This window comes from Burkholderia sp. AU45388 (genome assembly GCF_030481585.1).
GTDB classification, from domain to species: Bacteria; Pseudomonadota; Gammaproteobacteria; order Burkholderiales; family Burkholderiaceae; genus Burkholderia; species Burkholderia sola.
Genome location: NZ_JAUJPV010000001.1, coordinates 230,687 through 287,374, shown reverse-complemented (window position 1 = coordinate 287,374; position 56,688 = coordinate 230,687). Strand labels below are relative to the sequence as shown.

Annotated in this window: 52 protein-coding genes and 1 pseudogene (2 of these 53 only partly in view); 28 read left to right on the top strand and 25 right to left on the bottom strand. The window is 69.3% G+C overall.

Annotated features, from left to right (window positions below):
* The 4 genes from QZM72_RS01270 to QZM72_RS01255 all read right to left on the bottom strand — a co-directional run.
* On the bottom strand, positions 1-2,062 hold the 5' portion of the coding sequence (locus QZM72_RS01270) for a TonB-dependent receptor (RefSeq protein ID WP_089471244.1). Its footprint begins 329 nt before the window's first position; only the first 2,062 of its 2,391 coding nucleotides appear in the window; its start codon is at positions 2,060-2,062; the stop codon falls past the left edge of the window.
* A 95-nt stretch (positions 2,063-2,157) separates the two neighbouring features.
* Positions 2,158-2,361 (bottom strand): hypothetical protein, encoded by a 204-nt coding sequence (locus QZM72_RS01265; protein WP_301736907.1) that lies wholly within the window; start codon positions 2,359-2,361, stop codon positions 2,158-2,160.
* The gene (locus tag QZM72_RS01260; protein WP_089471243.1) at positions 2,358-2,822 is read right to left on the bottom strand and encodes an Lrp/AsnC family transcriptional regulator; all 465 of its coding nucleotides are present in this window, start codon (positions 2,820-2,822) and stop codon (positions 2,358-2,360) included. The genes QZM72_RS01265 and QZM72_RS01260 overlap by 4 nt, the downstream gene beginning before the upstream one ends.
* A 136-nt stretch (positions 2,823-2,958) precedes the next feature.
* Complete coding sequence (locus QZM72_RS01255) at positions 2,959-3,906, bottom strand: DUF4880 domain-containing protein (protein ID WP_089471242.1); 948 nt, start codon at positions 3,904-3,906, stop codon at positions 2,959-2,961.
* 115 nt (positions 3,907-4,021) lie between these two features.
* Here QZM72_RS01255 and QZM72_RS01250 point away from each other — a divergent pair.
* A pseudogene (locus tag QZM72_RS01250) lies at positions 4,022-4,138 on the top strand (SDR family oxidoreductase); the annotation flags it as partial.
* Positions 4,139-4,166: 28 nt separating this feature from the next.
* On the opposite strand, the gene QZM72_RS01245 reads toward QZM72_RS01250, so the two are convergent.
* On the bottom strand, positions 4,167-5,369 hold the full coding sequence (locus QZM72_RS01245) for a sugar transporter (protein ID WP_089471241.1): 1,203 nt from the start codon (positions 5,367-5,369) through the stop codon (positions 4,167-4,169).
* Between the two features lie 201 nt (positions 5,370-5,570).
* Between QZM72_RS01245 and QZM72_RS01240 the strand changes: the two genes are divergently transcribed.
* The 7 genes from QZM72_RS01240 to QZM72_RS01210 all read left to right on the top strand — a co-directional run bounded on the left by QZM72_RS01240 (position 5,571) and on the right by QZM72_RS01210 (position 12,202).
* Positions 5,571-6,245 (top strand): HAD family hydrolase, encoded by a 675-nt coding sequence (locus QZM72_RS01240; RefSeq protein WP_089471240.1) that lies wholly within the window; start codon positions 5,571-5,573, stop codon positions 6,243-6,245.
* A gap of 521 nt (positions 6,246-6,766) precedes the next feature.
* Positions 6,767-7,729 (top strand): cyclopropane-fatty-acyl-phospholipid synthase family protein, encoded by a 963-nt coding sequence (locus QZM72_RS01235; protein WP_089471697.1) that lies wholly within the window; start codon positions 6,767-6,769, stop codon positions 7,727-7,729.
* A gap of 13 nt (positions 7,730-7,742) precedes the next feature.
* The gene (locus QZM72_RS01230; RefSeq protein ID WP_089471239.1) at positions 7,743-8,837 is read left to right on the top strand and encodes a methyltransferase type 12; all 1,095 of its coding nucleotides are present in this window, start codon (positions 7,743-7,745) and stop codon (positions 8,835-8,837) included.
* Positions 8,838-8,849: 12 nt separating this feature from the next.
* Positions 8,850-9,908, top strand: coding sequence for a Rieske 2Fe-2S domain-containing protein (locus QZM72_RS01225; protein WP_301736906.1), 1,059 nt, complete (start codon positions 8,850-8,852; stop codon positions 9,906-9,908).
* A 26-nt stretch (positions 9,909-9,934) separates the two neighbouring features.
* Entirely contained in the window at positions 9,935-10,957 is a 1,023-nt protein-coding gene (locus QZM72_RS01220; RefSeq protein ID WP_256979810.1) for a Rieske (2Fe-2S) protein, read from the top strand.
* A complete protein-coding gene (locus tag QZM72_RS01215; RefSeq protein WP_256979809.1) occupies positions 10,932-11,795 on the top strand; it encodes a DUF6402 family protein in 864 nt (287 codons plus the stop codon). The genes QZM72_RS01220 and QZM72_RS01215 overlap by 26 nt, the downstream gene beginning before the upstream one ends.
* Complete coding sequence (locus QZM72_RS01210) at positions 11,771-12,202, top strand: hypothetical protein (protein ID WP_144030181.1); 432 nt, start codon at positions 11,771-11,773, stop codon at positions 12,200-12,202. Before QZM72_RS01215 ends, QZM72_RS01210 begins: the two co-directional genes overlap by 25 nt.
* A gap of 30 nt (positions 12,203-12,232) precedes the next feature.
* On the opposite strand, the gene QZM72_RS01205 is transcribed toward QZM72_RS01210, so the two are convergent.
* Both QZM72_RS01205 and QZM72_RS01200 read right to left on the bottom strand, forming a co-directional pair.
* Complete coding sequence (locus tag QZM72_RS01205) at positions 12,233-12,940, bottom strand: succinate dehydrogenase/fumarate reductase iron-sulfur subunit (RefSeq protein ID WP_050013958.1); 708 nt, start codon at positions 12,938-12,940, stop codon at positions 12,233-12,235.
* 92 nt (positions 12,941-13,032) lie between these two features.
* On the bottom strand, positions 13,033-13,275 hold the full coding sequence (locus QZM72_RS01200; protein WP_301736905.1) for a DUF6566 family protein: 243 nt from the start codon (positions 13,273-13,275) through the stop codon (positions 13,033-13,035).
* Between the two features lie 176 nt (positions 13,276-13,451).
* Between QZM72_RS01200 and QZM72_RS01195 the strand changes: the two genes are divergently transcribed.
* The 13 genes from QZM72_RS01195 (at position 13,452) to QZM72_RS01135 (ending at position 37,983) form a co-directional block, all read left to right on the top strand.
* Positions 13,452-14,147 carry an MgtC/SapB family protein gene (locus tag QZM72_RS01195; protein ID WP_089471696.1) on the top strand — a complete coding sequence of 232 codons (696 nt, stop codon included), beginning with the start codon at positions 13,452-13,454 and terminating at the stop codon, positions 14,145-14,147.
* On the top strand, positions 14,144-14,482 hold the full coding sequence (locus tag QZM72_RS01190; protein ID WP_089471235.1) for a hypothetical protein: 339 nt from the start codon (positions 14,144-14,146) through the stop codon (positions 14,480-14,482). The genes QZM72_RS01195 and QZM72_RS01190 overlap by 4 nt, the downstream gene beginning before the upstream one ends.
* Complete coding sequence (locus QZM72_RS01185) at positions 14,479-16,677, top strand: VTT domain-containing protein (protein WP_301736904.1); 2,199 nt, start codon at positions 14,479-14,481, stop codon at positions 16,675-16,677. The genes QZM72_RS01190 and QZM72_RS01185 overlap by 4 nt, the downstream gene beginning before the upstream one ends.
* Positions 16,668-17,459: an endonuclease/exonuclease/phosphatase family protein gene (locus QZM72_RS01180; protein ID WP_301736903.1), complete on the top strand. Its 792-nt coding sequence runs from the start codon at positions 16,668-16,670 to the stop codon at positions 17,457-17,459. Before QZM72_RS01185 ends, QZM72_RS01180 begins: the two co-directional genes overlap by 10 nt.
* A 28-nt stretch (positions 17,460-17,487) precedes the next feature.
* On the top strand, positions 17,488-17,976 hold the full coding sequence (locus QZM72_RS01175; protein ID WP_301736902.1) for a phage protein NinX family protein: 489 nt from the start codon (positions 17,488-17,490) through the stop codon (positions 17,974-17,976).
* Between the two features lie 151 nt (positions 17,977-18,127).
* A complete protein-coding gene (locus QZM72_RS01170) occupies positions 18,128-21,520 on the top strand; it encodes a maltotransferase domain-containing protein (RefSeq protein ID WP_301736901.1) in 3,393 nt (1,130 codons plus the stop codon).
* Entirely contained in the window at positions 21,520-24,930 is a 3,411-nt protein-coding gene (gene treS / locus QZM72_RS01165) for a maltose alpha-D-glucosyltransferase (protein ID WP_301737223.1), read from the top strand. The genes QZM72_RS01170 and treS overlap by 1 nt, the downstream gene beginning before the upstream one ends.
* Entirely contained in the window at positions 24,927-27,134 is a 2,208-nt protein-coding gene (gene glgB, locus QZM72_RS01160) for a 1,4-alpha-glucan branching protein GlgB (protein WP_301736900.1), read from the top strand. The genes treS and glgB overlap by 4 nt, the downstream gene beginning before the upstream one ends.
* Positions 27,135-27,166: 32 nt before the next feature.
* Entirely contained in the window at positions 27,167-29,281 is a 2,115-nt protein-coding gene (gene glgX / locus QZM72_RS01155; protein WP_301736899.1) for a glycogen debranching protein GlgX, read from the top strand.
* 9 nt (positions 29,282-29,290) lie between these two features.
* Positions 29,291-31,162, top strand: coding sequence for a malto-oligosyltrehalose trehalohydrolase (gene treZ / locus QZM72_RS01150; protein WP_301736898.1), 1,872 nt, complete (start codon positions 29,291-29,293; stop codon positions 31,160-31,162).
* Positions 31,159-33,384, top strand: coding sequence for a 4-alpha-glucanotransferase (gene malQ / locus QZM72_RS01145; protein ID WP_301736897.1), 2,226 nt, complete (start codon positions 31,159-31,161; stop codon positions 33,382-33,384). The genes treZ and malQ overlap by 4 nt, the downstream gene beginning before the upstream one ends.
* Positions 33,381-36,146, top strand: coding sequence for a malto-oligosyltrehalose synthase (gene treY, locus QZM72_RS01140; protein WP_301736896.1), 2,766 nt, complete (start codon positions 33,381-33,383; stop codon positions 36,144-36,146). The genes malQ and treY overlap by 4 nt, the downstream gene beginning before the upstream one ends.
* A gap of 586 nt (positions 36,147-36,732) precedes the next feature.
* Positions 36,733-37,983, top strand: a complete 1,251-nt coding sequence (locus QZM72_RS01135) for a phosphatidylserine decarboxylase family protein (RefSeq protein ID WP_301736895.1) — start codon at positions 36,733-36,735, stop codon at positions 37,981-37,983.
* Positions 37,984-38,005: 22 nt separating this feature from the next.
* On the opposite strand, the gene QZM72_RS01130 is transcribed toward QZM72_RS01135, so the two are convergent.
* From QZM72_RS01130 to QZM72_RS01110, 5 genes are all read right to left on the bottom strand, one after another.
* Entirely contained in the window at positions 38,006-38,239 is a 234-nt protein-coding gene (locus QZM72_RS01130; RefSeq protein ID WP_089471223.1) for a hypothetical protein, read from the bottom strand.
* 307 nt (positions 38,240-38,546) lie between these two features.
* The gene (locus tag QZM72_RS01125; protein ID WP_089471222.1) at positions 38,547-38,876 is read right to left on the bottom strand and encodes a DUF1488 domain-containing protein; all 330 of its coding nucleotides are present in this window, start codon (positions 38,874-38,876) and stop codon (positions 38,547-38,549) included.
* A 3-nt stretch (positions 38,877-38,879) separates the two neighbouring features.
* Positions 38,880-39,428, bottom strand: coding sequence for a type 1 glutamine amidotransferase domain-containing protein (locus QZM72_RS01120; protein WP_089471221.1), 549 nt, complete (start codon positions 39,426-39,428; stop codon positions 38,880-38,882).
* 279 nt (positions 39,429-39,707) lie between these two features.
* Positions 39,708-40,073 (bottom strand): hypothetical protein, encoded by a 366-nt coding sequence (locus tag QZM72_RS01115; protein ID WP_301736894.1) that lies wholly within the window; start codon positions 40,071-40,073, stop codon positions 39,708-39,710.
* Positions 40,074-40,158: 85 nt separating this feature from the next.
* Complete coding sequence (locus QZM72_RS01110) at positions 40,159-40,611, bottom strand: hypothetical protein (protein WP_301736893.1); 453 nt, start codon at positions 40,609-40,611, stop codon at positions 40,159-40,161.
* A 157-nt stretch (positions 40,612-40,768) separates the two neighbouring features.
* Here QZM72_RS01110 and QZM72_RS01105 point away from each other — a divergent pair, with 157 nt between their 5' ends.
* Positions 40,769-41,125, top strand: coding sequence for a DUF3175 domain-containing protein (locus tag QZM72_RS01105; RefSeq protein WP_301736892.1), 357 nt, complete (start codon positions 40,769-40,771; stop codon positions 41,123-41,125).
* Between the two features lie 43 nt (positions 41,126-41,168).
* Positions 41,169-42,491 carry a cation:proton antiporter gene (locus QZM72_RS01100; RefSeq protein ID WP_089471218.1) on the top strand — a complete coding sequence of 441 codons (1,323 nt, stop codon included), beginning with the start codon at positions 41,169-41,171 and terminating at the stop codon, positions 42,489-42,491.
* Between the two features lie 4 nt (positions 42,492-42,495).
* Here QZM72_RS01100 and ligD read toward each other — a convergent pair whose 3' ends face one another.
* From ligD to QZM72_RS01040, 12 genes are all read right to left on the bottom strand, one after another.
* Complete coding sequence (gene ligD / locus QZM72_RS01095; RefSeq protein ID WP_301736891.1) at positions 42,496-45,306, bottom strand: DNA ligase D; 2,811 nt, start codon at positions 45,304-45,306, stop codon at positions 42,496-42,498.
* A gap of 48 nt (positions 45,307-45,354) precedes the next feature.
* Positions 45,355-46,377 carry a Ku protein gene (locus tag QZM72_RS01090; protein WP_301736890.1) on the bottom strand — a complete coding sequence of 341 codons (1,023 nt, stop codon included), beginning with the start codon at positions 46,375-46,377 and terminating at the stop codon, positions 45,355-45,357.
* 91 nt (positions 46,378-46,468) lie between these two features.
* Positions 46,469-48,583 carry a catalase HPII gene (gene katE, locus QZM72_RS01085; RefSeq protein ID WP_301736889.1) on the bottom strand — a complete coding sequence of 705 codons (2,115 nt, stop codon included), beginning with the start codon at positions 48,581-48,583 and terminating at the stop codon, positions 46,469-46,471.
* 127 nt (positions 48,584-48,710) lie between these two features.
* A complete protein-coding gene (locus QZM72_RS01080; RefSeq protein ID WP_301736888.1) occupies positions 48,711-49,097 on the bottom strand; it encodes a DUF3022 domain-containing protein in 387 nt (128 codons plus the stop codon).
* Positions 49,094-49,255 carry a DUF1328 family protein gene (locus QZM72_RS01075; RefSeq protein ID WP_006498332.1) on the bottom strand — a complete coding sequence of 54 codons (162 nt, stop codon included), beginning with the start codon at positions 49,253-49,255 and terminating at the stop codon, positions 49,094-49,096. The genes QZM72_RS01080 and QZM72_RS01075 overlap by 4 nt, the downstream gene beginning before the upstream one ends.
* Before the next feature lie 46 nt (positions 49,256-49,301).
* A complete protein-coding gene (locus tag QZM72_RS01070) occupies positions 49,302-49,490 on the bottom strand; it encodes a DUF3008 family protein (protein WP_006498333.1) in 189 nt (62 codons plus the stop codon).
* Between the two features lie 71 nt (positions 49,491-49,561).
* Positions 49,562-50,995, bottom strand: a complete 1,434-nt coding sequence (locus tag QZM72_RS01065; RefSeq protein ID WP_301736887.1) for an RNA polymerase factor sigma-54 — start codon at positions 50,993-50,995, stop codon at positions 49,562-49,564.
* Between the two features lie 228 nt (positions 50,996-51,223).
* Positions 51,224-51,733, bottom strand: a complete 510-nt coding sequence (locus tag QZM72_RS01060) for a DUF892 family protein (RefSeq protein ID WP_301736886.1) — start codon at positions 51,731-51,733, stop codon at positions 51,224-51,226.
* Between the two features lie 87 nt (positions 51,734-51,820).
* Positions 51,821-52,135, bottom strand: a complete 315-nt coding sequence (locus QZM72_RS01055; RefSeq protein WP_301736885.1) for a hypothetical protein — start codon at positions 52,133-52,135, stop codon at positions 51,821-51,823.
* A 49-nt stretch (positions 52,136-52,184) separates the two neighbouring features.
* Complete coding sequence (locus QZM72_RS01050; protein ID WP_301736884.1) at positions 52,185-52,496, bottom strand: hypothetical protein; 312 nt, start codon at positions 52,494-52,496, stop codon at positions 52,185-52,187.
* A complete protein-coding gene (locus tag QZM72_RS01045; protein ID WP_301736883.1) occupies positions 52,493-52,741 on the bottom strand; it encodes a hypothetical protein in 249 nt (82 codons plus the stop codon). Before QZM72_RS01045 ends, QZM72_RS01050 begins: the two co-directional genes overlap by 4 nt.
* Before the next feature lie 186 nt (positions 52,742-52,927).
* Entirely contained in the window at positions 52,928-53,236 is a 309-nt protein-coding gene (locus QZM72_RS01040; RefSeq protein WP_089471209.1) for a hypothetical protein, read from the bottom strand.
* A gap of 174 nt (positions 53,237-53,410) precedes the next feature.
* Between QZM72_RS01040 and QZM72_RS01035 the strand changes: the two genes are divergently transcribed.
* From QZM72_RS01035 to QZM72_RS01025, 3 genes are all read left to right on the top strand, one after another.
* The gene (locus QZM72_RS01035) at positions 53,411-53,665 is read left to right on the top strand and encodes a hypothetical protein (protein WP_089471208.1); all 255 of its coding nucleotides are present in this window, start codon (positions 53,411-53,413) and stop codon (positions 53,663-53,665) included.
* 95 nt (positions 53,666-53,760) lie between these two features.
* Positions 53,761-54,192 carry a CBS domain-containing protein gene (locus QZM72_RS01030; RefSeq protein WP_089471207.1) on the top strand — a complete coding sequence of 144 codons (432 nt, stop codon included), beginning with the start codon at positions 53,761-53,763 and terminating at the stop codon, positions 54,190-54,192.
* Between the two features lie 91 nt (positions 54,193-54,283).
* A complete protein-coding gene (locus QZM72_RS01025; protein WP_089471206.1) occupies positions 54,284-54,766 on the top strand; it encodes a PRC-barrel domain-containing protein in 483 nt (160 codons plus the stop codon).
* 132 nt (positions 54,767-54,898) lie between these two features.
* Here QZM72_RS01025 and QZM72_RS01020 read toward each other — a convergent pair whose 3' ends face one another.
* Positions 54,899-55,378, bottom strand: coding sequence for a response regulator (locus QZM72_RS01020; protein WP_089471205.1), 480 nt, complete (start codon positions 55,376-55,378; stop codon positions 54,899-54,901).
* A 233-nt stretch (positions 55,379-55,611) separates the two neighbouring features.
* Between QZM72_RS01020 and QZM72_RS01015 the strand changes: the two genes are divergently transcribed.
* Together QZM72_RS01015 and QZM72_RS01010 are read left to right on the top strand one after the other, a co-directional pair.
* The gene (locus QZM72_RS01015; protein WP_301736882.1) at positions 55,612-56,280 is read left to right on the top strand and encodes a UdgX family uracil-DNA binding protein; all 669 of its coding nucleotides are present in this window, start codon (positions 55,612-55,614) and stop codon (positions 56,278-56,280) included.
* Positions 56,277-56,688, top strand: partial view of an NRAMP family divalent metal transporter gene (locus QZM72_RS01010; RefSeq protein ID WP_301736881.1) — the beginning only. The gene runs 890 nt beyond the window's last position; the window shows 412 of its 1,302 coding nt (coding positions 1-412); its start codon is at positions 56,277-56,279; its stop codon lies off the right edge, out of view. Before QZM72_RS01015 ends, QZM72_RS01010 begins: the two co-directional genes overlap by 4 nt.

The following is a 56,688-nucleotide window of genomic DNA, read 5'->3' as shown; positions in this document are numbered from 1 at the left end:
AGGGCTGCACGAAGTCGTTGTAGGTGTAGCTGCCCACCACGTTGACGCCAGGCAGCGGCTGGCCGCTGATCTCCGCTTCGAATCCGCGGCTCACCGCGCCGCCGGCAGGAAGAGAGAAGCCGCGATGGGCCGGGTCGGCAACGTTGTAATTGCTGAACGAGGTGCGGTAAGCCGAGGTCGTGATGGCCAGCTTGTCGTCCAGCAGGTTGAACTTCATGCCCACTTCGACTTGCTGGCTGATTTGCGGTGGGAGCACACCGCCACCGAAACGAAGCGCCGTGCCCGGCTGGAAGCCACGGTTGTAGCTGGCGTAGACGGCAACCTCGGACGTCAGTTCGTAGAGCAGGCCGAGGCTCGGGCTATAGGCGTTCTGATGGCTTCCCGGTGGTGGGTTACCGGCGTAGGTCGCATGTGTCAGATAGGTATCCCGGCGCACGGACGCGAGCGCATGGAAATTCTTATAGGAAAACTGATCTTGTAGATATAAACCGGTTTGAGTGAAGTAGGTAGTGTTATTCGGCATCACGTTTCCGGTGTCGGGAGACGGAAGCGCAAATGAGCCGAAGACATTCGGAATGGAAATGAATTTCGATGTCGTGGTGTCAGACTGATGCTGGCTGTAGCGAAGAACGTCCCAGCCCGCAATCACCGTATTTTTCACAGCGCCGATATTGAACTTGGCTCGCAGGTAATTCTGGAAGCTCCAACTGTAGAAATCCGAGACCGAATCGAAGTTGTGGAACAACATGCCGTTGGTCGCCGAGAGCGGCGTCGCCGTTGTCCAGGCTTGCTGCGTTTGTTGGGTCCGCGTATAGGAACCCTTGCTCACGAAGGTCAGCGCCGTGCCGAGCTTTTGTTCGAGGTGAACGAAAATATTGTCCGTTTGCGCGCCGAAATGGTCGGACGGCGTGCCAAGCGGCCTGTCGATATAGTTTCGATAGATGTCGCCCTTGGCATAGCCGACGGTGAATGGCGGAACCGGCTCGCGATTGACCGTGCGCTCATATCCGACCGTCACATCCGTGGTCGAGTCCTTCCATTGCAGGGTCGGTGCGAAGTAGAAATTTCTTTCGCCGTCATATCCCATCGAATTCTGGCCGACCCGTTCACCCGAGATGATGAAGCGATACCGGAGCTTCTTGTCGGCGGTGATGGCGCCCGTGCTGTCCAGTGCGATCTGCTCGCTGCCGTAGGAGCCGTAGCCCACCTGGATTTCGTGAAACGGATCAGCCTGAGGCGTCTTCTTGACGATATTGATGACGCCCCCCGGCGGGCTGTTGCCGTTCACGATCGCCGACGGGCCCTTGACCACTTCAACGCTCGAGATGGCGATCGTCGGCGTGACGTTGGGCGCCGAGCCCACCGTCGCGAGCCCGTCCGAGGTCAGGTTCTGCGCCGTGAACCCGCGAATCGTGTAACTCGGCACGCCCAGCGGCCCCGGCCGCGTCACAACACCGGAAGCATTCCTCAGCACATCGGAGAGCGACTGAGCGGCCTGGCTCTGGATCACCGCCGCATTGATGACGCTGACCGATTTCGGCGTCTCGCTCAGCGGCACGTCCGAGCGCGCATAGGTGGACGACGATTCCGCGACGAAGCCGGTACCGCCGGAGTCCCGGCTGGCCGCCACGCTGATGAGCGGAAGCGTGGTATCGACAGGCCCCACGGAGGCCGCTGCCGCCGACGCCGCAGCGGGCGCCGCCGCGGCAGGCTTCGCAACCGCCTTCTGAATGGTCAGACCACCGCTGCCCGTCGCGACGAGTTCGAGGCCGGTGCCTCGGAGCGCTTGTCGAATCGCGGCCTCGGCGGTGTAGCTACCCTCGACGGGCGATGACTTCAACGATTGCACGAGGCCCGCGTCGTAGCTCAACCTCACGTTGGCCTTCTGCGCGATTTCGACCAGCGTACGGTCCAGCGGACCGCTCGCGAGATGCCACGACTGCTGGGCCGCCTGTTGTGCATGCGCCGACGCCGCGATGAAAACCTGTGCGACGGCGACCGCGATGGCAACCCCTGATGCCTGGCTCGAGATAACCCGGCGTGTTCTGATGTTGAGCTTCACGTTTGAACCGCTCCCTTGTCGAATGTATTGGCTCTTCGTCCGTTCTATCAGTATTCCTACGCGTAACCGCGTCATCGTCGTGTCGCAAAGTATCTTCATACTTCAAATCGGGCGTGGGTCAGCCTCTTGCCCGAACGCGTCATCGATGAAACAAGTCTATCGTCCGGGTCTGGAATGTTTTTTTGAAACAATTCCCTTGCGCTGCCCGTTTTGGAATTCCATTCCGCGGTTTCCGCCGCGCCGGTGAAATTCCGTCCTTCTCCGCCGCCGCCGACAAATTGCCCGGCCCGTGCGGTCACAGCATGTAATCGAGCGGTAATACGGTGGTCTGCTTAATGGTCTCCATCGAGAAGCTGGAACTGACGTCGAAGATGTCGACCGCGCCGATCAAACGCCTGTATACGCTGTCGTACGCGTCGATATGCGGCACCACCACCTTGAGCATGTAATCGATGTGCCCGCTCATGCGATGAACTTCCACTACCTCGGGAATCGTCGCCACGACGTCACAGAAGCGCCGCAACCACGCGGCGGTATGTTCCGCGGTCTTGATTTCCACCAGAACGGTCACGCCCACGTTGAGCTTCTTCGCATCCAAAAGCGCCACGCGACGCGCGATCACGCCGTCCTGCTCGAGCTTCTGAATGCGTCGCCAGCATGGCGTCGTCGAAAGGTTCACGCGGTCGGCGATCTCGGCCACCGAGAGCGTGCTGTCCTGCTGCAGCACGGACAATATGGACTTGTCGATAGCGTCGAACACACTTCCTCCACTCGAGTGCACGGGTTGATGTCGAGCGATTCGATGCGCTCTTATTTACCTTGTGCAACGAGCGGCGAAAAGTGACACCGCAAATCGAAAAAAAATTCGGTGGGGGCCGGAGCAGCAGCCTGCGGTTTCAGGCAGGAGTGGCGACGGCGAGCATCTTGCCGTACAGATTCAGGGAAAACCCGAGGCTTTCGGCCAGTTGCCGGAGGGCGGCCGGCGCGTCGTCGAGCGGAAAGACACCGCTCACCCGGCGCGACAGCGCGGCCTCCGGAAAACGGATATAGCCGCCGAAGTAACGGCCCAGCGTTTCGATCACGTCCGGCACCGCGCGATCGAGCACGACCAGCGTGCCGCGCGTCCACGAGAAGATGTCGGCCGACGTTTCGGGCATGCGCGCGATCTGACCGCCCGACAAGGACCACGCCGATCCATCGGGTACCCGCAAGCGGCGCCCGCGAGGCACGGCGAGGACCGCGTCGCCGCCTTGCACGGCCACGACGGTATGCAGGCGCAGAACGTCCACGCTCACGCGCGCCCGCTCGGTGCGAACCATGCCGTCGCGGGTGGTCACGACGACAGGCTGATAGCCGGCGCGATTCGGATCGGTTGCAACCTGACCGGCAGCCAGATAAAGGTCGGCTTGCTCACGTGCATGGGTATACACCCGCGTGGCCGCGCCGGCCGTGACCGAAACATCGCCGTCGAACTGGACTCTTTGCGGGACCACATCGCCATTGTGGTAGTCCGCGTCGAGCGAAAACGTCGAAATGAGCTGGCGCGTACCGATCCCGGCGAGCACGATGCCTCCCAGGCCCGCGCCGGCTTTCAGCCATCGTCTGCGGTGATGCGACGGCTCATCGAGCGCCCGCCGCACCGCCGTACTCGACGTGCCCTGCAACGGCCCCAGCCTGCCGAGCCGCTGCTGCAGCCGCGCCCACGCTTCTTCGTGGGCCGGATCCGCGCGCCGCCATGCCAGGAATGCGTCGCGCTCGTCCTGCGAAATCTCGCCGGAGCGCAGCCTCACTTCCCAGTCAATCGCCTCTTGCGCCACTGGATCGAGCGTGGAGTTACCGTTCATGAGCGTCAATCAATCGAGGGCGAACGGCCGTGCCGCAAACGCGGCCCGTTGCCGAGCCGCGAATTTCGGAACACGGGTTTCGCGCGGAGCATAACACGCCGTATCGACGCCGGCCGGCCGCCGGGCGTCATCGGCCGGGATAGCGACGATCGTCGCATTTCTCGCGTCGGACGATGCCCGCTATGTGTCGGGGCACGCGCTCGTGGCCGACGGCGGCTATTCGGTCGCGTGATCCACCGGACGCGCGCCGCGCGGCGGCTTCAATGCGCAGCGGCCTCGACCGCCGCTTCGCGTTTCGCGTGCAGCCACAACGCGGCCCACGCGACACCGGCCGCGAGGATCGCGACCACGCCGCCGAACGTGCCGATCCACGGCAGCCCGAAGTCGCCCGCGATATGGTTGCCGAGCAGCGCACCGGCGCCGATACCCACGTTGTACAGCCCGGAGTAGATCGACACGGCGAGATCGGTCGCCTCCGGCGCCAGCTTCAGCACCCACGCCTGCATCGCCAGCCCGAAGCAGACGATCGCGCCGCCCCACACCAGCGTGTGCACGGACAGCGTGACGATGTTCAGCGCGCACGGGAACAGGATCAGCAGGCAGCCCGACAGCGCGACGATCGACGCGAGCAGGAAATCGTCGGGCCGGTGCGGATAGATGCGATTGAAGCAGACCGCGGCCGGCAGGCCGGCGACGCCGAACAGGATCAGCACGTACGTGATCCGGCTGCTGCTCGCATGGTTGATGCTCTGCACGAATGGTTCGATATACGTGTACGACGTGAAGTGCGCGGACACGACGAGCACGGTGATCGCGTACAGCGCGACCAGCGCCGGCTTGCGCAGGAACACGCCGATGCTGTTCAGCGACCCGGCGCCCTGGCTCGGCAGCACCGGCAACGTGGCGCGCAGCAACAGCAGCGTGGCGCCCGCCGCGCCGGCGATGATCAGGAACGTGACGCGCCAGCCGAACGCCTCGCCGATCAAGCGGCCGAGCGGAATCCCGGCCACCATCGCGATCGCCGAGCCCATCGCGATCAGGCTGAGCGCACGGCTCTTGCGGTCGCTCGGCGCGAGCCGCACCGCGAGCGGGATCGAAATCGACCAGAACACCGCATGCGCGCATGCGATGCCGAGCCGGCCGATCATCAGCACCGCGAAATTCCACGCGAAACCAGTCACGACATGGCTGCCGATGAACACCAGCAGCGCCACGCTCAATAGCTTGCGGCGTTCGACGTGCCGCGTGACGAAGGTCAGCGGCAGCGATACGACCGCGACGGCCCACGCGTAGATCGTCAGCATCAGGCCGACGGCGGTCGGCTGCATCTGCAGGCTGTCGCCGATCGCGCTCAGCAGCGCGACGGGCACGAATTCGGTGGTGTTGAAGATGAAGGCGGAGAGCGCCAGGGCCAGAACGCCCCACCAGGATTGTTCGGAACTCACGGCGTCGGGGGTTGCCATACGGGGATTCGACGAAGGTTGGGCGCGCGCGGGCGGCCCGCCCGGCGCATCGGCGCGATTGTACCAGCGCCATTCGACACGCCGCCGCGAGGCGCGGCGCGGGCGGCGCGGGACATGGCGGTGACACGGCCGCGCGCCGATAATGTGACGAATTGGGTTTGCCGACGATTTGCCCGAATGCCATCGGGCCAGGAGATTCGCATGCGCATTGAAACGTCATTTCTGTTCGATCTCGACGGCACGCTCGTCGACAGCGTCTATCAGCACGTACTCGCGTGGAAGGAAGCGCTCGATGCCGAAGGCATCGAACTGTCGGTGTGGCGCATCCATCGCAAGATCGGGATGAGCGGCGGCCTGTTCCTGAATCAGTTGCTGCGCGAGACGGACGGCGACATCGACGCCGACCGTGTCGAACGGCTCGCGCGGCTGCACGCGGCCGCGTACCAGCGGCTGCGCGCGCAGGTCCGGCCGCTGCCCGGCGCGCGCGAGTTGCTGGCCGCGCTGTCGAGCGCCGGCATTCGCTGGGCGATCGCGACCAGCGGGCGGATGGAAACCGCGGCGATCAATCTGGAGGCGCTCGGCGTCGATCCGGCGAAGAACGTCGTCGTCACGCGCGACCAGGTGAAGTATGCGAAGCCGGACCCCGACCTGTTCCTGACCGCCGCCGCGAAACTGAACGTGCCGATCGAGCATACGGTGGTGGTCGGCGACAGTATCTGGGACATGCTCGCCGCGAGCCGCTGCCGCGCGCTGGGCGTCGGGCTGCTGGCGGGCGGGTACGGCAGCGACGAGCTGGAACGGGCGGGCGCGCTGCGTGTGTACGACGATCCGGCGGATCTGCTGCGGCATCTCGACGAGATTGCCGCGCGGCCGTAGGCGCCGGCGGGTCACGCCCGCCTCGTCCGACCGGGCAGCCGGGCGCGATCCTTCTCGGCGCGGCTGCCCTGTTTCGATTCATCGAATCGAAACAATCCGGATTGCCATTGACGATCGCGATTTAATTATTTTACCGATGCTTGTTTTCCCGTGTTTTTAAAACGGACGGGAAGATTCTTGAAAAAACGAATCACCTCTCATATAACGAATACACCTCGCGTCCGGTTCACGATCTTGGTATCCGGATCACGAAAATGCGAGCATCATACGGAGCCGAACCGCCCAGCCGGCGCAACCCCACGTCGCCAGAAGGCCTGTGCATGATATGGGGTCTGCATCGCGATACTGCGTTACGGCGCCATTTCCGCCATTTATTCGGGGCTCTATAAATGCGCACGGATATTTCCCCTTCATAACGCTTCGACAGAAGCATGACATCGATTTATTCGATCGCACGATCGCACGTATCGGCGGGCATCGTTGTGTCCGGCTTGACGGAAATGGACGACGCGAGGGTTTCGATGAATCAGATCAGCGAACAGGCAATCGCCGACATGCGCGCGCCGCACCGGGCGCCCGCGCTGCCTATCCGGGTGCTGCATGGCGAGACGGTGAGCGACTACGAGCAGAAAGTGCAGGCGACCTACGCCGGCAGTCCGGACGACTGGCGCAAGGCGATCGGCGAATACCTGTTGTTCCAGTTCGGCGTCTACGACGATCCGCGCTCCACGCCGCCGATCTCGCTCGATGAATCGGGCATTCGCTACTTCGAACGCCAGCTTCGCCTCGCCGGCTTCGACGACCCCGTGCCCGCGTGCGTCGAGCGCATTCTCGACATCGGCTGCGGCTGGGGCTACATCCTCAAGTATCTGGCGGGCCGCTTCCCCGGCTGCATGCGCCTCGACGGCATCAACGTCAGTCGCGAACAGCTCGACTACTGCGCCCGCTTTCATGCGCAGCACGGGCTCGCTCGACGCATCAACCTATACCAGTGCAACGCGCAGGACGTCGACCGACTGCCCGATCCCGCGACACCGTACGATCTCGTGATCATTCGCGGCGTGATCTCGCATTTCCCGAACGCGCTGTACGAAAAGGCGATGCGCGCGCTGCATGCGCGGGTGCGCGGCGGCGGGTCGGTGATCATCTCCGATAATCTGTACAACGTCGAACTGAGCGAATACCAGTCCGACACGCCGGACGAGATCGACCGGATCGCGTGCAAGCACCGGAAGACGCCGGACTATTTCAGGCAGGTGCTGATCGACGCCGGATTCGCGATCCGCGACATGCGCGTGCTGCCGTCGAACATCGACGTGGCACGCTGGCTGATGGATGCCAAGGCCAACATCGACCGCCATTTTCCGCATCGCGCGCCGGACACGCTGGAGGAATTGCGCGTGCTCGCCGAAAACTGGTCCGTCGCGCTGATCAAGAACAAGGTGTCGACCTACAGCATCGTCGCGGTCAAACCGGACGCGTAACCTGGAGATTCCCATGCAAGCATCCGGAACGCCGCGCGTCGAGAACGTCGTGCCGAGCGCGACGCACACGCTGGTGCTGCCGCTGCCGCGGCTCTTGCTGCCCGTTGCACGGCACCCGCAGCACGAAGCCATCGAGCGGCAACTCGCGATCGACGACTATCCGACCATCCTGCGGCACTATCGCAGCGACGCGGCGGCACGCCGCTTTCTCGCGCAGCGCATTCCCGCGTATGGCAGCCTGTGCTATCCGAATGCGCGGCCCGATCGCGCGTACACGATCCATCGGATGATGAACGTCACGACGCTGATGGACGACGCCTTCACGCATCTGGCGCGCACCGGCGACCAGGCGGGGCTCGACACGTTGCGCGATCATTGCCTCGCGGCCGTCGACGGCATGCCGCCGCCGGCCGATGTGCCCGCCGCGCGACTGCTGCACGACACGCTGTGCTTGATGCGCACCCGGTGCGACGCGCGCCCGGCCTTCTGGCAGCGGTTCGTCGAATGCGTCCGCGCGCAGATCCGTACGCAGGCCGATCCGACGGCGACCGACGCATCGCGCCTGTCGCTCGCCGACTATCTGGCGTTTCGCCGGGTCGAGGGTTTCGGCCACTGGATCACGCTGCTCACCGAATACGCGCTCGACATCGACATGGAGCAGCGCCTCGCGCAACACGCGGCCCTGGCCGACGCGCGGGACAGGACGATCGATTCGGTGATCCTCGTCAACGACCTGTTTTCGTTTCGCAAGGAACGCTCCGCGCACGAGCGATTCAATGCCGTCTGGATCCTGATGCGTGTCGAGCAGTTGAACGTCCAGGCGGCGCTCGACCGGCTCGCGGCGCTCTGCACGTCGAACGAGCGCCGCCTGATCGACGCGCGCGAAGCGGTCGCGACAGGCGTGCTGGCGGACGACGCCGACGCGCAGGCCTACGTGACGGAGCTGGGCTACATGAGTGCGGGCAACGCGGAATTTCACGCGTTCAGCACCCGCTACCACGGCGACGATCTCGGCGGCGGCCGCTTCGCCGGCGGTGAAGTCGCGATGACGGCGCTGCCGACGCTCGAGGAAATCGCGGCGGCGGACCGGCATGCTTCGCACCGGTGACTGGAGACGCGCATGCACGCATCGATCCCCGTTGTGCCCGAAGCCGCCGCCACTTCCCGACATCGCTACCCGGACGGCTGGTTCGCGCTGGCCTACGGCCGCGACGTCAAACGCGGCGCACTGATCGTCACGCGCTTCATGGGCGAGGACGTCGTGCTCTATCGAACGGCATCGGGCCTGATTCGCGCGGTCGCGCCACATTGCCCGCACCTCGGCGCGCATCTCGGGCATGGCGGCGTCGTGCGCGGCGAGGAGATCGTGTGCCCGTTCCATCACCTCGCGTTCGCGCCGGACGGCACCTGCGTGCGCGCAGGACGGGACGGCAAGCCGCCCGCCGCCACGCTGCGGCAGCGCCACGTGCTCGAATGGAACGGCCTCGTGCTCGCGTGGCAGGACCGTGAGGGCGCACCGCCGTCGTGGTCGCTGCCCGAACTCGATCTCGACGGCTATTCGCGGCCGCGCGGCGCATGCCACACGCTGAATGGCAGCCTGCAGAATCCGGCCGAGAACGGCGTCGACGTCAACCATTTCAGCCCGGTGCACGGGTGGTCGAATCCGGTGCTCGAACCGCCTCAAGCCGACGGCTACCGGATGACGATGCGCTCGACGCTCGTACTGCTCGGCCAACGGCTGCTGCTGGACATCACGATGCACGGCCTTGGCTGCATGGCCGCGCGCATGGAACTGCCGGACCTCGGGCTGCATGCGCGGGTCGTGCTGTTCCCGACGCAGATCGAACCCGACCGCTGGACCTGTCGCGAATTCGTTGCGCTGCGCGTCGAACGCGCATCTGCGTGGCCGTCGCCGCTGCGCCGGGCCGTGCACGAGATACTCGTGAGCGCCGCGTACCGGTTGTGGTTCGTGCCGCAATTCAAGCGCGACCTGCGCATCTGGGATCACCGCGACTACGACGCGCGCCCGACGTTGATGGCGGGCGAGATGCCGATCATGACGTTCCGGCGCTGGGCTGCGCAGTTCTATCCGGCGGCCGGCGATGACGTGCCCGTCGGACAATGCGACGCCGTGCCGGCCGCCGCCGCCGCGCACGCCGGTAGGGAGTTCGCGCGATGAGGGCCATGCCGATGCAGGAGCACACGATGCATGCAACCGGCCCCGTCGACGAAACCGCGCCGCTGCCCTATCCGGACGGATGGTTCGCGCTGTGTTTCAGCCGCGAGCTGAAGCCGGGCACCGTGCTCACGACGCCTTTCATGGGACGCGATGTCGTGCTGTACCGGACGGCTTCCGGCGTCGCGTGCGCGGTCGACGCGTATTGCCCGCATCAGGGCGCTCATCTGGGCCACGGCGGCACGGTCGACGGCGAGCAGATCGTCTGTCCGTTCCATCACTACGCGTACGGCCCCGACGGCCGGCGCACCACCGCCGGCTGCGCGAAAAGCGGCCACGCGCTGACGCTTCGCACCCGGCACGTGCGCGAGTGGAACGGCTTCGTGTTCGTGTGGCAGAACGCCGATGGCTTCGCGCCGACATGGGAACTGCCGGAAGTGGACATGACCGGCTTCTCGGCGCCGGTGGGCCGGGCTTTCACGCTGCGCGGCGTGATGCAGAACCTGCCGGAAAACGGCTACGATCTCGAGCATTTCGGTGCGCTGCATCGCTGGAAGGACATGAAGCCGCATGCGCCCGTGATCGACGGCCCGCGCATTTCGATGCAGGTGGACATGGCATGGAAGAACGTCAAATGGAGCACGCTGATCGGCGTTCATGGCCTCGGCTGCGTGTCGTCCGACCATGAAATGAAGGCGATCGGCCTCGAAGCGAAGATCTTCGCGTGCGGCGTACAGATCGCGCCGCTGCGCTGGACGTTCCGCGACGGTATTTCGTTCCGCTTTTCGTGGCTGTCGCGGTGGCCGGCCCCGTTGCAGCGAATCGTCTATGCGGCGCTCGGCCGGTTGCTGCACCGACTATGGCTGGTGCCGGTGTTCAAGGAAGACATCATGGTGTGGAGCCATCGCGATTACACGGGCTACGGGACGCCGGTCGCGGGTGACGGGCCGTACCCGGTGTTTCAGCGATGGGCGCGGCAGTTCTATCCGAGCGAGGGTCGCGCGGCGGCGCAACGGCGTGCCGCGCATGTGGACGCGTTCGCCGAGAAGTAGCGGGAGCCGGCGACGGCAACGACGAACTGGAACGCGCCGGCGCGCTGCCCGGCAGCATCCGGCATTTCGCGCACCTCCAGATAGCTGGGCGAGGTTGAGAGAACTGCTACGGCATGTGGTGAAAGAAAAATTCGCATCTTCGGTAGATTTCGATTTTCAGACGGTTGGCGATAAAGGCAATCCCGTCGAGTTTTGCAGGAAGTGGCAATTTCAACTCGTTAATGTGTCCAGCTTTGACACGACGGGAGGTCTCCCGTATGCGCCGACAGATTTGACTGCTGCTCTCGCGAACTTCAACATCTATGCCGCCATTGGACGCGCAGAGTTTTCTGGAGACAAATATTATAAATACGACAATCATGAAAAAACCAAATCCTACTGCATCGACTTGATTGCATCCATAACGCACGTCTATGCATACATAAAAGATAGCTACTCCTTCAATGACGAGAAGTTGCCATCGGGCAGCCAGTATTTGGGACACTGGAATAAAAAAGGCATGGTTATCACGAATGGAGGGCGAATCAGGGAGATTCTATATCGAAGCGGCGTCAATTCGAATCTTGGAGACTCCCTCGACATTGAATCCAGGATTAAATGGAAGTATCTGATTGATGATTTTCTGGATAAACCTATCGATACGCGGAAGGGCCTGGTCAGGAAATTCAGGGCTTGTGACGTGCACTACCCTGTTTTCAACAGAACCTACAACGATTGGAGAATCAAGCATAATCGCGGAGAGGATTTCGTGATATATTCCCAATTCCGATACCTCAAGTTGACAAACCCCATTAAATTGAGCCTGGGCGAAATATGCAGGTCACCAGAAAAAATTTAATCGCATTCGCGCTCGTTTTGGCGCTGGCGATTCCGTCTCTTATGTTGCGGAAATCATATGGGGGTTGCGAAAACTATACTCAGACTCTTAACGGAGGAACGAAAGAGTTCGGTGGCGAGAAATACAAAATCGAGCTGTGTGGGGCACGTCGCTCCTTTGGCGACGGCGACGAAATTCGGCTCCGGGTGATAGGCCCGGCCGGAGAGGTGCGGGCGGAGCGGTATTTTTCGGTACGCACGATTAACGACGCAGCCCCTCGGGAACTGGAGTACGGCGACGACACCATTTTCTACTACGACCAATCGAAGTCGTCTCCATTGCGCTTCATCGCCATGCCGCCTTCCAACGTCGATGGCTGGACGGCGCGAATACCTTTGCTGCAACGACTGATCGCGTTATTTTCTTGATTTCGAAAGCACGCATTCAGACATCGCGCATCACACCGTCCGCCTGACCAGCATCGTCCGAATCTCCGAAATCGCCTTCGTCGGATTCAGCCCCTTCGGGCATACGTCCGTGCAATTCATGATCGTCCGGCAGCGGAACAGCCGGTACGGATCCTCCAGATCGTCGAGCCGTTCGGCCGTCGCCAGATCGCGCGAATCGGCGATGAACCGGTACGCCTGCAACAAGCCGGCCGGCCCGACGAACTTGTCCGGGTTCCACCAGTAGCTCGGACACGACGTCGAACAGCACGCGCACAGAATGCATTCGTACAGCCCGTCGAGCTGATCGCGCTCTTCCGGCGATTGCAGCCGCTCGCGCGCCGGCGGCGTCGTGTCGTTGATCAGGTAAGGCCGGATCGAGTGGTACTGGTTGAAGAAGTCGGTCATGTCGACGATCAGGTCGCGCACCACCGGCAGCCCCGGCAGCGGCCGCAACACGATCTCGCGCGGCAGCGTCTGCATGTTGGTCAGGCACGCGAGCCCGTTCTTGCCGTTGATATTCATCGCGTCGGACCCGCAGATCCCCTCGCGGCAGGAACGGCGATACGCGAGCGTCTCGTCGTCGCGCTTCACGCGGCCGAGCACGTCGAGCAGCATGCGGTCGTCCGGGTTCACGTCGATCTCGTAGCGCTGCAGATACGGCTGCGCGTCGCGATCGGGGTCGTAGCGGTAGATATGAAGCGTGCGCGGATCGCTCATCGGTTCCTCCCGGCGCGGGCCGGCATGGATGGGTTCACGGGATGCCGCGGGGCGGCTGTCGCGGCCATCGGCGCCCGCAAGCGCCATGCCGTTCAGTCGTCGTCCACCCGCTTGTCGATCAGATAACGGCCGCGCTCGAGCCCCGCGCGCAGCGCCTCGACCTCGGTCAGCCATTCGGGGCCGGCGGCCTCCGGCACCGCCAGCTCGATGCGCGCGCCGTCGACGTACACCTGTACCTCGTCGCGCCATGCGCCGCGCTCGTTGGGTCGCGCCCAGACCAGGATTTCGTGGCCGCGATACGGATCCCGAACCTGTGCGTCCTGTTGATGTGCCACGGTGGCCTCCTGCCTTATCTGCGATGGCGATGAAAAAAATGCGCACCGCATGACCGCCGTGCGCGCCGCCGCCCTCGCGCGCACGCGCCGTGCCCGGCCGGCACGCTGCTTGCGTCCCTTTTCCGCATCGAACCGCTGCCGGCCCGCATCGCGAAGGGCCGGAAGGGATGCACATCATGATCGGCCACCTCGAATTGCTTGGACGCCTGCTGCTGGCCGCGCTGCTCGGCAGCGTGATCGGGCTCGAACGCGAACGCCTGAACTGGGCCGCCGGGCTGCGCACGCACATGCTCGTGTGCGTGGGCTCCGCGCTCGTGATGCTGGTGTCGACGTTCGGCTTCGAGGACGTGCGTGGACAAAACGGCGTCGTGCTCGATCCGTCGCGGGTCGCCGCGCAGGTCGTGTCGGGCATCGGCTTTCTCGGCGCGGGCTCGATCCTGCTGCGCGGCGAGGTGGTGCGCGGGCTGACGACGGCCGCGAGCCTGTGGGCGGTGGCCGGCGTCGGGCTCGCCGCGGGCGGCGGCATGGTGGTTGCATCGGTCGGCGCGACGGCGATCGTGCTCGCGATCCTCGCGGGCGTGAAACCGCTCGAGCGCCGCTTCATCGCGCAGCGTCAGCAACGCACGCTGCTGCTCGTGGCCGAACGCGGCGGCCTGACGCTCGGCACGCTGCACGAGGCGCTCGGCCCCGGCCGCGTGCGCGTGAAACGGTTCATCGTCCAGCAGTCGGACGACGATCCGGACACCGACGACATCTCCGTCTCGTTCTCGCGCACGAGCGGGCCGGAATTTGCGGCGATCTGCGAAACGCTGCAAAACATCGCGTGCGTACGGACTTGTCAACCCGACACCTCGTCAAGGAGTTTCGCGTGACCCAGACCGACCTGCTCTCCTATCTCGTGACGAGCCAGCTCGCTGCCCGGATGCGCAGCGGTGCGTGGCTCACGACCGGCCAACTCGTCGGCGCGTTGCGCGCATGGCTCGCGTGCCGGCACGCCGACTGCGAGTGGCTCGACCGGATCAGGATCGCGCACGCGTCGGCGACGATCGCGCAGGAGATCTACGACATCGCGATCACGCACGGCGACCCGCAGAGCGGCGAACGCGTGCGGCTCGACGCGCATTCGCCGGAACTCCAGGCGCTGCGTGCGCGCTGCGACGCGCTGTTGCAGCGGATCGACGGCGACCGGGACGTCGGCGCGCGATGATCGTGGCGGATCGCGTGACCCGCGCCGACGAGCGGCGCGTCGACACGGCGCCGGCGGACGGCCCTTCGCGGCACGGCCTGCTCGAGCGCGGGCGCAACTGCGACACGATCCGCCACGCGGACCGCTTCGCGATGCTGGTCGACGGCGACGCGTACTTCTCGACGCTGCGCGCCGCCTTGTTGCGCGCGCGCCATACGGTGTTCATCGTCGGCTGGGACGTGGACAGCCGGATGCGGCTCGCGCCGGGCGGCGCAGACGACACGCTGCCCGACACGCTCGCGGCCTTCCTGCACGCGCTCGCGTCCGCCCGCCACAACCTGCGCATCTACGTGCTCGCGTGGGACTTCGCGATGATCTACGCGCTGGAGCGCGACTGGCCGCCCGTGTATCGGGCCGCCTGGCGCGCGCATCGCGGGATCCGGTTCCGGCTCGACGATACGCATCCGCGCGGCGCGTCGCATCACCAGAAGCTCGTCGTGATCGACGACCGGCTCGCGTTCGTCGGCGGCCTCGACCTGACGCGCGCCCGCTGGGACACGCCCGCGCATGCGGCCGACGACCCGCGCCGCCGCGACGAGCATGGCATGCCGTACGGGCCGTTCCACGACGTGCACACGATGTTCGACGGCGACGCGGCCGCCGCGATCGGCGAACAGGCGCGCGCCCGCTGGCTGCAGGCGTGCGGGCGCCCGATCGCGATCCGCGCGCAGCGGCATCTCGACCGGCCGGACGACCCCGATCCGTGGCCGCCCGGCGCGCCCGTCGACGTACGCGACGTGCGGCTCGGCATCGCGTATACGGCGCCGCGCCACGGCGGCCGCGAGGCGGTCACCCAGGTGCGCGCGCTCGTCGAGGACACGATCCGCGCCGCGCAGCGGCACCTGTATGTCGAAAATCAGTACTTCACCGCGGCGGTGGTGCGCGAAGCGTTGTCCGAACGCCTCGCCGATGCGGACGGGCCGGACGTGACCGTCGTCGCGCCGCGCGTGCAGAGCGGCTGGCTGCAGGAAGCGACGATGGGCGTGCTGCGCGCGCGGCTGCACGCGACGCTCGCGTCGGCCGACCGCTTCGACCGCTACCGGCTGCTGTATCCGCACGTCGACGGGCTTGGCGACGGGTGCGTGAACGTGCACAGCAAGGTCGCGATCGTCGACGACGAATGCATCGTGATCGGCAGCGCGAACCTGAACAACCGCTCGATGCTGCTCGACACCGAATGCTGCATCGCGCTGGTCGCGGCGGGCGATGCCCGCATTCGCGCGGCGATCGCCGGCATGCGCGAGCGGCTGCTGGCCGAGCACCTCGGCACGACGCCCGCGGCGGTGGCCGACGCGTTCGCGTGCGGAGCACGGCCGAACGTCGTCCTCGACCGGCTGCGCGCGAAGCCGGGCCGCACGCTGCGCACGCTCGACCCGGCCGTGTCGCCGCAATTCGAGGCGCTCGTGCCGGTCAGCGCGCGGCTCGACCCCGAGCAGCCGATCGAGCCGGACCGGTTCGTCCGCGAATTCGTGCCGCACGAGCAGCATCGCTCGCTCACCGCGCGATTTTTCGTGCTGGGCGCGGTGGTACTCGCGCTCGCCGCGCTGACGCTCGCGTGGCGCTTCACGCCGCTGGGCGCGCACCTGAACGTCGCGTCGTTGTCGCACGCGGTGGCCGGCATCGCGCGGCTGCCGGCCGCACCGGTGCTGCTGCTCGCGGCCTACGTGATCGCGGCGACCTTCGCGGTGCCGATCACGCTGCTGATCGCCGCGACGGGGCTCGTGTTCGGCGCGTGGCCGGGCTTCGCGTATGCGGGCGTCGGCTCGATGGCGGCGGCCGCCGCGACCTACGCGCTCGGCCGCTGGCTCGGGCGCGACGCGGTACGCCGGCTCGCCGGCGCGCGCGCGAACCGGCTGAGCGAGCACATCGGCCGGCGCGGCGTGGTCGCGATGGCCGTGCTGCGGCTGCTGCCGATCGCGCCGTTTACCGTCGTGAACCTCGTCGCCGGCGCATCGCACATCGGGCTGCGCGACTACCTGGTCGGCACCGCGCTCGGGATGCTGCCCGGCATCGTGCTGACCGTCACGTTCGCGCACCAGTTGACCGCCGCGCTCAGCCATCCGGAGCCCGGCGCGTTCGCGTGGCTCGCGGCGATCGGCCTCGCGCTGGTCGGCGTGTCGGTCCTGCTCGTGAGGATGCTGCGACGATGGCGCTGAGCAACGACCCGGCCCCGCCGCCGCACGTCGTCACCGCCGACGCGGCGCCCGCCGCCGCGCCCGGCGGGCGCGACCTGCGAATCGCGACCTACAACATTCACGGCGGCGACGGCGCGTGGCCGGCGCGCGCGGTCGACCGAATCGCGGCCGTGATCGACGAACTCGACGCGGACGTGATCGCGCTGCAGGAGGTGCCGCTCGGCGGCACGCGCACGCCGGACGTGCTCGCGCATCTGCGCGACGCGACCGGCATGCACGCGGTGGCCGGCCCGACGATCGACACGCCCGAGCGCCGCTACGGCAACGCGGTGCTGTCGCGCTGCCCGATCCGCGCGGCGCGCACGCTCGACCTGTCGTTCCACCCGCGCGAGCCGCGCGGCGCGCTCGACGCCGACATCGATTGCAGCGCGGGCCCGATCCGCGTGGTCGCGACGCATCTCGGGCTGTCGGCCAGCGAACGCAGCGCGCAGGTGCAGCGGCTTCTCGGGGCGTTCGACACGGGCGCGATGCCGGTGATCCTGCTCGGCGACATCAACGAATGGTTCGTGCGCGGGCGCGCGCTGCAGGCGCTCGTCACGCGGTTCCGGCGCGCGCCGGCGCCGCGTACGTTCCCGACCGTGTGGCCGGTGTTCTCGCTGGACCGGATCTGGATCCATCCGGGTGAGCTGCTGGTCGACGTGGTCGTGCATCGCAGCGCACGGGCGCGGCACGCGTCCGACCACTATCCGCTGGTGGCCCGGATGCGCGCGACACCCGCGACGGGCACGGCGCTTGCGCGGTGAGATTTTTTCGATCCGACGGAGGTAGCTCATGCGAACCGACGCACTCGACGGAAAGGATCTCGACTACTGGTGCGCACGCGCGTTGTGCGCCGACGACGAAGACACGCTGGGCTTCACGGCCGTCGCGCCGACCGTCGTCGTGACGGCCGCGTGCGACGCGCTCCGGCATCTCGACGCGCCGTTCGCGCCGTCGGCATCGTGGGCCGACGCGGGCGCGGTGCTCGATCGTGCGATCGATCTGCGGATCGCCCGCCACGGCGACGACGTCGAATGCGACGCGTCCTTCGTCGACGGCCCGTCGACCTGCGGCGCCCATGGGCGCGATGCGCGCGTCGCGTTGCTGCGTGCGTTCGTGCGCGCGCGCTTCGGCGACGAAGTGGACGAGCCGCCGCCGTTTCCGCACCGGATCGAACATGGGACGGTGGTGCGGTATGACCCAGGCGCGCCGATTCCGACTTCGGACAACGATCCGGCGACGGGCGACAGTTCGGACATCCGGTCGATACCGCGCATGTAGTACATCCGCGAGTCCAGCGGTCATGTAAAAACGACAGGCCCTTTCAAACCGGCTTCCCCGCACATGCCGTGCCCACGGGGCATCGCGCAGCAGGCACGCACGTTGCGACGCACCGACGGTTACCGCTCGCCGCCACCACCCGCGCCACGCCATGGACTCCACACCGCCGTTCGCTCCGCACCTCTACTTCTGCGACGCCCGCCTCGTCGGGCCGCTCGACGCATGGCCGCAGACCTTCGCGCATATCGCGGGAATGGGCTTCGATCACGTGCTCGTCGGCGCGTTCTGGGCCGCGAGCGTGGCCGGCTTTCCGCGCCACGTAGCCGATTTCCGGCGGCCGGCCCGGTCGTTCGAGACGCGCGCGAGCGCGCTCGAAACCTTCTCGCGACTCGCGCAACTGGCGAAGGGCCACGGGCTGCGCCTGCTGCTCGAAGTCGTGCCCGATCGCATCGCACGCGAGAACCCGCTACGCGCCGAGCATCCGGACTGGTACGTCGAGCGCACGCACGACGACGCATTGATCGACCCGCGCGGCACCGCGCACGCGCTGGACATCGCGCATGCGAACACCGGCGAGGAAGCGGTGCGCGACGCGCTGTCGGCATGGTGGTGCGCGCATCTCGCGGCGTTCGCCGACGCGGGCGCGGCCGGTTTCCTGATCGACGCGCCGCATCATCTGCCGGCCGACTGGTGGCCGGGCTGGCGCGCGGCGCTGCGCCGGGCGCGTCCGGACGTCGCGGTGCTCGCGGGCGTGCCCGGCCATGCGCGCGACGCGCTCGCGCAGCTCGAAGCCGCCGGGTTCGACGCGGTGTTTTCATCGGTGCGCTGGTGGGACCTGCGCGCGCCGTGGTTCGCGGACGAACACCGGCTGCTGCGGCGCATCGGCGCGCCGATCGCGTTTCCCGATGCGCCGGACGGCCCGCGTCTCGCCGACGACTGGCCCGACGCATCGGACGACACTATCGCCCGCGCGTATCGCCGCGCGCTGTGGACGGCGGCGGCCGTCGGCACCGGCTGGCTCGTACCGATGGGGTTCGAGCGCGGCGTGACGGTGCCGCTGATGGCGCGCGACGCGGATGCCGCGCGCTATCGCGCCGCGTTCGAGCACGCCCGTTTCGACCTGTCGGGCGCGCTCGCCGATGCGAACGCGTGGCGCCGCGCCACGCCCGTCGCGGCCACGCGCGGCGAGATCGTGCAACTGAGCGCGCCGGGCGCGGGCGCGACCGCGCTGCTGCGCGGCACCGGGCCGCTGCTCGAACACGACGACGCGGCGTTGCTGATCGCGTTGAATCCCGATCTCGACGCGCCCGCCACGATCGACCCCGCGACGTTCCTGCCCGGCGTGCCGGGCGGCTTCACGCGCGTCGCCACGCAGGACGGCGCGCACACGCAGCCGCCGGCCGCGCTCGAGCCGTTCACGCTCGCGCCCGGCGCGTATGCGCTGCTGCACGCCTGGCGGGCGCCGCCCGTCACGGCGCGCGCCGACGCCGCGCGCGAGCGCACCGCGCTGTCGGCGGCGCTGGCGGCCGACCGGATCGCGATCGAGCGCGTCGAACCGTCGGTCGACGGCGGCCGCTTCGCGATCAAGCGCGTGGTCGGCGAGCCGCTCGTCGTGAGCGCATCGATCTTCACGGACGGGCATGCGCATCTGGCGGCCGTGTTGCAGTGGCGCGCCGCCGATGGCGACGAATGGCGCGAAGTGCCGTTCGAAGCCGCGCCGAACGACCGCTGGCACGCCTGCGTCGCGCTCGACCGGCTCGGCCGCCACGAATTCCGCGTGGTCGCATGGCGCGACGACTGGGCGTCGCTCGTCACCGACATCGCGAAGAAGCGCGCGGCCGGCCAGGACGTCACGCTGGAGGTGCGCGAAGCGCAACTGCTGCTGGCGACCGCGCTGAAGCTCGCCGAGCCGGCCGATCCGCGCGCGCTCACGCAGATGAAACAGCGCATCGCGGAGCTCAAGGACGCCTCCCCCGACGATCGCCTCGCGCTGATCGGCGGGCCCGCGCTCGCCGATGCGTTCGCGGCGCTGCGCTACCGCCCGTTCGTCACGCACGACGCGACGGTCTACCCGGTCGACGTCGAACGCCGCAAGGCGCGCTTCTCGAGCTGGTACGAGATGTTTCCGCGCTCGGCCAGCGACGATCCGCACCGGCACGGCACATTCGACGACGTGATCGCGCATTTGCCGCGCATCCGCGACATGGGTTTCGACGTGCTGTATTTCCCGCCGATCCACCCGATCGGCACGTCCGCGCGCAAGGGGCGCAACAACAACCTGAGCGCCGGCCCCGACGACGTCGGCAGCCCGTACGCGATCGGCTCGCCCGACGGCGGCCACACGGCCGTGCATCCGCAACTCGGCACGCTCGATTCGTTCCGCGCGCTGGTCGACGCCGCGCGCGGGCACGGGCTCGAAATCGCGCTCGATTTCGCGATCCAGTGCTCGCCAGACCATCCGTGGCTGGCCGCGCATCCAGGCTGGTTCGCGTGGCGGCCCGACGGCTCGCTGCGCTTCGCGGAAAATCCGCCGAAGCGCTACCAGGACATCGTGAATCCCGATTTCTACGCGCCGGACGCGCTGCCCGACCTGTGGCTCGCACTGCGCGACGCGGTGCTGTTCTGGGTCGACGCGGGCGTGCGGATCTTCCGCGTCGACAACCCGCACACGAAGCCGCTGCCGTTCTGGGCGTGGATGATCGACGACGTGCGCGGCCGCCATCCGGACGTCGTGTTCCTGTCCGAAGCGTTCACGCGGCCGGGGATGATGTACCGGCTGGCGAAAGTCGGCTTCTCGCAGTCGTACACGTACTTCACGTGGCGCGAGTCGAAGCGCGACTTCATCGACTACCTGACCGAGCTGACGGCCGGCCCGCCACGCGAATTCTTCCGGCCGAACTTCTTCGTGAACACGCCCGACATCAACCCGCGCCACCTGCAGAACGCGCCGCGCTCGCAGTTCGTGATCCGCGCGGCGCTCGCGGCGACGCTGGCCGGCTCGTGGGGCCTGTACTCGGGCTTCGAGCTCGGCGAATCGGCGCCGCTGCCGGACAGCGAGGAATACGCGGATGCCGAGAAATACGAGCTGCGCGCGCGCGACTGGAGCAAGGCCGCGCATATCGGCACGGAAATCGCGCGGCTGAACCGCGCGCGGCGCGATCATCCGGCGCTGCAGACGCATCTCGGGCTCACGTTCGTCGACGCCGACAACGATTCGGTGCTCGTGTTCATGAAGGCGACGCCCGCGTTCGACAGCGTGGTGCTCGTCGCGATCAGTCTCGACCCGTGGCATCCGCAGGCCACGAACTTCACGCTCGATGCGGCGCTGTGGCGCGGCCTCGGGCTGGCCGACGGCGAGCCGCTCGATGCGCTCGAACAGGACGCCGCGCACGCGCAAAGCTGGCGCGGCCATCGCCAGTACGTGTCGCTCGATCCGCACGTGCGGCCGTACGCAATCTGGCGGCTCGCGCCGTCTCCGGGCGCCGCGCGGGCGGCGGCGCCCGAACCGGATCCCCCCCGCCGCCCTTCGGGAGCGCATGCATGATGAAACGCGAAGATTCCCTCGACGACGTGCGCCGCGCGCAATTCCCGTCGCTCGCGCCGGCCGGCACGCCGCGCCGGCGCCGCGCGCGCCGCCGCGAACCCGCGCTCTGTGCGGACGATCCGCTGTGGTACAAGGACGCGATCATCTACCAGGTGCACGTGAAGTCGTTCTTCGACTCGAACAACGACGGCATCGGCGATTTCCCCGGCCTGATCGCGAAGCTCGACTACATTGCCGAACTCGGCGTCGACACGATCTGGCTGCTGCCGTTCTATCCGTCGCCGCGCCGCGACGACGGCTACGACATCGCCGACTACCGCGACGTGCATCCCGACTACGGCACGCTGGCCGACGTGCGGCGCTTCATCCGCGAAGCGCATGCGCGCGGCATCCGCGTGATCGCCGAACTCGTGATCAACCACACGTCGGACCAGCATCCATGGTTCCAGCGCGCGCGCCGCGCGAAGCCGGGCTCCACGCATCGCGACTACTACGTGTGGTCGGACACCGACACGAAATACGCGGGCACGCGGATCATCTTCCTGGACACCGAAACGTCAAACTGGACGCACGATCCGGTGGCCGGCCAGTACTACTGGCACCGCTTCTATTCGCACCAGCCGGACCTGAACTTCGACAACCCGGCCGTCGTGCGCGAAGTGATCCAGGTGATGCGCTTCTGGCTCGATCTCGGCATCGACGGGCTGCGGCTCGACGCGGTGCCGTACCTGGTCGAGCGCGAAGGCACGAACAACGAGAACCTGCCGGAGACGCACGCGATCCTGAAGCGGATCCGCGCGACGATCGATGCCGAGTATCCGAACCGGATGCTGCTCGCGGAAGCGAACCAGTGGCCGGAAGACGTGCAGGAATACTTCGGCAACGAGGACGAATGCCACATGGCGTTCCACTTCCCGCTGATGCCGCGCATCTACATGTCGATCGCGAGCGAGGATCGCTTCCCGATCCTCGACATCATGCGGCAGACGCCGGCGCTCGCGCCGAGCAACCAGTGGGCCGTGTTCCTGCGCAACCACGACGAGCTGACGCTCGAGATGGTCACCGATTCGGAGCGCGACCTGCTGTGGCAGACCTATGCGAGCGACCGCCGCGCGCGGCTGAACCTCGGCATCCGGCGCCGGCTCGCGCCGCTGATGGAGCGCGACCGGCGCCGCATCGAGCTGATCAACTCGCTGCTGCTGTCGATGCCCGGCACGCCGGTGATCTACTACGGCGACGAACTCGGGATGGGCGACAACATCCACCTCGGCGATCGCGACGGCGTGCGCACGCCGATGCAGTGGTCGTCGGACCGCAACGGCGGCTTCTCGCGCGCCGACCCCGAACTGCTGGTGCTGCCGCCGGTGATGGGCTCGCTGTACGGCTATGACGCGATCAACGTCGAGGCGCAGACGCGCGACCCGCATTCGCTGCTGAACTGGACGCGGCGCATCCTCGCGACGCGCCGCGCGTCGCAGGCGTTCGGGCGCGGCACGATCCGCTTCCTGCGCCCGGACAACCGCAAGGTGCTCGCCTACCTGCGCGAGCTGGACGGCCACGAGCCGGTGCTGTGCGTCGCGAACCTGTCGCGCGCGTCGCAGGCGGTCGAACTCGACCTGTCCGAATTCGCGGGCCGCGTGCCGACCGAGATGACGTCCGATTCGCCGTTTCCGCCGATCGGCCAGCTCCCGTATCTCCTCACCTTCCCGCCGTACGGGTTCCTGTGGTTCGTGCTCGCCGAGCACGGCCGCGAGCCGTCGTGGCGGCAGCCGCATGCGGAGCCGCTGCCCGAATACGTGACGCTCGTGATGCGGCGCGGCGATACGCGGCCGGACGTGTCGCAACTGCATGCGCTCGCGCACGACGCGCTGGCGTCGTGGCTCGCGCGGCGGCGCTGGTTCGCGTCGAAGGATCGCAAGATCGGCGACGCGTGGCTGAACGTCGTCACGCCGATTCCGGACGAGCCGTTCCAGTATGCGGAGGCGTGGGTGTCCGCGAGCGACGGCGGCGTCGAACGCTACGTGGTGCCGCTCGCGACCGCGTGGGGCGGCGAGACGTCCCATCCGCTGTTCGCGCAACTGGCGCTCGCACGCGTGCGGCGCGGCCATACGGTCGGCTACCTGACCGACGCGTTCGCGTTGCCGGCGTTCGCGCGCGGGATGCTGCGCAAGCTGCGCGACGGCGCGACGGTGCCCACGTCCGACGGCGGCCAGCTCACCTTTCTGCCGGAAGACGCGCTCGCCGGGCTGGACCCGGGCGACGACGCGGAAGTGCGCTGGCTCGCGGCCGAGCAGAGCAACAGCTCGCTCGTGATCGGCGACGCGATCGTGCTGAAGCTGGTGCGCAAGGTCGCGCACGGCATTCATCCGGAAGCGGAAATGAGCCGGCACCTGACGCGCATCGGCTACGCGAACACCGCGACGCTGGCCGGCGAAGTCGTGCACGTCGATCCGGACGGCACGCCGCACACGGTCGCGATCCTGCAGCGCTATGTCGACAACCAGGGCGACGCGTGGACGCGCTCGTTCGATTTCCTGCGGCGCGCGATCGACGAACTCGCGCTGCCGGCCGCGGACGAAGGCGAGGCGGCCGAAACCGGCGAGGAGCCCGACGCGCTGCTCGGTTACGCGGCGTTCGCGGGCATCATCGGCACGCGGCTCGGCCAGTTGCACGTCGCGCTCGCGCAGCCGTCCGACGATCCCGCGTTCGCGCCGGAACGCGCGACGCCCGATCACGTCGAAGGCTGGTGCGTGGACGCGATCGCGTCGTTCGAGCGCGCGCTCGACGTGCTGCGCACGCGGCTCGACGCGCTCGATCCGGCCACCCGCGCGTCGGCCGACGCGCTGCTCGCGTCGCGCGACGCGGCCGTCGACGCGCTCGGTGAACTCGTACCGCGCACGCTCGACGCGCAATGCACGCGGATTCACGGCGATTTCCACCTGGGCCAGGTGCTCGACGTGCAGGGCGACGCGCTGCTGATCGACTTCGAAGGCGAACCGGCGCGTGCGCTCGAGCGGCGTCGCGCGAAATCGCATCCGCTGCGCGACGTGGCCGGCCTGCTGCGCTCGCTGTCGTACGTGAGCGCGACCGCGCAGTTCGCGATCGAAAAGGCGCCGCCGCAGGCGGCCGGCCGCAAGCGCGCGCTGTTCGACCGCTTCGGGCAGGCCGCCGCCGACCGCTTCGTCGAATGCTATCGCGCGGCCGCCGACCACGCGCCCGCGCGCTTCGTCGATCCGCACTACGCGGATCGCCTGCTCGCGCTGTTCCTGATCGACAAGGCGTCGTACGAGCTGTGCTACGAAGCCGCGAACCGGCCCGACTGGCTGAGCGTGCCGGTCGGCGGGCTCGCGGCCCTGGTCGACCGGCTGCTCGGCGACGGCGTGCTGCCCGACGACGGAGGAAACCCATGACCGACACGCTGTTCGAACGCGCCGATATCGATGCGCTGCTCGCCGGCCGCCATCCCGACCCGTTCGCGTGCCTCGGCCCGCACGAACAGGCCGACCAGGTCGTCGTGCGGGCGCTGCTGCCCGGCGCGGAGCGCGTGCGCGCGCTGTCGCCGGACGGCGCCGAACTCGGCGCGCTCGCCTGCGTCGATCGCGCCGGCTGCTTCGCGGGGACGATCGCGCACGACGGCGGCTCGCCGCATTACCTGCTCGCGATCGACTGGCCGGATGCGCACCAGGTGACCGACGACGCGTATGCGTTCGGCACGCTGCTCGACGAAGCGGCGCTCGCGCGTTTCTCGGCCGGCGACCCGGCCGCCGTGCTCGACTGCCTCGGCGCGACGCCGATGCGTGTCGACGACACCGACGGCGTGCGTTTCGCGGTGTGGGCGCCGAGCGCGCAGCGCGTCTCGGTGGTCGGCGATTTCAACGCATGGGACGGGCGCCGCCATCCGATGCGGCTGCGGCGGCCGTCGGGCGTGTGGGAGCTGTTCGTGCCGGGCATCGGCCCGGGCGAGCGCTACAAATACGAGCTGCGCGCGGCCGACGGGCGCGTGCTGCCGCACAAGGCCGACCCGTGCGCGCGGGCGACCGAGGCGCCGCCGCGCACGGCGTCGGTCGTCGCCGACGTCGCGGCGCTCGACGCGTTCGCATGGCACGACGACGGCTGGATGCACGCGCGGCCGCGCAACGACCGCTACCGTATGCCGTGGTCGATCTACGAGGTCCATCCGGAATCGTGGCAGCGCATCCCCGAGGACATGGAGCGCAGCGCGACGTGGGACGAACTCGCCGAGCGGCTGATTCCATACGTGAAGGGAATGGGCTTCACGCACGTCGAATTCATGCCGATCGCCGAATACCCGTTCGGCGGCTCGTGGGGCTATCAGCCGCTCGCGCAGTTCGCGCCGTCCGCGCGCTTCGGGCCGGTCGACGGCTTCGCGCGCTTCGTCGACCGCGCGCATGCGGCCGGCATCGGCGTGCTCGTCGACTGGGTGCCCGCGCATTTTCCGAACGACGCGCACGGGCTCGCGCAATTCGACGGCAGCGCGCTGTACGAGCATGCCGATCCGCGCGAAGGGATGCATCCCGACTGGAACACCTGCGTGTTCAACGTCGGGCGCACCGAGGTCGGCGCGTTCCTCGTCGCGTCGGCGCTCGCGTGGGCGCGCCGCTATCACGTCGACGGCATCCGTGTCGATGCGGTCGCGTCGATGCTGTACCGCGACTATTCGCGCAAGGAAGGCGAATGGGTGCCGAACGTGTACGGCGGCCGCGAGAACCTCGAATCGGTCGCGTTCCTGCGCCGGCTGAACGACACGCTGCACGGTGACGCCGCGCCGCCCGGCGTCGTCACCGTCGCGGAGGAATCGACCGCGTGGCCGGGCGTCACCGCGCCGACCGTCGACGGCGGGCTCGGCTTCGACTTCAAGTGGAACATGGGCTGGATGCACGACACGCTCGCGTATCTGCACGAAGACCCGATCCACCGCCGCTATCACCACGACCGGATGACGTTCGGGCTCGTATACGCGTTCTCCGAGCGGTTCGTGCTGCCGCTGTCGCACGACGAGGTCGTGCACGGCAAGGGTTCGCTCGTCGCGAAAATGCCCGGCGACGCGTGGCAGCGGCTCGCGACGCTGCGCGCGTATTTCGGCTTCATGTGGGCGCATCCCGGCAAGAAGCTGCTGTTCATGGGCAGCGAATTCGCGCAATGGAGCGAGTTCGCGCACGATGCGACGCCGCACTGGGACTTGCTCGACGCGCCCGCGCATCGCGGCGTGCAGCGGCTCGTGCGCGACCTGAACCGCACGTATGCGGCCGAACCGGCGCTGCATGCGCTCGACTGCCACGCGGCCGGCTTCTCCTGGCTGATCGGCGACGACCGCGACAACAGCGTGTTCGCGTTCGCGCGCCGCGACGATGCGGGGCACCTGGTCGTCGCCGTGTGCAACTTCACGCCCGTGCCGCGCGCCGGTTATCGGCTCGGGCTGCCCGCGCCGGGCCACTGGCGCGAACTGATGAACACCGATGCCGCGTCGTACGGCGGCACCAACGCCGGCAACGACGGCGCCGTGTGGGCCGAAGCCGTGCCCGCGCACGGCGAGGCGTGGTCGGCGACCTTGCGCCTGCCGCCGCTCGCGACGCTGTGGTTGACCCCTGCCTGATCCCCCACCTCCCCGACACGGAGATCCATCCCATGCCGACCGCCCTGCCCGACCGTCTCGAACCCGGCCGCAGCTACCCGCTCGGCGCGACCTGGGACGGCCTCGGGACCAACTTCGCGGTGTTTTCCGCGCACGCGCACCGGATCCAGCTGTGCGTGTTCGATCCGACCGGCCGCAGGGAACTCGCGCGCCTCGACCTGCCCGAATGCACCGACGAGGTGTGGCACGGCTACCTGCCGAACGCGCATCCGGGCACCGTGTACGGGTTCCGCGCGGACGGCCCGTACCAGCCGCAGCACGGCCACCGCTTCAATCCGACCAAGCTGCTGCTCGACCCGTACGCGCGCAAGCTGGTCGGCCAGTTCCGCTGGTCGGACGCGCTGTTCGGCTATCGCGTGCATTCGAACCGGGCCGACCTGTCGATGGACCGCCGCGATTCGGCGCCCGCGATGCCGAAAGCCGTGGTCGTCGACGAGGCATTCGACTGGAGCAACGACCGCCGCCCGAACGTGCCGTGGCGCAGCACCGTGATCTACGAGACCCACGTGCGCGGCGCATCGATGCGCCGCGCCGGGCTGCGCCCGCCGGAGCGCGGCACGTTCGCGTCGCTCGCGCATCCGGCGTTCGTCGACCACCTGCTGTCGATCGGCGTGACGACGGTCGAGCTACTGCCGATCCACGCGTTCCTGCAGCAGCGCGAACTCGTGAAGCGCGGGCTGCGCAACTACTGGGGCTACGACACGGCCGCGTTCTTCGCGCCGGAGCCGTCGTACCTGACGACGCGGCGGCTCGACGAGATGCGCATCGCGGTGCGCCAACTGCATGCGGCCGGCATCGAGGTCGTGCTCGACGTGGTCTACAACCACACGTGCGAAGGCAACCAGCTCGGGCCCACGCTGTCGTGGCGCGGGCTCGACAACGCGAGCTATTACCGGCTGCGGCCCGACGATCCGCGTTACCACGTCGACGAGACCGGCTGCGGCAACACGCTGAACCTGTCGCATCCGCGCGTCGTGCAGATGGTGATGGATTCGCTGCGCTACTGGGCGACCGCGTTCAACATCGACGGCTTCCGCTTCGATCTCGGCGTGACGCTCGGCCGCGAGGACCACGGCTTCGAGCCCGGCGCGGGGTTCTTCGACGCGTTGCGGCAGGACCCGGTGCTCGCGCAGCGCAAACTGATCACCGAACCGTGGGATCTCGGCCCCGGCGGCTATCAGCTCGGCCGCCATCCGCCCGGCTTCGCCGAGTGGAACGACCGGTTTCGCGACACCGTGCGGCGCTTCTGGCGCGGCGACGCCGGGCAGCGTCCGGAACTGGCCGCGCGCCTGTCGGGCTCGGCCGACCTGTTCAATCACGGCCGGCGCCGTACGTGGGCGTCGATCAATTTCGTCACCGCGCACGACGGCTTCACGCTGGCCGACCTCGTGTCGTATGCGGGCAAGCACAACGACGCGAACGGCGAGGACAACCGCGACGGCCGCGACGACAACTGCAGCGCGAACTGGGGCGCGGAAGGGCCGACCGACGACGCGGCGATCCGCGACGTGCGCCGGCGCGTCGCGCGCTCGATGCTCGCGACGCTGTTTACCGCGCTCGGCACGCCGATGCTCGTGGCCGGCGACGAATTCGGCCGCACGCAGCACGGCAACAACAACGCGTATTGCCAGGATAACGAACTGTCGTGGCTCGACTGGGACCTCGCGCACAGCGAAGCCGGCGTGGAAATGACGCGTTTCGTGTCGCGGCTCGCCGCGCTGCGGCGCATGTATCCGGTGATGTCGGCGCCGCGCTATCCGTCGGGCGACCGCGACGGCGCGCCGGGCATGCGCGAGATCGGCTGGTTCGACGAACGCGGCGACGCGCTCACCGTCCCCGCGTGGGAAGACGGCGAACGCCGCGCGCTGACGATGCGGCGCGTCGGCACCGGCCGCACCGGGCGCACCGAGGCCTTGCTCGTGATGCTGAACGCGTCGGCCGACACCATCACGTTCATGCCGCCCGCGCCCGTGCTCGATTACCGGATCCTGCTCGACACCGCGAACCCCGATTCCGGCCCGCGCTCGTGGCCGGAAGCCGGGCTCGACGTCGCCGCGCACGCGGCCGTGATCGCGGTCGCGGCCGTGCCACCCGACCTGTCTTCGTGAGGAGCCGCCATGACGCCCCGTTCCGCCCCTTCGCCCGGCACGCACGCGTACGCGTCGTCGTTCGGTGCGACCTGCCTCGATGCGGATCGCACGCGCTTCCGGCTGTGGGCGCCCGCGAGCCGCACGGCCGCCGTCGAACTGCAGGACGCCGGCGGTCGCGCGATCCCCATGACGCCGGCCGGCGACGGCTGGTTCGAGACGATCGCGCCGTGCGGCCCCGGCACGCTGTACCGCTACCTGCTCGACGATGCGCTCGCGGTGGCCGATCCCGCGTCGCGCTTCCAGCCGTACGACGTGCTCGGCCCGAGCCAGGTGGTCGATCCGGCCGCGTACCGCTGGCGCAACGACGCGTGGCGCGGCCGCCCGTGGCACGAGACGGTGCTGTACGAACTGCACGTCGGCGCATGCGGCGGCTACGCGGCCGTCGAGCGGCGGCTGCCGGCGATCGCCGAACTCGGCGTGACCGCGGTCGAGCTGATGCCCGTCAATGCGTTCCCCGGCGCGCGCAACTGGGGCTACGACGGCGTGCTGCCGTTCGCGCCCGACGCGTCGTACGGGCGGCCCGAGGAACTGAAATCGCTGGTCGACACCGCGCACGGGCTCGGGCTGCAGGTGTTCCTCGACGTCGTGTATAACCACTTCGGCCCCGAAGGCAACCTGCTGCCGCGCTACGCGCCCGACTTCTTCCGCGCGGACCGGCAGACCGCGTGGGGGCCGGCGATCGACTTCTCCCGCCCGCAGACGAGCACGTTCTTCATCGACAACGCGCTGTACTGGCTCGACGAATACCGCTTCGACGGGCTGCGCATCGACGCCGCGCATGCGATCGACGACGATGCGTGGCTGCGCGAACTCGCGCGCCGCGTGCGCGCCTACGCGGGCGACGCACGCCACGTGCATCTCGTGCTGGAGAACGAGCGCAATAGCGCGAGCCTGCTCGGCCCGGGCGGCTTCGACGCGCAATGGAACGACGATTTCCACAACAGCGCGCACGTGCTGCTGACCGGCGAGCGCGACGGCTATTACCGCGCGTACGCGGACGCACCGCTGCGTCATTTCGCGCGCACGCTCGGCGAAGGCTTCGCGTACCAGGGCGAGCCGTCGCCGCTGCACGACGGCGCCGCGCGCGGCGAACCGAGCGCGCACCTGCCGCCGACCGCGTTCGTCGCGTTCCTGCAGAACCACGACCAGATCGGCAACCGCGCGTTCGGCGAACGGCTGCGCGCGCTCGCGAACGACGACGCGGTGCGCGCGGCCACCGCGCTGATGCTGCTCGCGCCGTCGATCCCGCTGCTGTTCATGGGCGAGGAAGACGGCAGCACGCAGCCGTTCCAGTTCTTCACCGACTATCGCGGCGCGCTCGCCGATGCGGTGCGCGAAGGCCGGCGTCGCGAATTCGCCGCGTTTCCCGCGTTCGCCGACGCCGCGCATCGCGACGCGATTCCCGACCCGAACGACATCGCGACGTTCGTGCGTTCGTCGTCGCACCATCCGCCCGACGAATCGTGGCCCGACGCGGCCGCGTGGCGGCGCTTCTACCGCAGCGCGCTGGCCGTGCGCGCGGCGCTCGTGACGCCGCACCTGGCCGATGCGCGCGCGCTCGGCGTCGCGTTGCTCGCGGGCGACGGCGACCCGCCCGCGCTGCTCGCGCGCTGGCGCCTCGGCGACGGCAGCACGCTGACGATCGCGCTGAATCTCGGCTCGCACCACGCGACGCTGCCCGCGCTGCCGGTCGGCAAGATCGTGTTCGAGACGCCGCCGCGCGCGCGCGACCGCCTGCCCGGCGGGCACGTGCCGCCGCGCGCGTGCATCGCGTGGCGCGACGGCGCGGTCAACCACGATGCGCGGCAGCACCGCGCGAACGGACGGAGCCCGTCATGACGACCGACGTCCCGATCGCGGCGCTCGCCCGCGCGGCCGGCCTGGCACCCGACTGGACCGACGCGGGCGGCGTCGCGCGGCGCGTGGACGACGACGCGCTCGTCGCGCTCGTCGACGCGCTCGGCTGGCCGTGCGGCACCGCGATCCAGCGGGTGGACAGCGCGGCGGCGCTCGCCGATGCGAAGGCCTCCCCGCCGCGCGTCGTGACCGGCGATGCCGGCCAGCCGCTGACGCTGCCGGCGACCATCGCGGCGCCGGGCGCGCGCTTCCGGATCTCGCTCGAAACCGGCGGCCACGTGGACGGCCGCGTGGGCGGCACGGGCGAACACGGCACGCTGCCGCCGCTCGCGATGCCCGGTTATCACGCGCTCGACATCGGCGAGCAGCGCGTCGGGCTCGCGATCGCGCCGCCGCGCGCGCAGCCGTTCGACACGTTCGCCCGCCCCCACGACGCGGGCCGCCGTTGGGGCATCGCGGCGCAGCTCTACAGCCTGCGCCGCACCGGCGACGACGGCGCGGGCGACTACACGGCGCTCGCGCGGCTGGCGGCGCGGGCCGCTCGCCACGGCGCGCAGGCGGTGGCGATCAGCCCGACGCACGCCGGCTATCCGGCGCTGCCCGCGCACGACAGCCCGTATTCGCCGTCGTCGCGACGCTGGCACAACGTCGCGTATCTCGACTGCGACGCGGTGCCTGGCGCCACTGCCGCGCAGCGGGCATCCGCCGGTTCGGCCGATGCCGCGCTGATCGACTGGCCGCGCGTGCTGCCCGCGAAGCTGCGCCGTCTGCGCGCGTGCTTCGACGCATGGCGCGCCAGCGACGACCCGTCGCGCGATACGTTCCAGCGTTTTCGTGCGGCGGGCGGCGCGGCGCTCGACGCGCATGCGCGCTTCGATGCGTTGCAGGCGTTCTGCATCGAGCACGGGATCGGCGCGGACTGGCGGCAATGGCCCGCGCAATGGCGCATGCCGGGATCGGCGGAAGTCGACGCGTTCGCGCACGCGCATGCCGACACGATCGCGTTCCACACGTTCCTGCAATGGTGCGCGTCGCGCGCGCTCGGCGACGCGCAGCACGCGGCGCGCGGCGCGGGCATGGCGACCGGCCTGATCGCCGATCTCGCGGTCGGCTCCGATCAGGCCGGCAGCGACGCGTGGGCGCACGGCACGACGCTGCTGCGCGGCGTATCGCTCGGCGCGCCGCCCGACCTGTTCAATGCGGCCGGCCAGGCCTGGGGCGTGACGACGTGGACGCCCGACGCGCTGCGCGCGGACGGCTTCATGCCGTTCATCGAGCTGCTGCGCGCGGCGTTCGCGCACGCGGGCGGCATCCGCATCGATCACGTGCTCGGCTTCGCGCGGATGTGGATCGTGCCGGACGGCGGCTCGCCGCGCAGCGGCGCTTACCTGCGCTATCCGCTCGACGATCTGGTGCGGCTCGTCGCGCTGGAAGCGGCCCGCCATCGCGCGATCGCGATCGGCGAGGATCTCGGCACCGTGCCGGCCGGCTTGCGTGAACGGCTCGGCGCGCAAGGGGTCGCGGGGATGCGCGTGCTGTGGTTCGAGCGCGACGCGAACGGCGCGTTCCGGCCGCCGTCCGCGTGGGATCGCGAGGCGATCGCGATGACCTCGACGCACGATCTGCCGACCGTGGCCGGCTGGTGGCGCGGCGTCGATCTCGGGTGGCGGCGCGTTGCGGCCGACGCCGAAGCCGCGAAGCGGCGCGACGAAGCGCAACCACCGCACGATGTCGCCGCCCCGGCGCCGGACGATGCGAGCACGCACGATTCGGACGAGATCGTGCAAAGCATGGCGTACGGCCACGACACCGTGCAGCGCCCCGATTCGAATCGCTCGACGCCCCCGCCGCCGCCGGAACTGCTCGCCGCTCACAGGGAACGCGCCACCGAGCGCGCGGCGCTGTGGCACGCGCTGCAGCACGCAGGCTGCGCGCCGGCCGGCGCCGCGGTGCCGCCGGCCGACATGCCGCCGGTGAACGCGATCCTGGCCTACGTCGCGGGCAGCCCGTCGCCGCTCGCGCTGCTGCCGCTCGAGGATCTGCTCGCGCTCGACGCGCAGCCGAACCTGCCGGGGCCGCCATGCGGCCATCCGAACTGGCGGCAGCGGCTGCCGCGCCCGATCGACACGCTGTTCGACGCCGACGTGCGCACGCGCATCGCCGCCGTCGTGCAGGCGCGCCGCGCGCAGGGGCACCGCCCATGACCCCACGCGCGACGCTGCGACTGCAGCTGCATGCGGGCTTCACGTTCGACGACGCGGCCGCGCACGCCGACTACTTCGCGCGGCTCGGCGTGAGTCACCTGTACCTGTCGCCGGTGTCGACGGCCGAGCCCGGCTCGCTGCACGGCTACGACACCGTCGACTACGGCGCGCTCGGCGCGGAACTCGGCGGCGAAGCCGGCTTCATCCGGCTCGTCGACGCGGCGCGCGCGCGCGGCCTCGGCATCATCATCGACATCGTGCCGAACCACATGGGCGTCGGCGGCTCGTCGAACGGCTGGTGGAACGACGTGCTCGAATGGGGGCCGGCCAGCCCGTACGCGCGCTATTTCGACATCGACTGGCATCCGCCCGACCCGGCGCTCGACGGCAAGGTGCTCTTGCCGTGCCTCGGCGCGCCGTACGGCGAGGCGCTCGCGGCCGGCGACATCACGCTGCGCGCCGATCCGGCCGCGGGCCGCTTCTATATCGCGTGCCCGGGGCGGCGGTTGCCGGTCGCCGCCGCCACCTACGCGGAAATCCTGCGCATCGCGAATCGCGCGGACCTGAACGCGCTCGCCGAGCGCTTCGACGTCGCGCCGATCCGCGACAGCGCGCGGCTGGCCGCCGCCCATGCGGCGCTGCGCGACCATGCGGCCGCGCACGGCCCGCATGCGCTCGACGCGGTGTTGCGCGGCGCCGATCCGCGCCGCGCACGCTCGCGCGCGTGCCTGCACCGGCTGCTCGAACGCCAGCACTACCGGCTCGCCTGGTGGCGCACGGCGGCCGACGAGCTGAACTGGCGGCGCTTCTTCGACATCGCGACGCTTGCCGGCGTGCGCGTCGAAGACGAGGCGGTGTTCGACGCCGTGCATGCGCTGCCGCTGCGGCTGCACGCGGCCGGACTCGTCGACGGCGTGCGCGTCGATCACGTCGACGGCCTCGCCGATCCCGGCGCGTATTGCCGCCGGCTGCACGCGCGGCTCGCCGCGCAGCGCGACGCGCGACCCTACGTCGTCGTCGAGAAGATCCTCGCGCCCGGCGAAGCGCTGCGCACCGACTGGGCCGTCGACGGCACCACCGGCTACGACTTCATGAACGACGTCGGCGCGCTGCTGCACGACCCGGCCGGCGCCGAACCGCTCGCCGCGCACTGGGCGGCCATATCAGGTTCGGCGCGCACGTTCGCGCAGGAAGCGCTCGACGGCAAGCGGCGCGTGCTGATGCGCCAGCTCGCCGTCGAGCATGCGCGCGTCGCGCGGTTGCTGCACGGCATCGCGCGGGCGTCGCCCGCGACGCGCGACATCAGCCTGATCGCGATCCGGCGCGTGCTGGGCGACCTCGCGGTGCGGCTACCCGTGTACCGGATGTATCCGGCGCCGGGCGTCGAACCGGCCGACGCCGACCGGCGCGTGCTCGCGCATGCGTACGACGGTGCGTATGCGGCGGTCGATCCGACCGACCGCTTCGCGCTCGAGCGTGTCGCCGCGTGGCTCGGCTTGCCGGTCGCGCGGGTGCCGCGCGTGGACGCCGATGCGCTGGCCGCGGCGCGGGTCGCGTTCGCGCAGCTCACCGCGCCGCTGGCCGCGAAAGGCGTCGAGGATACGGCCAACTATCGCTACGGGCGGCTGCTGTCGCGCAACGAGGTCGGCGCCGATGCCGGCGACTTCAGCCTGTCGCGCGGCGCGTTCCATGCGCGCAACCGGCGCCGCGCGCGCACGGTGCCGCATGGGCTCGTCGCGACGGCCACGCACGACCACAAGCGCGGCGAGGACGCGCGGGCGCGGCTCGCGGTGTTGAGCGAGGTGCCCGATACGTGGCGCGCGGTGTCGCTCGACTGGTCGGCGCTGAATCTGCCGCATCGCGGCGGTGCGCACCGCGACCTCGCGTGGACGCCGGGGCCGGCCGCCGAGGCGATGCTGGTCCAGACGCTCGTCGGCTGCTGGCCGCCGGCGCTCGCTCCCGACGACGCGGCCGGCCTCGACGCGCTCGCGACGCGCGTCGTGCAATGGCAGACGAAGGCGCTGCGCGAAGCGAAGCAGTACACCGACTGGCTCGCGCCCGAGCCGGACTACGAGCACGGCTGCGAAGCGTTCGTCCGCGCGATCCTGACGCCGCGCGGCACGGGCGATTTTGCGCATCGGCTGCATGCGTTCGTCGCACGGATCGCGCCGGCCGGCGTCGTCAACAGCCTGACGCAAACGGCGCTGCGGATCGCGTCGCCCGGCGTGCCCGATCTCTATCAAGGTACCGAGTCGTGGGATCACTCGCTCGTCGATCCGGACAACCGGCGCGACGTGCCGTTCGCGACGCTGGCGGCTGAATCGGTCGATGGGCCGGTTGCGTCGTATCTGCCGACGTGGCCCGATGCGCGCGTGAAGCGCGCGCTGATCGAACGGATGCTGGCACTGCGTGCGCGATGGCCCGCGACGTTTGCGGACGGGGCTTACGTTCCGCTGCGCGTGCGTGGCCCGCTTGCGCGGCACGTGGTGGCGTTCGCGCGGTGCGACGACGCGGCTACCGTGGTGATGGTCACGACGCGGCTCGCGTGCCGGTTGCTCGGCGAAGCGCCCGCGTTGCCGCGCGTGGAGCCTGCGCGATGGGGAGATACGGCGGTCGTGCTGCCGCGCGACGTGGAAGGGCCGTGGATCGACTGGCTGAATGCGGGCGACGCGATCGATGCGCCGGAAGGAGTGCTGGCGCTCGATCGCTGTCTGGCAGAGTTGCCTGTGGCGGTGCTGGTCGCGGCGCGGAGAGGAAATTGAAGCCGATGCCCGAGCGGCATTAGCGACGCAGGAAGTGGGACACGGACGCGATCGAGGCTGCTGAAGGGAAGTGATCGTATTTGGCAAGCCCGGTCGGCGACGCGACCGGGCTTTTTCATTGGCGAAAATATAAATACGCCACGCGGGATTTTTCGAGCGACCTATTTATCGTGCTTGAGCCGCGCATTTATCGCGCGCGGCCTCGTCACGACCACTCTTCCGGCGGCATCTCGCCGCGGTCATCTTCCCACAGCGGTTTCGCCGTCTCCTCTCCACGGCTCGGCGTCACGGGCCCGTTGCCGCTTGCACGAGCGTCACCACGCTCGCCGCGCCGCGCCCCGTCGCGCGTCGCCGCCGCACGCGGCCGTGTTCGCGTACGCGTCGGCGTCACGGTCCGCTGCCCGTCGCGACGACGCTCGTCCGTCGTTCCCGCATCGTTCGTCTGTCGTGGGTTCGAAGCTGTAGCCATTTTTCTCTCCTGAGTCATCGAAGGAAACCCGTCGCCCGAGCGCCGCAATTTTGGTGCCGCGCGCCGGGCAAGCGTCTTGCTCCATCGCTTCGCCCCCTAACCATTCCGGAGGAGACGATGCCGACGAATCGCAACGCGCCGCCCGCCACACGCCGCCGCCTCGGCGAATGGATGGCCAGCGAGGAAGCGCACATGGCCGCGTTCCGCGAAAAAATCGCGAACGAAGCGCGCGCGCATGCCGGCGAGCAACTGCGCACGCCGGCCGTGCAGGAACTCGCGCGGCTGTTCGACGACAACGCCGTGTTGCGCATGAGCGTGACGCGCGCGATCGACGAGGCGCGCGAAGCGGGATACCGGCTCGGCTACGCGTCGATCGGGGAACTGATGACCGTGCTCGACCATCTGATGACCTACACGCCGCCGTTCAGCGAGGAAAGCCTGATCGTGTGCCCGCTGAACGCATTCTTCGACTGGCCGATGTGCATGCCGTCGGGCCACGCGGTGTTTCGCGACGCGTCCGTCAATGCGCAGTTGAAGCGCGTATTGAATGCGTGGTGCGACTTCCTCGGCGGCCCGCATTCGCGTGCGCATCTCGACACGTCGCCGCCCGACGGCTGGTTCTGCGACGAAGCCCGCAAGCGCCTCGGGCTGTCGCAGTTCCAGTATCGCGAAGACCAGCCCCACTGGGGCTTCGATTCGTGGAACGACTTCTTCACGCGGCGCTTTCGCGACGGCGCGCGGCCCGTCGCGGCGCCCGACGATCCCCACGTGATCGTCAGCGCGTGCGAGGCCGCGCCGTATCACACCGAAACGAACGTGAAGCTGCGCGACACGTTCTGGATCAAATCGCAGCCGTACTCGCTGCGCGACCTGTTCACGCCTGCGTGGCTGTCGCTCGCCGAGCGCTTCGTCGGCGGCGACGTCTACCAGGCCTACCTCAGCGCGTACAACTACCATCGCTGGCATGCGCCGGTGCGCGGCGTGGTCACGCACGCGTATCGCGTCGACGGCGCCTATTACTCGGTCGCCGAAGCGGAAGGCCCGGACCCGGCCGGGCTCAACGACTCGCAGGGCTACATGACGGCGGTCGCCGCGCGCGCGGTGGTCGCGATCTCCAGCAACGACCCCGGCATCGGCACGGTGGCCGCCGTGTTCGTCGGGATGGGCGACGTGTCGTCGTGCGTGATCGACGTCATGCCGGGGCAGCGCGTCGACAAGGGCGACGAGATCGGCTATTTCCAGTTCGGCGGCTCGACCTACTGTCTGCTGTTCGAGGCCGGCGTGATCGACCGCTTCCTGTACGCGCCGCCGTTCGACGGCCAGCCGCCGGTCGTGCAGGTCAATGCGCCCGTCGCGATCGCACGCTGAGCGCCGCGGGCGGCCCGGTGCGTCACGCTTCCGCTTCCGTTGCGTCGGACCGGGCCCCGTCGTGCCGCTGCACGCTGTGCAGGACCGACAGGCCGTCGGCGGTCAGCGCGGGCCGGTGTTGGCCGGACGCATCGTCGCGCTCCATCACGATCAGGTGTCGTTCGACGAGCGCGACGATATCGTCGCGGTCGAGTTGAATCTGTTCCGGTGCGCGATGCACCAGGAACAGTGCCGCGAATTCATGGGCGGTCAGCATGCTCGTTTCCCCGTTGGCGGCTACGCGCGACGCGACACCGGCGTCGCATCGGCCAGCGGCGCGTATCGTGCGCCGGCAACGTCATGGACATGCAGGGAGCGTGCCAACCGGTGTCGTTCAATCGGTGACCGTGCGGTGCGCGCGCCGCGCGATGTGGCACCACGCGAACGCGTTCGAGCCGCTGCAAAGTTTTCAACGGCATGTAATCGGTAACGGCAGGGCAACGGCGGACACGGGAGACGTCCGGTGAAACCGGCCTGAAACAGACCGGCTACAGGCCGGGAACGCAAGACGAAATGCGGCCCGCTCAGGGTTCCCGCGAGCGAAACAATCCCGCCCGCGCCGCGCCGGCCGGCGCACGGAAATACCCGCTGTGCAGCACCACGTCGTGGTTGCCGCTCGCCAGCACGTCCGCGCATGCGGCTTCGATCCGCGCACGGCCCTGCTCGAACGCGTCGCGCAGATCGGCCTCCAGCGCGGAGCGCGCGCCGAAATGATCTTCCAGCGCCTCCACCGTGATCGCGCAGGCCTGCGGCGCCCCGTCGACGTCGACGACGAAGCGCAACTGCAGCGCCGCGCCGTCGAACGTGGGCGGTTGGTCGGTCAGCGTCACGGCGCGCGGGGAATCGGCCGGCATCGCTCATGCCCTCCGCGCCGCGAGACGCTCGACCAGCGCGCCGTTGAACGCGGGCAGATCGGCCGGCTTGCGGCTCGTGATCAGGTTGCCGTCGCGCACGACTTCCTCGTCCACCCACTTGCCGCCCGCGTGCCGGATGTCGTCCTGCAGGCTCGGCCAGCTCGTCATCGTCTTGCCCTCGACCAGCCCGGCCGATACCAGCAGCCAGCCGCCGTGGCAGATCGCCGCGACCGGCTTGCCGGCGCCGACGGCCGCCGTCACGAATTCGCGCGCGGCCGGCACCATCCGGATCGCATCGCCGTTGATGACGCCGCCCGGCAGCACGACCGCGTCGTAGTCGCCTTCGCGCGCATCGTCGAACGTGCGATCGACCTTCACGCGCTCGCCCTTGTCGACGTGCCGGAAACCCTGGATCTCGCCGCGCTTCTGCGAAATCACGTCCACCTGCGCGCCTTCGGCCGCGAGCGCGCGCTGCGGTTCGACGAGTTCGGCTTCCTCGAAGCCGTCGACCGCGAGAATCGCTATCTTGCAATGATCCAGCCTGCCGCTCATGAATGCCTCCGTGGATGGGAATAAGGGTGGGACGGCACACGCCGTGCCGTTTCCCGTCGTGCAGCAATCGCCATTCCGCCGCCAGTGCCGCAGCCCATCGCCCTCGTCGCGTCGTGCGCAATGCGGGACAACGGGGAACGACCCGCGATCGACGGCGGCCACCCACGCAGAGGAGGATCGACCGCCGCCCGTCGCCGCGCCCGGGTGCAAAGTTTTCAACGGGATGTAACGGGACGCCGTGGGGACGCCGTGGCGACGCCGTACGTCGATCCGGCGCGATTACTGCAAATGACGTGCGGCGTCGAGCATCGCGTCGGTCAGCTCGACCGTCAGCGTCAGGTTTTCGTCGGTATCGGGCAACTGTTCGAGCGTCTGCTGCACGGCGTCGTGCAGCATCGCGTGCACGCGCATCCGCGCGCCGTCGTCGAGATCCGCGTAGCGCTCCATCGTCGAGCATTCGAGCGCGAGCACGACCGAATGCCGGGCCGCCTCTGGCGGCGCCTCGACGGCGTTCGCCCAGGCCGCATGGAACATGACCCTGCCCGTTTCGACGTCCACGTGAACCGTCGTGTCGAGATCGTCCACGTCGGTTGCGTCGCTGTCGATCTCGTCGTTCTCCAGGAAAATCCGGGAATTCGATTGCATGATGTCCTCCTGCGTGGTGGCGGCGGGCCCGTCCCGGGAAACCGCGCCGCCATCGCACCGTGCCGGCCGCGCCGGCACGGTGCCGTCAATAACCGCTGGAACCGCCGCCCGTCCCGCCGGCCCCGCCGCCGCCCGTGCCCGTCGAGCCCGCCGAACCACCGTTGCCGGCGCCCGTGCCGCCCGACCCACCGGCCCCGCCCGACCCGCCGCCGACCCCGCCGCCCATGCCGCCGCTACCGCCCTGGCCGGCGCCGTTCGGGCCGCCGCCCGGCTTCACGTGGCCTGCCGCCCCGCTGTGCGAACGCATCCCGTGCTTCGCCCCATGCCGTTGCGTGCCCGCCGGCGGAGGCGGCGCGGTCGTATTGCCGTTGGTGCCCGGCGTCGACATGTCCATCGACGGATTCGGCGCACCGGTGCCCTCGTCCGAGCGCTGCGAATTCTGCGCCCATGCAGCCGGCGCGGCCGCGACGATCGCGACGGCCGCGCAGGCCAGCAAGCGCCGCGCGACGAACTTCGATTCGAATGCTGCTGACTTCATGGCGTTTTCTCCCTATGGGTGATGGCGTGATGGAAATTCCTGCTCCGATCCTTCAGCAAGGCCCATGCCGTCACCGGCCACGTTCGCGACGCGGCACGCGATTTGCGGCCCCTCTGTTCGCACGCCCCTTCTGTCACCCATACGGAGCCCTTGCCTTATGCCTTCTGCTTCCGCTTCCCACGCTCACGGCAAGCGCCACACGCGCCGCCCGGGCCGCGCGCGCAGCGCCGACCCGGCCCACCGCAAGCGCTGGTCCGGCGAAGTCACGCAAAAAAGCGATGCGCTCGACATCGAGCCCGACATCTTCAAATCCGACGATCCGGCCGAGATCGCGGCGTCGCTGAAGCACTCGGCGGAACACAGCCGCCGCCGCAAGGCGTCGCCGTTCCAGTCGGCGATGTCGATGCTGAACTTCTACGTGAACCGCGCGGGCCGCAACCTGCCGAAAACGCGCCGTACGACGCTCGAACGCGCGAAGCGGAAACTGCGCGAAGCCTTCGGCCGCAAGCCCTGACGGCTGGCGCGCCGCCCGTCTCCCTCCGCTGCGATTCCCACGCATGCACGAAACCCTCTGGTATCTGATCGTTGGCGCGGTACTGCTGGGCATGGGCGTCGTGACGTCCGCGCTGCGTCACCTGCCATGCAGCTCCGCGATGATTTACCTGGTGATCGGCGTCGCGCTCGGCCCGGCCGGCGCCGGCCTGCTGCATCTCGACCTCGAACGTGACGGGCAGCTGCTGCGCGAGATCGTCGAGGTCGCGCTGCTCGTGTCGCTGTTCGCGATCGGGCTGCGATTGCGCGTGCCGCTGTCCGACAAGCTGTGGCTCGTACCGTGCCGGCTCGGACTGCTCGCGATGATCGTCACCGTGCCGCTGCTCGCCGCGTGCGCGGTGCTCGCGCTGGGTCTCGGCTGGGGTCCCGCGCTGCTGCTCGCAGCGCTCCTCGCCCCGACCGACCCGGTGCTCGCGCACGACGTGCAAGTGCACGATCCCGGCGATCGCGACCTGGTGCGCTTCGCGTTGTCCGGCGAAGGCGGGATGAACGACGGCATCGCGCTGCCGTTCGCGCTCGCGGGGCTCGCGCTGTGCGGCGCACCGGGCGCGACGTACGGCATCCCGCCGCTGTCCGGCACGTTCGCGCTCGTCGCGCTGTGGGGCATCGCGGGCGCGGTCGCGATCGGCGGCGGGCTCGGCTGGGTCACGACGAAGACGATCGGCTGGCTGCGCACGCGGCACGCGCAGGCGCTCGGCCTCGAAGGCTTCTTCGCGCTCGCGCTGATCGTGCTGTCGTTCGGCGCCGCGCAGCTCGCGCACACGTTCGGCTTCATCGCGACGTTCGCGGCCGGCGTCGCGATGCGGCGCGTCGAGCATCGGGCGAGCGGCGACCGGCCGCCGCGCGAAGTGATCGGCCAGATCGATTCGGAAGACGTGGTCGCCACCGAGAAGCATCCGGAAAAAGCGCATGCGTTCATGGCCGAATCGGTGCTGGGCTTCACGATCGAGCTCGAACGGATCGCCGAAGCGGTCGTGATGACGATGATCGGCAGCGTGCTCGCGACGCTGCCCGGCCCGCTGCTCACGTGGGGCGCCCTCGCGCTGGCCGCCGCGCTGTTCGTCGCCGTGCGTCCGCTCGCGGTGCTGGTCACGCTCACCGGCTCGCGCGCGACGCATGCGCAGCGGCGGCTGATGGCGTGGTTCGGCATCCGCGGGATCGGCTCGTTCTACTACCTGCTGTTCGCGCTCGAGCACGGGCCGTCCGAAGTGGTGCGCCCGCTCGCGGCGCCGGTGCTGGCCGTGGTATCGGCGTCGGTGGTCGCGCACGGAATCTCCGCGACGCCGCTGATGAACTGGTATTACCGGCTGCAGCAGCGTCGGCGCTGACGCTTCATGCGTCGGCGCCGAGCCGCGCCCGCATCGCCGCGGTGATGCGCTGGCGCGTGCCCGCATAGTCTTCCCACGGGTCGCGCTTCAGCGTGTCCAGCCGCTCGTGCAGCGTATCGATCGTCCATTGCGCGCCGCCTGTCGTGTGGGGCACCTCGTCCCAGTCGAGCGGCACCGACACGCCCATGCCGGGCCGCGCGCGCACCGAATACGCGGCGATCGTGCTCGCGCCGCGCCCGTTGCGCAGATAGTCGACGAAGATCTTGCCGCGCCGGTGGCGCGGCCCCATCGTCGCGGTGAAACGGTCGGGCAGCGTGCCGGCGACGTGCTGCGCGACCGCGCGCGAGAAGTCCTTCACGTCGTCCCAGCCCGCATGCCGCGTGAGCGGCACGACGACGTGCAGCCCCTTGCCGCCGCTCGTCTTGCAGAACGACACGAGCCCGAGCTCGTCGAGCAGCCCGCGCACGAGTTGCGCGGCGTCGATCATCGTGCGCCACGGCAACGCCGGATCGGGATCGAGGTCGAACACGATGCGGTCGGGCCGCTCGATGTTCGACGCGTGCGCGTTCCACGTGTGCAGTTCGACCGTGCCCATCTGCGCGGCGCCGAGCAGCGCATCGACGCTGTCGATCGACAGCAGCGGGCCGTGGCCGGGATCGAGCCCTTCGTGCTGCGTGACGAACGGAATCTCGCGGCGCTCCGCGTGCTTCTGGAAGAACAGCTCGCCGGCGATGTCGCCCGGCGCGCGCACGAGCGACACGGGCCGGCCTTTCAGGTCGGGCAGCAGCCACGGCGCGACCCACTGCCAGTAACGCGCAAGATCGATCTTGCGCGTGCCGCCTTGCGGGTCGAGCACGCGCTCCGGATGCGTAATGCGCACGCGGCCGAGCGTGTCGGGGCCGGACGCGTCGCCTTCGGCGCGCGCGGCCGCACGAGCACGTGACGGGCGCTTGCGATCGGCGGTCTCGTGAGCGGCAGGCGATGCGCGCTTGCGTGTGTCGTCGTGCGGGGTCTGGCGTTGATCCATCGTCACCTCCGTTTCCGTGTGTTTCGGCCGCTCGCGGACGATCTGCTCCGCCGGCTTGTCGTCGCGCAGCGCGATGAACGCCGCCTGCCGCACGATCCCGTCGCCGGTCCATTCCGCGAATTCGCATTCGGCGACGAGCGTCGGCTCGACCCAGTGCACGCGCGTGCGCGTGCGTTCGCGCGGCGGCGCATCGAACGGCATCGTGTCGCGTTCGTGCTTGCGCAAAATCGCGGCGAGACGGTCGAGCATCCGCGCGTCGAAGCCGGTGCCGACGCGGCCGACGTAGTGCAGCGGCGCCGGCCCGCGCCGCCGTTTGCCGGCGGCCGGCGGCTCGTGCACGCCGAGCAGCAGCGCGCCGAAGCCGTGCCGGGTGCCCGACGGCTCCGTAAAGCCGCCGATCACGAACTCCTGCCGGCGCCGGCATTTGAGCTTGATCCACGCAGGCGATCGGCCGGCGCGATAGCGCGAGTCCGCACGCTTGCCGATCAGCCCTTCGAGGCCGGTGTCGCACGCGCTCGCGATCAGCGACGCGACGTCCTCGCCGAGATTGGGCGAAAAGCGCACGCACGCCGGGTCGCTGTTCGCGAGCAGCGGTTCGAGCAGCGCGCGACGGGCGGTGAGCGGCGCGTCGCGCAGGTCGTAACCGTCGAGATAAGGCAGATCGAATACGAAGAACGTGACCGTGTCCGAGCGGTCCGCACCGAACGCGTTCTGCAACGCCTGGAAATCGGGCAGACCGTTTTCGCCGAGCACGACGGCCTCGCCGTCGAGCCATGCGTCGTCGACGTCGAGCGCCGCGAGCGCGTCGCGCTGCGCGCGCAGCTTCGCGGTCCAGTCGCGGCCTTCGCGCGTCATCAGCGTGACGCGCCGGCGCGTGCCCTTCCCTGCAATGCGCGCGAGAATTCGATAGCCGTCGAACTTCAGTTCGTAGCACCAGCCGCCCTGGGTCGGCGGCGCGTCGACCAGCGTCGCGAGTTGCGGCGCGACGCGCTCGGGCCGCGGCGCACGCACCGCGCCTTCGACCTGCGACGGATCGGCGGGGGGCGGGCTTTCTTCACTTTCGTGGCTGGCGTCACCAGCGTGTCGCGCGTCAGGTCCATCGCCGCCCTCGTCCGTCGAGCGGCCGCGCCGCGTCGCGCGCTTGCGCGCCGCGCCGTTGGACGCACCGTCGTGCACACTCCCCGGCCGCTCGCCGACGACGTCGAATTCGTCGGCGCTGCGGGCAGCGTCGTCCCCTTCCTTGATCAGCAGCCACTGCTCCTGGCGCCCTTCCTGCCGCCCGCTGCGCACGAGCGCCCAGCCGCCGTGCAGCTTCTCGCCGTCGAGCCGGAACGTCAGCTTGCCCGCCCGATAGCCTTGGCGCGCCTGCGCCACGCCGCCGTCGGGCGTCCACGTCCCCTCGTCCCAGACGACGACCGACCCCGCGCCGTAATGCCCGGCCGGAATCTCGCCTTCGAACGACGCGTATTCGAGCGGATGGTCCTCGACGTGCACCGCGAGCCGCTTGACCTGCGGATCGAAGCTCGGCCCCTTCGGCACGGCCCACGACTTCAGCGTGCCGTCGAGTTCGAGCCGGAAGTCGTAGTGCAGCCGGCGCGCGTGGTGCTCCTGGATCACGAAGCGCAGCGGCTGGCGCTCGCGCGCGGCAGGCTTCGCCTTCGGCTTCGTGCCCGCTTTCGTGTCGGCCCGCGCATCGGCCTTCGTGCGTCGCTTCCCGTGCGCCCCTTCGGGCTCGGGCGTCGCGCCGAAATGGCGCTTGCGGCGATACGGATCGAGCTTGCCGGCCATCGCGTCACCTCGTCGGAGGAATCGGAATCGGAGTCGGCGTGACGGGCGTCACGCCGCATGCTTGCGGCGCGCGGCGGTCTTCTTCGTCGCATGGTCGCTCGCCGCGCTGCGTTTCGCGGCGGCTTTCTTCGCCGCGGTTTTCGTCGTCGTGCCCTTCGACGCGGATTTCGATGGCGGCTTGCGACGCGCGCCGCCCCGCGCGGATGACGGTGACGACGACGCACCGTCCTCCCCTTCATCGCGTTCCGCACGCAGATCCGCCGCCCGCGCACCGGCGCCGCCCTTCAGGCTGCGCTTCAACAATTCAGTGAGATCGACGACGTTGCTCGCCGCGCGGCCCGTCTGCGCGGGCCGATCCTCGATCTCCTCGATCTTGCCCGCGCGCACCTTGCGCTCCACCAGTTCGAGGATGTCGTCGCGAAACGTGTCGTGATATTCGTCGGGCGTCCACGTGCCCGACATGTCGTCGATCAGCTTCTTCGCCATCCCGAGTTCGCGCGCGGTCACGCCCGCGCCCTTCGCGTCGGCGGCCGGCACCGACAATTCGTCGAGCGGCCGCAACTCTTCCTGCCAGCGCAGCGTATCGAGCGCGAGTATCGGCCCGACCGGAATCAGCGCGCCCAGATGCTGGCGGTCGCGCATCACCACGAGCGCGATGCCGATCTTGCCGCTGTCCTTCAGCGCGTCGCGCAGCAGCGCATAGACCTTCTCGCCCTTGCGGTCGGGCACCAGGTAGTACGGCGTGTCGAGATAGAGAAACGACACGGCATCCGCGTCGACGAAGGTCAGGATATCGACGGTCTGCGTCGATTCCGGGTTCGCCGCGCGGATTTCGTCGTCGGTGAGCACGACGTAGCGCTCCTTCTCGTACTCGTAGCCGCGCACGATATCCTCGCGCGTGACTTCCTTGCCGGTGCGCTTGTTGATCTGCCGATAACCGATCGGGTCCATCGAGCGCTTGTCGAGCATCCGGAACGACGGCTTCACGGTGCGCGTCGCCGGAAACAGCTGCACGGGCACGTGCACGAGCCCGAAGCTGATCGCGCCTTTCCATATCATCCGCGGTGCCATGCATGTTCCTCCTTGCCGGATGCGCGCCCGCCCGAAGGCAGGCGCGCGGTACGGCCCAAACCGCTATCGGCCGCTATCGGCCAATTTCGCGCTATGCCGGCAACTCCGCCGCCTGCTGCTCGCGCGCCCACACGCGATGCTGGCCGAGGTGATCCGACAGCGTGTTCAGTACCGTGTCGAGATCGACCGGCTGCCCGACGCACACGCCTTCGGCCGGATCCGGCAGGTGCGCGGCGCTGAGCAAGTGCCGCCCGGACCCGACGGCCGCGATCGGCTTCAGGTGCTTGAACGCCTCGCGCACGAAATGGCGGGCGTCGGCGCTGTGCGCGAGATCGCGGCCATCGCCGTCGCCGCCGCACACGAACACCGCATCGAACATCACCGACGGCATGCCGACGAGCGTCGCCTCCGGCACGATGCCGCCGATCGGCGCGAGCGTCGGCGCGACGATCGTCGGCACCGCGTGCGCGGCCAGCAGCGCGTCGCGCACCTGCTCGACGAGCACCGGGTTCACGCCGGGCGTCGCGATCAACGCGATCTTGCGCGAGCGGATGCCGGGCTTCGCGCGGCCGATCAGGCTCAGCGCGGGCGAGCGCTGCGCGACGACCGGCGTCGCGGCCGCCTGCGGCGCCGGCAGCCCGAGCCGTTCGGCGACCTGCGCGGCGAGCCCCGCGTCGAAGCGCGCGATGATCTCGTTGACCACGCGCTCGCGAATGTGCGGCTGCGTCACCTTGCCGAGCTCGAAGCAGTACGCGTCCCGGATATGCCGTTGCTCGATGTCGGTCATGCTCTGGTAGAACAGCGCGGGCTGCGAGAAATGGTCGGCGAACGATTCGCTGCGCACGCGCACCTTGTGGCCTTCGAGCGGCTCCGGCACGGTCTCGAACCCGCCGCCGGACGGCGCGGGCGGCGTCTCGCGCGGCCAGCCGCCGCTCGTCGAGTTCGGCTCGTACGACGCCTGGCCGACGTTGATCGTCTGCCGATGCATCGCGTCGCGCTGGTTGTTCGCGAACGGGCACACCGGCCGGTTGATCGGAATCTCGTGGAAATTCGGGCCGCCGAGCCGGCTCAGCTGCGTGTCGGTGTACGAGAACAGCCGCCCCTGCAACAGCGGGTCGTTCGTGAAATCGATGCCCGGCACCACGTGGCCCGGGTGAAACGCGACCTGCTCGGTCTCCGCGAAGAAGTTGTCGGGGTTGCGGTTCAGCGTCATCCGGCCGATCGGCCGCACCGGCACGCGTTCTTCCGGCACGAGCTTGGTCGGATCCAGCAGGTCGAAGTCGAATTTATCCGCATCGGCCGGGTCGATCATCTGCACGCCGAGTTCGAACTCCGGATAGTCGCCGCGCTCGATCGCCGTCCACAGGTCGCGCCGGTTGAAATCCGGGTCGTGGCCGGCGATCCGCTGCGCCTCGTCCCACAGCAGCGAATACGCGCCGCTCACGGGCCGCCAGTGGAATTTCACGAAACGCTCTGCGCCGGCCGCGTTCACGAAGCGGAACGTGTGCACGCCGAAGCCGTCCATCGCGCGATAGCTCGCCGGCAGCGCACGGTCCGACATCAGCCAGAGTACGGTGTGCGTGGTTTCGGGCACCAGCGACACGAAGTCCCAGAACGTGTCGTGCGCGGACGCGCCGGTCGGCATCTCGTTCGGCGCCTCGGGCTTTACTGCATGCACGAAGTCGGGAAACTTGATCGCATCCTGGATGAAGAACACCGGCATGTTGTTGCCGACGAGGTCGTAGTTGCCTTCCTGCGTATAGAACTTCACCGCGAAGCCGCGCACGTCGCGCACGGTGTCGGACGACCCGCGCGGCCCCTGCACGGTCGAGAAGCGCACGTAGACCGGCGTTTCGGCGGCCGGGTCCTGCAGGAACGCGGCCTTCGTGTACTCGGCCATCGGTTCGTACACGCGGAACACGCCGTGCGCGGCCGAGCCGCGCGCGTGCACCACCCGCTCCGGAATGCGCTCGTGATCGAAATGCGTGATCTTCTCGCGCATGATGAAATCTTCGAGCAGCGACGGGCCGCGCGCGCCGCCGCGCAGCGTGTTCTGGTTGTCGGCGATCCGCACGCCCTGGTTGGTCCGCAGCGCCTCGCCGTCGGGGCGCGCACGATGCTCGTCGAGCTGGCGCGACTTCGCGCTGTCGTGCGGGGGCGTCGGTTGCGTCGGGGGCGTCTTGCCGGCGGAGGGGGGAGTCGTCATCGTCAGGTGTCCTCGTGGGATTCGGTAGGAAGCCGCTGCCGCACGGCGACGCGCCGCGGCGCGCGCGTGCGGACGGCAGGAAAAGCCGGCCCGGCGCGCCGCGAACGGCCGCGGGCCGGTGGCGGTGTCAGGGCGCGCGCAGTGCCGCGTCGAATGCCACGGCCGTCACGTCGAGCGCGACGTTGCACTCGATCACCGTGTCCTCGACGCGCGGCTTGTGCTCGTCCACCGCGCGCCGCGCGCGGTCGCACAGCTGGGTGCGCACGCGCAGCCGGTCGGCCGTGTCGAGCGTCGCGTAGCGTTCGATCACGTCCGCGTCGAACCGCATGTCGACCGTGCAGCGCCATTCGCGCGCGTCCTCGTCGGACGGCACGCGCACCCACGACACGTGGATCGTCAGCCGCCCGGACGCGTCGTCCGCGTGCACGACGACCGTCGACTGCGACGGAAAACCGATCGCGAACGCATGCTCGAGTTCCGCGATGCGTTGCGACCGGTCGGGCGTGACCGTCATCGGCGCACGACCCCGAGCAGCAGCGTGACCAGGAAGATCACGACGAAGATGTAGAACAGGATCTTCGCGATCTCGGCCGCACCGGCCGCGATGCCGCCGAAGCCGAACACGGCGGCGATGATCGCGATGACGAAGAAGATGATGGCGTATCGAAGCATGGAACCCTCCTGGATGACAGCGGTCGTCACTAAACGTCGGCGCCGATCACGCATCGTGCTTGTGTTTCGGTTTGCCGTGCGTGGGCGTGGAAGCCATTTTCTCGAGCTCTTTCTCGCTCATCGACTTGGCCATCGATTTCGACGGCGGCTTCAAGTCCTTCATCTTCGTGTCGCCGCGCTTGGCCGACAGCGCGGCCCCGGCGGCACGCTGCTGGGCCTGGGATTTGGCTGGCATGGTTGCGCTCCTCTCGTTGGCGCGCGAGCCGACGCAACGCGCGGCACGCGCGGGTTGGAACAATGAGGCCGTCACGCGGCGTCGCGGCGCCGCAGGTCGGCCGGCGGAATCTTCATCGCCTGGCGATACTTGGTCACTGTCCGACGCGCAAGAAGAATGCCGCGGCCCGCGAGGTTCTCCGCGAGCGCGACGTCGGACAGCGGGTCGGTCTGCCGCTCGGCCGCGATCATGTCGCGGATCAGCACCTTCGCGGCCGACGCCGAACACACGCCCTTGCCGGCGGCCTCGAGCTTGCGCGGGAAGAAATGCTTGAACTCGAACGTGCCGTGCGGCGTGGCCATGTACTTGTTGCCGGTCGCGCGCGAGACGGTCGATTCGTGCAGGTCGAGCTCTTCCGCGATGTCGCGCAGCACGAGCGGCTTCATCGCGATCTCGCCGTAGCGGAAGAAATCGCGCTGCCGCGCGACGATGCATTCGCCCACGCGCTGGATCGTGTCGAAGCGCTTTTGCACGTTGCGGATCAGCCAGCGCGCTTCCTGCAACTGCTGGCCGAGCGGCGAATCGCGCTCGCCGCTCGACTGCGCGAACAGCGTCGCATAGCGTTCGTGCAAGCGGGCGCGCGGCAGCACCGCCGGATTGATGGTGACGATCCATTCGTCGCGCACCTGGCGCACGATCACGTCGGGCACCACGTAGTCGCCGCGCGTGCTGCCGTAGTGATTGCCGGGGCGCGGATCGAGCCCGCGCACGAGCGCGCAGGCCGCCTGCAGCGTGTGCGGGCTGCAGCCGAGGCGCCGCTGGATTTCGGCCGTCTCGCGGCGCGCGAGCCGCTCCAGATGCTCGCGTGCGATCGTCTTCGCTTCCGCGAGCGCCGGCGTGCCGGCGGGAATCGCGTCGAGTTGCAGCACCAGGCACTCGGACAACGAGCGCGCCGCGATGCCGGGGCGGTCGAGCATCTGCACGAGCCGCAGCGCGACCGCCAGATCCTGCTCCGACAGCAGCAAGGCCGGATCGGCGGCAACCAGCAGTTCGGACAGCTCCTGGCGCAGATAGCCGTCGTCGTCCAGCGCATCGATCACGAGGCGCGCGGCTTCGCGGTCGCGCCTGTTCAGCGGATAGAGTCGCAGCGCATCATGCAACTGCTGATGCAGCGACGGTTCGGCGGCCATCCATTCGCCCGGCGACAAGCCGTCGGCGTCGTCGCCCTGACGGCTCGTGCCGCGCGGTGCGGGCGCGGCCGTAAACGGCACCTCGCCGTCCGGCGCACGGATGTCGTCGCGCTCGGGCGGCACGTCGGGCGCGGCCGCTTCGCTCGGCGCCTCGGCGGGCGCCGCAGCGGTTTCCTCGTCGCCCTGGCCGTCTTCCAGAAACGGGTTCATGTCGAGCGCCTGGCGCAATTCCTGTTGAAACTCGAGCGAGGACAACTGAAGCAGTCGCAGCGACTGCTGGAGCCTCGGCGTAAGTGCCAGATGCTGTCGCATCTGCAGCGCAAGCGAGACGGGCATCGAAAGCCTCCTGACGTTGGGTTCGCGGTTCGCGGTATAGCTTCTGTCCAACGTCATGCAGCTTCCGTGCCAGTCGCGTGAAGCTTGCTGCGAAGCGGTTCTCGGGGGTTCGCACCCCGTTTCGCCACGCGCCAGAGCCGCTTTTTTACAAGCCGGGGGCAAGTTAGGGGGCACGTATTTCGCTCACGAGAAGCGGCACGTTCCGCAAGCGCCCCACGGGCCGCGCGGCTACCGCTTCGCGTCGATGCGGTCCACCGCCGACCGGTCGAGAAACGCGGTGGTCAACTCGGGCAGATGGCGCAGCAGCCACGCGGCCATGTCGCGCTCCTGCTGCAAAATCCCCTCGCAACACGCGCGAATTTCGTCTTCGCCGGACGCCTGCGCAGCCGCGACGAGCGCCGTGTAGGCGGCGATCTCGAGCTGCGCGAACGCATAAGCGGCGAGCGCCGTCTTCACGATTTCGTCGTCCGCGAGCATGCCGCTCGCGATCTGCCCGTACGCGGCCACGCGCGCGGCAAGATCCTTGGTCGCCGACGGGGACGTGCCAAGCCGCATCAGGCACGCCTCGACGAGCGCCTGCTGGCCGAGCGTGGCGTCGAGATGCAGCCGAAGCCGGTCCTGCAACGCCGGATAGTGACCGACCCGCTTCATCTGCGCATCGATCATCGTCTCGGCCTGGCGCTCCATCGCGTACGCATCGCGCAGCCAGTCCTCCAGGTGCTCGTGCTGATTCGCCATCGCGTTCCTCCGGCCGCATCGCGGTGCGGCATGCCGTGACGCGGCGTCGCGTCGTGCCTGCGCGGCGCGTCGCCGCGGGGCATCCTGTCAGTACTGCATCGGCGGCGGCGTGCCCGGCAGCGGCTGGTCGCCCTGCGTGCCGTTCGGGCCCGGCGGCGGCACGTCGGCCGGTTCGCCGACGGTCGTGCCGCGCGGCATCGTGTTGCCCGGCGACGGACGCGTGTCGTAGCGCGTGTTCGCGTCCGGCATCGTCGTGGTCGACTGCGCGCCGCGCCCGTCGGGCGGCGCGGGCGGCGCCGCATGCGTGCCGTACGGGCCGCCGGCCGGTTGCGTGCATGCGCCCAGCGCGCATGCCGCGGCGAACGCACAGGCGCCCGCGCGTATCGTCTGGATCGTGTTCATCGAATCCTCCCTGGAATCGACGGCTCCGGGCTGGCCGTTACGGCACGGCTCAGAGCCGGTTGAAATGGAAATCGCCCGCGTACGCGGTCGGTGCGCGGCGCGCCATCATCGTGTCGAATTCGGCCGCGACGCGCGTGAGCGTGCCGCGTTGCCGGTCGACGTCGGCCCGTTGGAGCGCGGCGAACGCGTCGGCGTCGAACGTCACGGTCAACGACGCCGGGTGGCCGTCGACGCGAAAGCCGATATGCAGCGCGCCGGCCGGGTGCTCCTCGACGTGGAACGGCAGCGCGCGCGCCTCGAAATGGCGGCCGAGCGTTTCGGCGATGTCGCGCAACATGCCGGGTTTCATGCGGATGCTCATTGCAGGCCCTCCTTTCGTCTCGGCGGCATCGCACCGGTTGCCCGTGCACGCACCGGCGGCTCAGGCGACGGCGGATCGCGTTCCGGCGGCGCATGCCCGGGCGGATCGCCCTCCGGTTCCCGGTACGGTTCGGGCATGTCCGGCGGCACGTCGTCGGGACCGGGCGGCGCGGGGTCCGGCTCGATGTCGGGCAACGGCGGTTCGGGCCGTTGCAGCCACTGCGCGGGTTCGGGTGTCATCGGCATTCCCTCGTTGCGAAGTTCGGGTCGGGATCGGCGCGACGGCCGCGTATCGCGGATTCGCAAGCCGCGTGCCGTCCGTTCGGGTTGCCGCACGCCGCACCCCACGGGGATCGATACGCATGCGTGCGGTCCGGCGCGGCGCGCCGTGCCTTCGCTACACCGGTCGCTGCAAATCTTGCAAGCACGCGGCTACGCGTCGTACGCGGCCATCACGAGCCACAATTCGCGGCCGTCGTCGCGCACGCGCGCGGCGAGCGCATACGGATCCGACGGCTCGCACGCACATTGCAGCGCGAAGCGCGCGGGTTCGGTCGCGCCGAACGTCTCGTCGCCGAGCCGCCGCACGTCGGCCTTGCCTTCGAACATCCGGCGCTCGGGCCGGTAGATCAGCGGTTCATGCTTCCACGTATCGAAATGGCTTTTCACCGAATCGAATCCGCCGCCGCATACATTGATTTCGTAGCGCACGCCTGGTCGTCGTTTCGGAATCATCGTCATGCCTCCCGCTCGATGTGCGCGCAGCAGGCACCCTGTTGCGCCGGGTCGTGATGGTCGTCGTCGTGGTCGTCGTCGTGGTCGTCGTCGTCGCAGTGGCAAGTCGCGTGCCGTGCGCACGGAGCAGGCACGCCGGTTGCGCCACACAGGCTCCTCGTCACGATACGGAGCACCGCCATGAAGGATTCGACCCGGCCGGGCCACGACGCACCGGCGCACGAGCGGCAGCCCGACCCGCAACCGCCGCTGAAGGATCAGGACCGCACGCGCACGCGCCATTCGGAGCGCCATATCGACAAGCAGCTGGAGGACACGTTTCCTGCAAGCGACCCGCCCTCGACCGGCGGCGTCACGCGTATCGAAACCGACAAGCCGGCCGGCACGCACGACGGCGGCCCGCGGGACGACAAGCGCGACCGCGACGACGCGTGACGAGACGGCCCGCGCGCGGCATGCGGTTTGCTGAAGTTTGCTGAATCGCACCGGCCGCATCGGCACCTTGCTACCCCTACCGGAAGGAGAACTTCATGCATCGCGTCAACGAAATCATGTCGCAGGACGTCGTGCGGATCGCCCCGACCGACTCGATCCGTCACGCCGCCCAACTGATGGAGCGCTACGACATCGGCGCGCTGCCCGTGTGCGACAACAACCGGCTGATCGGGATGGTGACGGACCGCGATCTCGCGGTGCGCGCGATCTCGGCCGGCAAGCCGCCGGAGACGCGAATCCAGGAGGTCGCGTCCGGCCCGATCGAATGGTGCTTCGACGACGATCCGCTGGACGAGATTCAGCACTACATGGCCGATGCGCAACTGCGCCGGCTGCCCGTCGTCGATCACGACAAGCGACTGGTCGGCATGCTGTCGCTCGCCGACATCGCGACGCGCACGGCCAGCCCCGAGCGCGACGACGTCGCGAACACGCTGGAAGGCGTGTCGCAACCGAAGCAGACGTGACGGGGCGATTCCCGCTCCGCCTCGACAACCCGCGCGACCCGCAGGGCCCGCCCCCGGGCACGGTCGCGCCCCACGCAGCCAGGAGGACACCATGCAGACTCCCAATCAAGGGCAGACCCGCATCATCGGCAAGGGCGCCGCGACGGCGGCCGGCCCCGGCCCCGACGTGATGGCGGCCGATACGCTGGAAGGCGACAAGGTCTATACGACCGACGGCGACGACGTCGGCAAGATCAAGGACATCATGCTCGACGTGCGCTCGGGCCGCATCGCGTATGCGGTGCTGTCGAGCGGCGGCATCCTCGGCATCGGCGACAAGCTGCACGCCATTCCGTGGAGCGCGCTGACGCTCGACACCGAACGCAAGTGCTTCCTGCTGTCGGTGTCGTCCGAGCGGATCCGCAACGCGCCGGGGTTCGACAAGGACCATTGGCCGGCGATGGCCGATCCGCAATGGGCCGAGCCGCTGCACGAGTTCTACGGCAGCACGCCGTACTGGAGCGCGGGCGACGAGCTCGGGCTGACCGATCCGACCGAAGACCTCGACGACCCGCGCACGCGCGGCCGTCACTGACCGCACCCGGACGCGGCGCCGGTTCGCCGGCGCCTGCGTTCGGCATGCGTTCGATACGCCCCGCCTGTGCGGGGCGTTTTTTTGTCCTCGGCGGCGGCGGAAAAACGCCGCATCCGCCGCCCGCCAGCCTTTTTACAAGGGTCGTGTAACGTCCTCGTCGGCCCTCACGGCGCCGCCGCTCGCCGATTCGAGGTAGCCCAGCAGCCGGTGCGGCGTCAGCGGCTTCGCGCAGTGCGCGTCGAAGCCGGCTTCCTTCGCCCGTTCGCAATCGAGTCGCGACACGAGCCCGCTGCACGCGACGAGCAGCATGTCGGCGGTTTGCGGATCGCCGCGCAGCCGCGCGGCAAGCTGCAGCCCGTCGAGGCCGGGCATCGCGATGTCGAGCACGACCGCGAACGGCTGCCACGCGCGCGCGACGTCGCACACGGCGAACGGATCGTCGGCGACCCGGCACTCGAAGCCGCGCGCCTCCAGCAGCAGGCGCAGCGCATCCGCCGCATCGCGATAGTCGTCGACGACCAGCACGCGGCGCGGGCGGCGCGGCACGCTGTCGGGTGCGCGCCACAACAGCACGTCGTCGGCGGCCGGATCGTCGCCGGGTTCGGGTTGCATCGTGCTTCTCCTGTCGTTGGACGGGGTGGCCCCGCAAGGCGCGCGCCCATGCCGACTGCATCCGGCATGCCGGTTGCTGTCTCGTTCGCATCGTCGACCCAGGAGTCCTTCATGCGCGCGATGCGGCTTCGATCCTCCGGTTTGCTTCCCTCAGCACGTGCGACAACACGGGCGCCGGCATGTTCCGCGGGCGCGCGGCACGCCGCCCGTCGGGCTTGCGCCGGAGAGGCCGCATGACACGCAAAACGCCCGATCGCGAAAAAACGACGACGCCGGCCGACGGCGACGCACCGGCCACGCTCGACGCGTGCCGCCGCTGCGCGCTGTGGGAACACGCGACGCAGCCGGTGCCCGGCGCCGGGCCCGTCGACGCGCCGATCATGCTGGTCGGCGAGCAGCCGGGCGACCAGGAGGACCGCGCGGGCGTGCCGTTCGTCGGCGCGGCCGGCCGCATGCTCGACCGCGCGCTCGACGAGGCCGGGATCGAACGCTCGGACGTCTACCTGACGAACGCGGTCAAGCACTTCAAGTGGGAGCCGCGCGGCAAGCGGCGGCTGCACAAGACGCCCGCGCAGCGCGAAGTGGCCGCATGCCATTACTGGCTCGAGCGCGAGCTCGACGCCGTCCAGCCGCGCGTGGTGGTCGCGCTCGGCGCGACGGCGCTGCGCGCGGTGCTGCAGGACAACGACGCGACACTGGAGCGCACGCGCGCACCGGTGCGCACCGACGACGGCCGGCTCGTCGTCGCGACCTATCACCCGTCGTACGTGCTGCGCACACGCGGCGCCGATTCCCGCGAACGCGCGTACCGCACGCTGGTCGACGCGTTGCGCACCGCATCGCGCCTCGCACGCGAGCGGCGCCACGGCGGCGCTCGCGCGTCGCACGGGGACGCGGGATGAGCGGCCCGGACGAAGACGTCCGGCCGGCCGCCGACGCGCCGCCGGCCGCGAAACCGTGGTATCGGCGGCTCGGCCCCGGCCTGCTTGCGGGCGCGTCCGACGCCGATCCGAGCAACGTCGCCGTCTACGCGCAGGCGGGCAGCCAGTTCGGTTTCAACATGCTGTGGATGATCGTCGTCACGCTGCCGATGATGGTCGCCGTGCAGCTCGCGGCGGCGTTCATCGGGCGACGCAATCGCGAAGGGCTCGTGGCCGGCATCCGCGCACACTTTTCCGATCGCATCGCGAAGACGCTGATCGCGATGGTCGTGATCGTCAACGTCGTGAACGTCGGCGCCGATCTCGCGGCGATGGGCGATGCGACGGCGCTCGTCGCCGGCGGCCGCAGCTACTGGTATGCGCCGGTAT

Excerpts from the sequence above, each read along its gene's own strand:
- QZM72_RS01120 (WP_089471221.1), bottom strand. The coding sequence starts at position 39,428 with ATGAGCGGCAGGCTGGATCATTGCAAGATAGCGATTCTCGCGGTCGAC.
- QZM72_RS01230 (WP_089471239.1), top strand. The coding sequence starts at position 7,743 with ATGCAAGCATCCGGAACGCCGCGCGTCGAGAACGTCGTGCCGAGCGCG.
- QZM72_RS01175 (WP_301736902.1), top strand. The coding sequence starts at position 17,488 with ATGCGAACCGACGCACTCGACGGAAAGGATCTCGACTACTGGTGCGCA.
- katE (WP_301736889.1), bottom strand. The coding sequence starts at position 48,583 with ATGACGACTCCCCCCTCCGCCGGCAAGACGCCCCCGACGCAACCGACG.
- QZM72_RS01180 (WP_301736903.1), top strand. The coding sequence starts at position 16,668 with ATGGCGCTGAGCAACGACCCGGCCCCGCCGCCGCACGTCGTCACCGCC.
- QZM72_RS01045 (WP_301736883.1), bottom strand. The coding sequence starts at position 52,741 with ATGCCGATGACACCCGAACCCGCGCAGTGGCTGCAACGGCCCGAACCG.
- malQ (WP_301736897.1), top strand. The coding sequence starts at position 31,159 with ATGACGACCGACGTCCCGATCGCGGCGCTCGCCCGCGCGGCCGGCCTG.
- treY (WP_301736896.1), top strand. The coding sequence starts at position 33,381 with ATGACCCCACGCGCGACGCTGCGACTGCAGCTGCATGCGGGCTTCACG.
- QZM72_RS01170 (WP_301736901.1), top strand. The coding sequence starts at position 18,128 with ATGGACTCCACACCGCCGTTCGCTCCGCACCTCTACTTCTGCGACGCC.
- QZM72_RS01225 (WP_301736906.1), top strand. The coding sequence starts at position 8,850 with ATGCACGCATCGATCCCCGTTGTGCCCGAAGCCGCCGCCACTTCCCGA.
- QZM72_RS01210 (WP_144030181.1), top strand. The coding sequence starts at position 11,771 with ATGCAGGTCACCAGAAAAAATTTAATCGCATTCGCGCTCGTTTTGGCG.
- QZM72_RS01040 (WP_089471209.1), bottom strand. The coding sequence starts at position 53,236 with ATGACGATGATTCCGAAACGACGACCAGGCGTGCGCTACGAAATCAAT.
- QZM72_RS01070 (WP_006498333.1), bottom strand. The coding sequence starts at position 49,490 with ATGCCAGCCAAATCCCAGGCCCAGCAGCGTGCCGCCGGGGCCGCGCTG.
- QZM72_RS01035 (WP_089471208.1), top strand. The coding sequence starts at position 53,411 with ATGAAGGATTCGACCCGGCCGGGCCACGACGCACCGGCGCACGAGCGG.
- treZ (WP_301736898.1), top strand. The coding sequence starts at position 29,291 with ATGACGCCCCGTTCCGCCCCTTCGCCCGGCACGCACGCGTACGCGTCG.
- QZM72_RS01110 (WP_301736893.1), bottom strand. The coding sequence starts at position 40,611 with ATGAAGTCAGCAGCATTCGAATCGAAGTTCGTCGCGCGGCGCTTGCTG.
- QZM72_RS01130 (WP_089471223.1), bottom strand. The coding sequence starts at position 38,239 with ATGCTGACCGCCCATGAATTCGCGGCACTGTTCCTGGTGCATCGCGCA.
- QZM72_RS01030 (WP_089471207.1), top strand. The coding sequence starts at position 53,761 with ATGCATCGCGTCAACGAAATCATGTCGCAGGACGTCGTGCGGATCGCC.
- QZM72_RS01185 (WP_301736904.1), top strand. The coding sequence starts at position 14,479 with ATGATCGTGGCGGATCGCGTGACCCGCGCCGACGAGCGGCGCGTCGAC.
- glgX (WP_301736899.1), top strand. The coding sequence starts at position 27,167 with ATGCCGACCGCCCTGCCCGACCGTCTCGAACCCGGCCGCAGCTACCCG.
- QZM72_RS01125 (WP_089471222.1), bottom strand. The coding sequence starts at position 38,876 with ATGCCGGCCGATTCCCCGCGCGCCGTGACGCTGACCGACCAACCGCCC.
- QZM72_RS01240 (WP_089471240.1), top strand. The coding sequence starts at position 5,571 with ATGCGCATTGAAACGTCATTTCTGTTCGATCTCGACGGCACGCTCGTC.
- QZM72_RS01065 (WP_301736887.1), bottom strand. The coding sequence starts at position 50,995 with ATGCCCGTCTCGCTTGCGCTGCAGATGCGACAGCATCTGGCACTTACG.
- QZM72_RS01025 (WP_089471206.1), top strand. The coding sequence starts at position 54,284 with ATGCAGACTCCCAATCAAGGGCAGACCCGCATCATCGGCAAGGGCGCC.
- QZM72_RS01100 (WP_089471218.1), top strand. The coding sequence starts at position 41,169 with ATGCACGAAACCCTCTGGTATCTGATCGTTGGCGCGGTACTGCTGGGC.
- QZM72_RS01105 (WP_301736892.1), top strand. The coding sequence starts at position 40,769 with ATGCCTTCTGCTTCCGCTTCCCACGCTCACGGCAAGCGCCACACGCGC.
- QZM72_RS01015 (WP_301736882.1), top strand. The coding sequence starts at position 55,612 with ATGACACGCAAAACGCCCGATCGCGAAAAAACGACGACGCCGGCCGAC.
- QZM72_RS01205 (WP_050013958.1), bottom strand. The coding sequence starts at position 12,940 with ATGAGCGATCCGCGCACGCTTCATATCTACCGCTACGACCCCGATCGC.
- glgB (WP_301736900.1), top strand. The coding sequence starts at position 24,927 with ATGACCGACACGCTGTTCGAACGCGCCGATATCGATGCGCTGCTCGCC.
- QZM72_RS01080 (WP_301736888.1), bottom strand. The coding sequence starts at position 49,097 with ATGACGGTCACGCCCGACCGGTCGCAACGCATCGCGGAACTCGAGCAT.
- QZM72_RS01235 (WP_089471697.1), top strand. The coding sequence starts at position 6,767 with ATGAATCAGATCAGCGAACAGGCAATCGCCGACATGCGCGCGCCGCAC.
- QZM72_RS01215 (WP_256979809.1), top strand. The coding sequence starts at position 10,932 with ATGTGGACGCGTTCGCCGAGAAGTAGCGGGAGCCGGCGACGGCAACGA.
- QZM72_RS01055 (WP_301736885.1), bottom strand. The coding sequence starts at position 52,135 with ATGAACACGATCCAGACGATACGCGCGGGCGCCTGTGCGTTCGCCGCG.
- QZM72_RS01090 (WP_301736890.1), bottom strand. The coding sequence starts at position 46,377 with ATGGCACCGCGGATGATATGGAAAGGCGCGATCAGCTTCGGGCTCGTG.
- QZM72_RS01135 (WP_301736895.1), top strand. The coding sequence starts at position 36,733 with ATGCCGACGAATCGCAACGCGCCGCCCGCCACACGCCGCCGCCTCGGC.
- QZM72_RS01255 (WP_089471242.1), bottom strand. The coding sequence starts at position 3,906 with ATGAACGGTAACTCCACGCTCGATCCAGTGGCGCAAGAGGCGATTGAC.
- QZM72_RS01220 (WP_256979810.1), top strand. The coding sequence starts at position 9,935 with ATGCATGCAACCGGCCCCGTCGACGAAACCGCGCCGCTGCCCTATCCG.
- QZM72_RS01245 (WP_089471241.1), bottom strand. The coding sequence starts at position 5,369 with ATGGCAACCCCCGACGCCGTGAGTTCCGAACAATCCTGGTGGGGCGTT.
- treS (WP_301737223.1), top strand. The coding sequence starts at position 21,520 with ATGAAACGCGAAGATTCCCTCGACGACGTGCGCCGCGCGCAATTCCCG.
- QZM72_RS01020 (WP_089471205.1), bottom strand. The coding sequence starts at position 55,378 with ATGCAACCCGAACCCGGCGACGATCCGGCCGCCGACGACGTGCTGTTG.
- QZM72_RS01075 (WP_006498332.1), bottom strand. The coding sequence starts at position 49,255 with ATGCTTCGATACGCCATCATCTTCTTCGTCATCGCGATCATCGCCGCC.
- QZM72_RS01195 (WP_089471696.1), top strand. The coding sequence starts at position 13,452 with ATGATCGGCCACCTCGAATTGCTTGGACGCCTGCTGCTGGCCGCGCTG.
- QZM72_RS01050 (WP_301736884.1), bottom strand. The coding sequence starts at position 52,496 with ATGAGCATCCGCATGAAACCCGGCATGTTGCGCGACATCGCCGAAACG.
- QZM72_RS01060 (WP_301736886.1), bottom strand. The coding sequence starts at position 51,733 with ATGGCGAATCAGCACGAGCACCTGGAGGACTGGCTGCGCGATGCGTAC.
- ligD (WP_301736891.1), bottom strand. The coding sequence starts at position 45,306 with ATGGCCGGCAAGCTCGATCCGTATCGCCGCAAGCGCCATTTCGGCGCG.
- QZM72_RS01115 (WP_301736894.1), bottom strand. The coding sequence starts at position 40,073 with ATGCAATCGAATTCCCGGATTTTCCTGGAGAACGACGAGATCGACAGC.